55 protein-coding genes and 5 tRNA genes (1 of these 60 only partly in view) are annotated in these 56787 nt (G+C 75.0%); 45 read left to right on the forward strand and 15 right to left on the reverse strand.

From position 1 onward, the window contains the following. The 17 genes from ACI78R_RS20260 to ACI78R_RS20340 form a co-directional block, all read left to right on the forward strand. Nucleotides 1-223: HNH endonuclease signature motif containing protein (locus ACI78R_RS20260; RefSeq protein WP_457042058.1), on the forward strand; the 223-nt coding region annotated here is incomplete at its 5' end. A 117-nt stretch (nt 224-340) separates the two neighbouring features. Continuing rightward, nucleotides 341-760 carry a hypothetical protein gene (locus ACI78R_RS20265; RefSeq protein ID WP_336029630.1) on the forward strand — a complete coding sequence of 140 codons (420 nt, stop codon included), beginning with the start codon at nt 341-343 and terminating at the stop codon, nt 758-760. 67 nt (nt 761-827) lie between these two features. Next, complete coding sequence (locus ACI78R_RS20270; protein ID WP_457042059.1) at nt 828-1370, forward strand: hypothetical protein; 543 nt, start codon at nt 828-830, stop codon at nt 1368-1370. Nucleotides 1371-1380: 10 nt separating this feature from the next. Continuing rightward, nucleotides 1381-3033, forward strand: coding sequence for an FAD-binding dehydrogenase (locus tag ACI78R_RS20275; RefSeq protein ID WP_457042060.1), 1653 nt, complete (start codon nt 1381-1383; stop codon nt 3031-3033). Continuing rightward, nucleotides 3030-3686: a hypothetical protein gene (locus ACI78R_RS20280; RefSeq protein WP_457042061.1), complete on the forward strand. Its 657-nt coding sequence runs from the start codon at nt 3030-3032 to the stop codon at nt 3684-3686. The genes ACI78R_RS20275 and ACI78R_RS20280 overlap by 4 nt, the downstream gene beginning before the upstream one ends. Further along, nucleotides 3683-4171: a hypothetical protein gene (locus ACI78R_RS20285; protein WP_457042062.1), complete on the forward strand. Its 489-nt coding sequence runs from the start codon at nt 3683-3685 to the stop codon at nt 4169-4171. The genes ACI78R_RS20280 and ACI78R_RS20285 overlap by 4 nt, the downstream gene beginning before the upstream one ends. Nucleotides 4172-4207: 36 nt before the next feature. Further along, nucleotides 4208-4579 (forward strand): phosphoribosyl-AMP cyclohydrolase, encoded by a 372-nt coding sequence (gene hisI / locus ACI78R_RS20290; RefSeq protein ID WP_073422616.1) that lies wholly within the window; start codon nt 4208-4210, stop codon nt 4577-4579. Further along, nucleotides 4566-6098 (forward strand): anthranilate synthase component I, encoded by a 1533-nt coding sequence (locus ACI78R_RS20295; RefSeq protein ID WP_457042063.1) that lies wholly within the window; start codon nt 4566-4568, stop codon nt 6096-6098. The genes hisI and ACI78R_RS20295 overlap by 14 nt, the downstream gene beginning before the upstream one ends. Further along, nucleotides 6095-6772 carry a Trp biosynthesis-associated membrane protein gene (locus ACI78R_RS20300; RefSeq protein WP_457042064.1) on the forward strand — a complete coding sequence of 226 codons (678 nt, stop codon included), beginning with the start codon at nt 6095-6097 and terminating at the stop codon, nt 6770-6772. Before ACI78R_RS20295 ends, ACI78R_RS20300 begins: the two co-directional genes overlap by 4 nt. 60 nt (nt 6773-6832) lie before the next feature. Next, nucleotides 6833-7642 (forward strand): indole-3-glycerol phosphate synthase TrpC, encoded by an 810-nt coding sequence (trpC, locus tag ACI78R_RS20305; RefSeq protein WP_073422613.1) that lies wholly within the window; start codon nt 6833-6835, stop codon nt 7640-7642. A gap of 43 nt (nt 7643-7685) precedes the next feature. Further along, complete coding sequence (trpB, locus tag ACI78R_RS20310; protein WP_457042065.1) at nt 7686-9038, forward strand: tryptophan synthase subunit beta; 1353 nt, start codon at nt 7686-7688, stop codon at nt 9036-9038. Next, on the forward strand, nt 9035-9832 hold the full coding sequence (gene trpA / locus ACI78R_RS20315) for a tryptophan synthase subunit alpha (protein WP_454554773.1): 798 nt from the start codon (nt 9035-9037) through the stop codon (nt 9830-9832). The genes trpB and trpA overlap by 4 nt, the downstream gene beginning before the upstream one ends. Then, nucleotides 9829-10830 (forward strand): prolipoprotein diacylglyceryl transferase, encoded by a 1002-nt coding sequence (lgt, locus tag ACI78R_RS20320; protein WP_457042066.1) that lies wholly within the window; start codon nt 9829-9831, stop codon nt 10828-10830. The genes trpA and lgt overlap by 4 nt, the downstream gene beginning before the upstream one ends. A gap of 329 nt (nt 10831-11159) precedes the next feature. Next, a complete protein-coding gene (gene gltB, locus ACI78R_RS20325) occupies nt 11160-15824 on the forward strand; it encodes a glutamate synthase large subunit (protein ID WP_457042067.1) in 4665 nt (1554 codons plus the stop codon). Beyond that, on the forward strand, nt 15817-17304 hold the full coding sequence (locus tag ACI78R_RS20330; protein WP_457042068.1) for a glutamate synthase subunit beta: 1488 nt from the start codon (nt 15817-15819) through the stop codon (nt 17302-17304). Before gltB ends, ACI78R_RS20330 begins: the two co-directional genes overlap by 8 nt. 107 nt (nt 17305-17411) lie before the next feature. Then, nucleotides 17412-18827 (forward strand): pyruvate kinase, encoded by a 1416-nt coding sequence (pyk, locus tag ACI78R_RS20335; RefSeq protein ID WP_073422607.1) that lies wholly within the window; start codon nt 17412-17414, stop codon nt 18825-18827. Beyond that, entirely contained in the window at nt 18824-19699 is an 876-nt protein-coding gene (locus ACI78R_RS20340; protein ID WP_457042069.1) for an acyl-CoA thioesterase, read from the forward strand. Before pyk ends, ACI78R_RS20340 begins: the two co-directional genes overlap by 4 nt. Here ACI78R_RS20340 and ACI78R_RS20345 read toward each other — a convergent pair. Both ACI78R_RS20345 and ACI78R_RS20350 read right to left on the reverse strand, forming a co-directional pair. Then, the gene (locus tag ACI78R_RS20345) at nt 19677-21398 is read right to left on the reverse strand and encodes an aminotransferase class V-fold PLP-dependent enzyme (protein ID WP_457042070.1); all 1722 of its coding nucleotides are present in this window, start codon (nt 21396-21398) and stop codon (nt 19677-19679) included. The two genes, ACI78R_RS20340 and ACI78R_RS20345, sit on opposite strands and share 23 nt — an antisense overlap. A 53-nt stretch (nt 21399-21451) precedes the next feature. Continuing rightward, nucleotides 21452-21525 (reverse strand) — tRNA-Leu (locus ACI78R_RS20350). A gap of 80 nt (nt 21526-21605) precedes the next feature. Between ACI78R_RS20350 and ACI78R_RS20355 the strand changes: the two genes are divergently transcribed. Beyond that, entirely contained in the window at nt 21606-22208 is a 603-nt protein-coding gene (locus ACI78R_RS20355) for an ANTAR domain-containing response regulator (RefSeq protein ID WP_073422605.1), read from the forward strand. A gap of 164 nt (nt 22209-22372) precedes the next feature. Continuing rightward, nucleotides 22373-23710 (forward strand): ABC transporter substrate-binding protein, encoded by a 1338-nt coding sequence (locus ACI78R_RS20360; RefSeq protein WP_073422604.1) that lies wholly within the window; start codon nt 22373-22375, stop codon nt 23708-23710. Between the two features lie 264 nt (nt 23711-23974). On the opposite strand, the gene ACI78R_RS20365 is transcribed toward ACI78R_RS20360, so the two are convergent. From ACI78R_RS20365 to ACI78R_RS20385, 5 genes are all read right to left on the reverse strand, one after another. Further along, the gene (locus ACI78R_RS20365) at nt 23975-24394 is read right to left on the reverse strand and encodes a DUF7712 family protein (protein ID WP_457042071.1); all 420 of its coding nucleotides are present in this window, start codon (nt 24392-24394) and stop codon (nt 23975-23977) included. A gap of 106 nt (nt 24395-24500) precedes the next feature. After that, a complete protein-coding gene (locus tag ACI78R_RS20370; RefSeq protein ID WP_457042072.1) occupies nt 24501-25358 on the reverse strand; it encodes an ABC transporter ATP-binding protein in 858 nt (285 codons plus the stop codon). Then, complete coding sequence (locus ACI78R_RS20375; protein ID WP_457042073.1) at nt 25355-26371, reverse strand: ABC transporter ATP-binding protein; 1017 nt, start codon at nt 26369-26371, stop codon at nt 25355-25357. The genes ACI78R_RS20370 and ACI78R_RS20375 overlap by 4 nt, the downstream gene beginning before the upstream one ends. After that, nucleotides 26361-27359 carry a branched-chain amino acid ABC transporter permease gene (locus ACI78R_RS20380; protein ID WP_073422602.1) on the reverse strand — a complete coding sequence of 333 codons (999 nt, stop codon included), beginning with the start codon at nt 27357-27359 and terminating at the stop codon, nt 26361-26363. Before ACI78R_RS20380 ends, ACI78R_RS20375 begins: the two co-directional genes overlap by 11 nt. Before the next feature lie 3 nt (nt 27360-27362). Beyond that, nucleotides 27363-28613, reverse strand: a complete 1251-nt coding sequence (locus ACI78R_RS20385; protein ID WP_245794876.1) for a branched-chain amino acid ABC transporter permease — start codon at nt 28611-28613, stop codon at nt 27363-27365. A gap of 357 nt (nt 28614-28970) precedes the next feature. Here ACI78R_RS20385 and ACI78R_RS20390 point away from each other — a divergent pair, with 357 nt between their 5' ends. Then, the gene (locus tag ACI78R_RS20390; RefSeq protein ID WP_457042074.1) at nt 28971-29597 is read left to right on the forward strand and encodes a GNAT family N-acetyltransferase; all 627 of its coding nucleotides are present in this window, start codon (nt 28971-28973) and stop codon (nt 29595-29597) included. A gap of 25 nt (nt 29598-29622) precedes the next feature. Here ACI78R_RS20390 and ACI78R_RS20395 read toward each other — a convergent pair whose 3' ends face one another. Beyond that, nucleotides 29623-30027 (reverse strand): PaaI family thioesterase, encoded by a 405-nt coding sequence (locus ACI78R_RS20395; RefSeq protein ID WP_073422600.1) that lies wholly within the window; start codon nt 30025-30027, stop codon nt 29623-29625. A gap of 81 nt (nt 30028-30108) precedes the next feature. Here ACI78R_RS20395 and polA point away from each other — a divergent pair, with 81 nt between their 5' ends. Continuing rightward, on the forward strand, nt 30109-32847 hold the full coding sequence (gene polA, locus ACI78R_RS20400) for a DNA polymerase I (protein WP_457042075.1): 2739 nt from the start codon (nt 30109-30111) through the stop codon (nt 32845-32847). Nucleotides 32848-32990: 143 nt separating this feature from the next. Here polA and ACI78R_RS20405 read toward each other — a convergent pair whose 3' ends face one another. Next, nucleotides 32991-33830 carry a class I SAM-dependent methyltransferase gene (locus ACI78R_RS20405; protein WP_457042076.1) on the reverse strand — a complete coding sequence of 280 codons (840 nt, stop codon included), beginning with the start codon at nt 33828-33830 and terminating at the stop codon, nt 32991-32993. A 213-nt stretch (nt 33831-34043) separates the two neighbouring features. On the opposite strand from ACI78R_RS20405, the gene rpsA reads away from it, so the two are divergent. Next, nucleotides 34044-35516, forward strand: coding sequence for a 30S ribosomal protein S1 (gene rpsA, locus ACI78R_RS20410; protein WP_073422597.1), 1473 nt, complete (start codon nt 34044-34046; stop codon nt 35514-35516). A gap of 154 nt (nt 35517-35670) precedes the next feature. On the opposite strand, the gene ACI78R_RS20415 is transcribed toward rpsA, so the two are convergent. After that, nucleotides 35671-35946: a hypothetical protein gene (locus tag ACI78R_RS20415; protein ID WP_336029595.1), complete on the reverse strand. Its 276-nt coding sequence runs from the start codon at nt 35944-35946 to the stop codon at nt 35671-35673. Between the two features lie 158 nt (nt 35947-36104). On the opposite strand from ACI78R_RS20415, the gene coaE reads away from it, so the two are divergent. Further along, nucleotides 36105-36716, forward strand: a complete 612-nt coding sequence (coaE, locus tag ACI78R_RS20420) for a dephospho-CoA kinase (RefSeq protein WP_073422595.1) — start codon at nt 36105-36107, stop codon at nt 36714-36716. A gap of 69 nt (nt 36717-36785) precedes the next feature. Here coaE and ACI78R_RS20425 read toward each other — a convergent pair. The 4 genes from ACI78R_RS20425 to ACI78R_RS20440 form a co-directional block, all read right to left on the reverse strand. Next, a tRNA-Val gene (locus ACI78R_RS20425) sits at nt 36786-36860 on the reverse strand. Nucleotides 36861-36909: 49 nt separating this feature from the next. Continuing rightward, nucleotides 36910-36980, reverse strand: a tRNA-Cys gene (locus tag ACI78R_RS20430). A 43-nt stretch (nt 36981-37023) separates the two neighbouring features. Next, nucleotides 37024-37096: transfer RNA gene (locus ACI78R_RS20435), tRNA-Gly, on the reverse strand. Nucleotides 37097-37164: 68 nt separating this feature from the next. After that, nucleotides 37165-37623, reverse strand: a complete 459-nt coding sequence (locus tag ACI78R_RS20440) for an SsgA family sporulation/cell division regulator (RefSeq protein WP_457042077.1) — start codon at nt 37621-37623, stop codon at nt 37165-37167. Nucleotides 37624-37772: 149 nt separating this feature from the next. Here ACI78R_RS20440 and ACI78R_RS20445 point away from each other — a divergent pair, with 149 nt between their 5' ends. The 5 genes from ACI78R_RS20445 (at nt 37773) to ACI78R_RS20465 (ending at nt 40793) form a co-directional block, all read left to right on the forward strand. After that, nucleotides 37773-38423 carry a sigma-70 family RNA polymerase sigma factor gene (locus ACI78R_RS20445; protein ID WP_245794874.1) on the forward strand — a complete coding sequence of 217 codons (651 nt, stop codon included), beginning with the start codon at nt 37773-37775 and terminating at the stop codon, nt 38421-38423. Further along, nucleotides 38420-39379, forward strand: a complete 960-nt coding sequence (locus ACI78R_RS20450) for an anti-sigma factor domain-containing protein (protein WP_457042078.1) — start codon at nt 38420-38422, stop codon at nt 39377-39379. Before ACI78R_RS20445 ends, ACI78R_RS20450 begins: the two co-directional genes overlap by 4 nt. Nucleotides 39380-39393: 14 nt before the next feature. After that, a complete protein-coding gene (locus ACI78R_RS20455) occupies nt 39394-39858 on the forward strand; it encodes a PGPGW domain-containing protein (RefSeq protein WP_245794872.1) in 465 nt (154 codons plus the stop codon). Between the two features lie 26 nt (nt 39859-39884). Next, nucleotides 39885-39956: transfer RNA gene (locus ACI78R_RS20460), tRNA-Val, on the forward strand. A 135-nt stretch (nt 39957-40091) separates the two neighbouring features. Then, nucleotides 40092-40793 (forward strand): VOC family protein, encoded by a 702-nt coding sequence (locus tag ACI78R_RS20465; RefSeq protein WP_457042079.1) that lies wholly within the window; start codon nt 40092-40094, stop codon nt 40791-40793. Between the two features lie 194 nt (nt 40794-40987). Here ACI78R_RS20465 and ACI78R_RS20470 read toward each other — a convergent pair whose 3' ends face one another. Next, nucleotides 40988-41530, reverse strand: a complete 543-nt coding sequence (locus tag ACI78R_RS20470; protein ID WP_073422590.1) for a dihydrofolate reductase family protein — start codon at nt 41528-41530, stop codon at nt 40988-40990. Nucleotides 41531-41643: 113 nt separating this feature from the next. Here ACI78R_RS20470 and ACI78R_RS20475 point away from each other — a divergent pair, with 113 nt between their 5' ends. The 17 genes from ACI78R_RS20475 to secF form a co-directional block, all read left to right on the forward strand. Next, the gene (locus tag ACI78R_RS20475; protein ID WP_457042080.1) at nt 41644-42072 is read left to right on the forward strand and encodes a hypothetical protein; all 429 of its coding nucleotides are present in this window, start codon (nt 41644-41646) and stop codon (nt 42070-42072) included. A 44-nt stretch (nt 42073-42116) separates the two neighbouring features. Continuing rightward, nucleotides 42117-42497, forward strand: coding sequence for an HNH endonuclease (locus tag ACI78R_RS20480; protein WP_175562962.1), 381 nt, complete (start codon nt 42117-42119; stop codon nt 42495-42497). Between the two features lie 21 nt (nt 42498-42518). Continuing rightward, nucleotides 42519-43064, forward strand: coding sequence for an MOSC N-terminal beta barrel domain-containing protein (locus ACI78R_RS20485; RefSeq protein WP_083629021.1), 546 nt, complete (start codon nt 42519-42521; stop codon nt 43062-43064). A 141-nt stretch (nt 43065-43205) separates the two neighbouring features. Continuing rightward, entirely contained in the window at nt 43206-45266 is a 2061-nt protein-coding gene (gene thrS, locus ACI78R_RS20490) for a threonine--tRNA ligase (RefSeq protein WP_457042081.1), read from the forward strand. Then, complete coding sequence (locus tag ACI78R_RS20495) at nt 45263-45841, forward strand: HIT family protein (RefSeq protein ID WP_175562961.1); 579 nt, start codon at nt 45263-45265, stop codon at nt 45839-45841. The genes thrS and ACI78R_RS20495 overlap by 4 nt, the downstream gene beginning before the upstream one ends. 2 nt (nt 45842-45843) lie before the next feature. Next, nucleotides 45844-46476: a phosphatidylinositol phosphate synthase gene (pgsA, locus tag ACI78R_RS20500; protein WP_457042082.1), complete on the forward strand. Its 633-nt coding sequence runs from the start codon at nt 45844-45846 to the stop codon at nt 46474-46476. Further along, entirely contained in the window at nt 46473-47408 is a 936-nt protein-coding gene (locus ACI78R_RS20505; RefSeq protein WP_457042083.1) for a phosphatidylinositol mannoside acyltransferase, read from the forward strand. Before pgsA ends, ACI78R_RS20505 begins: the two co-directional genes overlap by 4 nt. Then, on the forward strand, nt 47408-48628 hold the full coding sequence (locus tag ACI78R_RS20510) for a glycosyltransferase family 4 protein (RefSeq protein ID WP_457042084.1): 1221 nt from the start codon (nt 47408-47410) through the stop codon (nt 48626-48628). The genes ACI78R_RS20505 and ACI78R_RS20510 overlap by 1 nt, the downstream gene beginning before the upstream one ends. Nucleotides 48629-48639: 11 nt before the next feature. After that, entirely contained in the window at nt 48640-49179 is a 540-nt protein-coding gene (locus ACI78R_RS20515) for a LemA family protein (RefSeq protein WP_073422585.1), read from the forward strand. 135 nt (nt 49180-49314) lie between these two features. Beyond that, a complete protein-coding gene (locus tag ACI78R_RS20520; protein WP_073422584.1) occupies nt 49315-50067 on the forward strand; it encodes a YebC/PmpR family DNA-binding transcriptional regulator in 753 nt (250 codons plus the stop codon). A gap of 127 nt (nt 50068-50194) precedes the next feature. Then, nucleotides 50195-51097: a L,D-transpeptidase family protein gene (locus ACI78R_RS20525; protein WP_457042085.1), complete on the forward strand. Its 903-nt coding sequence runs from the start codon at nt 50195-50197 to the stop codon at nt 51095-51097. Nucleotides 51098-51217: 120 nt separating this feature from the next. Beyond that, nucleotides 51218-51784 (forward strand): crossover junction endodeoxyribonuclease RuvC, encoded by a 567-nt coding sequence (gene ruvC, locus ACI78R_RS20530; protein ID WP_073422583.1) that lies wholly within the window; start codon nt 51218-51220, stop codon nt 51782-51784. Between the two features lie 135 nt (nt 51785-51919). Beyond that, the gene (gene ruvA / locus ACI78R_RS20535; RefSeq protein WP_457042086.1) at nt 51920-52507 is read left to right on the forward strand and encodes a Holliday junction branch migration protein RuvA; all 588 of its coding nucleotides are present in this window, start codon (nt 51920-51922) and stop codon (nt 52505-52507) included. After that, nucleotides 52504-53628 (forward strand): Holliday junction branch migration DNA helicase RuvB, encoded by a 1125-nt coding sequence (ruvB, locus tag ACI78R_RS20540; RefSeq protein ID WP_073422581.1) that lies wholly within the window; start codon nt 52504-52506, stop codon nt 53626-53628. The genes ruvA and ruvB overlap by 4 nt, the downstream gene beginning before the upstream one ends. 173 nt (nt 53629-53801) lie before the next feature. Beyond that, nucleotides 53802-54161, forward strand: a complete 360-nt coding sequence (locus tag ACI78R_RS20545; RefSeq protein WP_083629013.1) for a preprotein translocase subunit YajC — start codon at nt 53802-53804, stop codon at nt 54159-54161. A gap of 11 nt (nt 54162-54172) precedes the next feature. After that, nucleotides 54173-55906: a protein translocase subunit SecD gene (secD, locus tag ACI78R_RS20550; RefSeq protein WP_457042087.1), complete on the forward strand. Its 1734-nt coding sequence runs from the start codon at nt 54173-54175 to the stop codon at nt 55904-55906. Then, a protein-coding gene (gene secF / locus ACI78R_RS20555; protein WP_457042088.1) for a protein translocase subunit SecF crosses the window boundary here: on the forward strand, nt 55903-56787 show its 5' portion. The gene runs 522 nt beyond the window's last position; 885 of the gene's 1407 nt are visible here — the first part of the coding sequence; it begins with the start codon at nt 55903-55905; its stop codon lies off the right edge, out of view. Before secD ends, secF begins: the two co-directional genes overlap by 4 nt.

The raw sequence follows: 56787 nt of genomic DNA on the forward strand, positions 1-56787 counted from the left end.
GTTCGCCGGCTGCCAGGCCCCGACCTGGTTCTGCGACGTCCACCACCTCCTGCACTGGGCACACGGCGGCCAGACCAGCCTCGGCAACTCCGCCCTGCTCTGCGAGCGCCACCACACCAAGGTCCACCACGGCTACCGGGTGCAACGTATCGGCGGCCGGTGGCGCACCTGGCGGCCCGACGGCACCGAGATCCTCATCGCCACCACCCGGCTACGCACCTGACCCCCCGACCCGCCGCGCCGCCGCCCACCCCGGACGGCGGCCCGCAGGCATGCCCGCCGGACGGGTAGCGGTCCACGAGGCGACCGGCGTGATCACCGGTCTCCTAGGCTGCGCCGCATGAGCGCGCCCTCGCGGATCCCCGGACCGGCCCTGGCCGCGGCCATCGTCGCCGCGCTCGGCGTGCTGCCGCTCGTCGTGGTGGCGTTCCTGGTCATCGCGCTCGGCGGCCTCGAGGCCGACGCGGGGCGCAACTGGCTCGAGACCGGCCTGCTGCTGCTCCTGCCGCTGTTGCAGCTGTTCGCCCTGGGCTGGTTCCTGCTGCGGCGCGGCCGCGTCCCGCTGGTGGTCGCCGCGCTCGCCACCGTCGCCGGGGCCGTGCTGATCGCCGTGATCTCCGCGTCGGTCGGGCAGTCGGTGGGTGCCGGGCCGTTCGTGCTGGCCCTGTGCCCGGTCGTCGCCGCGGCGCTGGCGATGACGCCGGCGGTGGGCCGCTGGTCGGCCGAGGCCCGGGCGGCGCGCCGCGGCCGCCGGGCCTGACGACACGGGGCCTGACGAGAGCGGGGCTGACAGGGACCGTCCAGGCGGCGCTCCTACGCTGCGCGGCATGCCGTCGTCCTCCTCCCGCCGGACGGCGACCCGGACGACGACCCGCCGCTCGCCCCGTGCGGCGGCCGCGCCGTCGTCGGCGGTCCGGCGGACCGGTCCGCCGCCGCTCCCGCCGGGCCGCCCGCTCACCGCGCCGTTCGCCGCCGTGTTCGGCCTGCTCGTCGCCGCCGAGGACCTCTACCTCGGCTGGCTGCTGTGGGAGCCCGACCCGGGCCTGCACTGGTACGTCGTCGTCTCCGCCGCGCTGGCGCTGCTGGCCCTCGCCGGGGCCGCCCTCGTGCTGCGCGGCCGGGGCCGCGGCTGGCTGGTGCTGGCGCTGGCCGCCGTGCTGCCGATGCTCCTGCTGCTCGCCTCCGCGCTGCTGTTCGGCGCCATCGGCGACGGCAGCGGGGTGGGGTGGTCGCTGCTCCTGCTCGCCGGCCCGCTCGGCTGCCTGGTGCTCGCGGTGCGCCGCCCGATCCGGGAGTGGACGCGGCCCGGCCGGGGGAACCCGGCCCCCGCCCCGGCTCGTCCCGGCCGCACCGGGAGCCGCGGCCGCTAGCGTGCCGCCCGTGGCTGACACAGACGTCGTCGTGGTGGGGTCCGGGCTGGCCGGGCTGGTGGCGACCGCCGAGCTGGCCGACGCCGGCAAGCGGGTGGTGCTCGTCGAGCAGGAGCCGGAGGCCTCCTTCGGCGGCCAGGCCTGGTGGTCCTTCGGCGGGCTGTTCCTGGTCGACTCGCCCGAGCAGCGGCGGCTGCGGGTCCGCGACTCCCTGGAGCTCGCCCGCCAGGACTGGTTCGGCACCGCCGGCTTCGACCGCGCCGAGGACCACTGGCCGCGGCAGTGGGCCGAGGCCTACCTGCAGTTCGCGGCCGGCGAGAAGCGCGCCTGGCTGCGCGAGCAGGGCATCGGGTTCTTCCCGATCGTCGGCTGGGCCGAGCGCGGCGGCTACACCGCCACCGGCCACGGCAACTCGGTCCCGCGCTTCCACATCGTGTGGGGCACCGGCCCCGGCATCGTCGAGCCCTTCGCCCGGCGGGTGCGCGCCGCCGTCGACCGCGGCCTGGTGGAGCTGCGCTTCCGCCACCGGGTCACCGGCCTGGTCGTCACCGACGGCGCGGTCACCGGCGTGCGCGGCGAGGTGCTCGAGCCCAGCGACGCCGCCCGCGGGGAGGCCAGCTCACGCACTGCGGCGGGTGAGTTCGAGATCGGTGCGCAGGCCGTCGTCGTCACCTCCGGCGGCATCGGCGGTAACCACGACCTGGTGCGCCGCAACTGGCCGGCCCGCCTCGGGCCGGCGCCGCAGCGGCTGCTGTCGGGCGTGCCCGCGCACGTCGACGGGCTGATGCTCGAGGCCACCCAGGCCGCGGGCGCCAACGTCGTCAACGCCGACCGCATGTGGCACTACACCGAGGGCATCGCCAACCACTCGCCGGTGTGGGCGCGCCACGGCATCCGGATCCTGCCCGGGCCCTCGTCGCTGTGGCTCGACGCGACCGGCAACCGCCTGCCGGTGCCGCTGTTCCCCGGCTTCGACACCCTCGGCACGCTCGCCCACATCGGGCAGACCGGCCACGAGCACACCTGGTTCGTCGCGACGAAGAAGATCGTCGAGAAGGAGTTCGCGCTGTCGGGCTCCGAGCAGAACCCGGACCTGACCGGCAAGGACGTCCGCCTCCTGCTCAACCGGGTCAAGGCGGGCGTGTCGGCGCCGGTGCAGGCGTTCCTCGACCGCGGCGAGGACTTCGTCACCGCCACCTCGCTGCCCGAGCTCGTCGCCGGGATGAACCGGGTCACCGGCGGCAGCCCGGCCATCGAGCTCGCGACCGTCGAGCGCGAGGTGCTCGCCCGCGACCGCGCGGTGGACCACGCCTTCACCAAGGACCTGCAGCTGACCGCCGTCCGCGGCGCGCGCAACTACCTCGGCGACAAGCTCATCCGCGTCGCCCCGCCGCACCGGCTGCTCGACCCCGAGGCCGGCCCGCTCATCGCCGTCCGGCTCAACCTGCTCACCCGCAAGTCCCTCGGCGGGCTGGAGACCGACCTGTCCGGCCGCGTGCTGCGGCCCGGCGGCGAGGTGTTCCCCGGCCTGTACGCCGCCGGCGAGGTCGCCGGGTTCGGCGGCGGCGGCGTGCACGGCTACCGCTCGCTCGAGGGCACCTTCCTCGGCGGCTGCCTCTTCTCCGGGCGGGTGGCCGGCCGCGCGCTGGCGGCCGCCCTGTGACGCACCCGGCCAGACCCTGGTCGGACCCGGCCACGGAGACCGAGCCGGTCGCCTACGCCGGGCCGCCGGCCTCCGCCCCGCCGCCGCAGCCGTACCCGGGCGGCTGGGCCCCGCCCGGGTACGGCTGGCCCCCACAGCAGTGGCCGACCTACGGGCCCCCCGCACCGGCCCGCCCGCGCCGGCCCGGGCAGGTCGTGGCGGCCGCGGTGCTGTCGTTCGTGCAGGCGGCCGCGGTGGCCCTCTCCTCGGCCTACCTGCTCCTGCTGGCCAGCACGTTCGGGTTCCTCGCCACCGAGTTCGGCGGCGACGCGCAGGCCGACGCGCTCGTCACCGAGGCGACCGTCGTGACCGTCGTGCAGCTGCTGTCGGCCGTCGCGCTGGTGGTCGGTGGCGTCCTCGTGCTCAACCGCCGCGGCCGGGGGACCTGGGCGACGCTGGTCGCCGCGCTCGGCGTCCAGCTCGCGCTCTCCCTGTACTGGGTGGTCCGGCTCAGCACGCTCGACGGCTTCTCGGACGACGTCGTCGGCCCGGCCGCGGTGCTCGTCGTCGGGGTGCTGTTCTTCACCGCCGCGCCCGCCGTCGCCCTCGGCCTGCTGCTCGTCGGCCCGGTCCGGCGGTGGGCCGCCGGCACCGACGAGGCCGTCCGGCGATGACCGGCAGGATCCCGCTCCCGCCGCGGCCCGGGTCGGTCCACCAGGCCGGCTGGACGGCGGTCGTGCTGGCGCTGGCCGCGCTGCCGGGCGGGTTCCTCGCCCTCCTGGTCGGGCTGTCGGTGCCGTGGCGGGAGCTCGACGGGCTCGCCGCCGTCCTCTTCGACGTCCTCGTGCCCGTCCTCGGCGTCACCCTGGTCGCCGGCCTGCTGTTCCTGGGCGGTGCGCTGCTGCTGCTCACCGGCGCCGGGCGGGGCCTGCTGTACGTCGCCGTCGCGGTGCAGGTCGCGGTGACCCTCTACTGGCTGCTGGCGCTGGCCGCCGGGATGCTGGCCGGTGAGGACGGCGACGGGCTCGTCCTCGCCGGGCTCCTGGCAGCCCTGCCCGGCGTGGTGGCGCTGTGGGTCGCCTCGCGCGCCCGGGCGGCGTCCACGACCGCGTGGCTGGCCGCCCGGGCCTCCGCCGGGGGAGTCCCGCAGGCCCGCTGAGCGGCGCCGCCCCCGCCCGGTGGGACGATCGGGCGCATGTCCGCCGTCCCCACCGCCTCCGGGCTGGACCCGGAGGTGGCCGCGCTCCTGACCCGCGACCCCGCCGGGCTCGTCGCCGCCGTCGTCCAGCAGCACGACACCGGTGAGGTCCTCATGGTCGCCTGGATGGACGACGAGGCCCTGCACCGCACGCTGACCACCGGCCGGGCCACCTACTGGTCGCGCAGCCGGCAGGAGTACTGGGTCAAGGGCGAGACCTCCGGGCACCGCCAGTGGGTGCGCGACGTGCGCCTGGACTGCGACGGCGACGCGCTGCTGGTCCTCGTCGACCAGGAGGGCCCGGCCTGCCACACCGGCGAGCGCAGCTGCTTCCACCGCGACCTGGGGGCCGGCCGTGCGGCTCGGTGAGACCACGCCCTCGCGCGAGGAGTTCGCCGCCGCGCAGCAGGCGGTCGTGCCGGTCACCCGGCGGCTGCTGGCCGACGGCGAGACCGCCGTCGGCGTGTACCGCAAGCTCGCCGGCAACCGCCCGGGCACCGTGCTGCTGGAGTCCGCCGAGCAGGGCAAGCGGTGGTCGCGCTACAGCTTCGTCGGCGTGCGCAGCTCCGGCGTGCTGACCGAGCGCGACGGCCGCACCCTGTGGCTCGGCGACCCGCTGCCCGGCCTCACCGACGACCTGCCCGACGACCCGCTGGCCGCCGTCCGCACGCTCGCCCGCCGGCTGCGCTCGCCGCGCACCCCGGGCCTGCCGCGGCTCACCGGCGGACTGGTCGGGTACCTGGGCTACGACGTCGTCCGGCGGCTGGAGCGGCTGCCCGCCACGGCCACCGACGACCTGGGCATGCCCGAGCTCGCGCTCAGCCTGGTCACCGACCTCGCCGTCCTCGACCACACCGACGGCACGGTGCTGCTCATCGCCAACGCGCTGCCCGGCGCCGCCGCCGGGGACGCCGCCGGGGACGCCGCCCGGGAGGCCGCCTGGGACGACGCCGTCGCCCGCCTCGACGCGATGGCCGCCGACCTCACCAAGGCCGTCCCGCCGGGCGTCGCCACCTTCACCCCGGCCGACCCGCCGCCGGTGCGCAGCACCATGGCGCCGGGGGAGTTCGAGGCCGGCGTCGAGACCGTGCGCGAGCACATCCGCGCCGGCGACGCCTTCCAGGTCGTGCTCGCGCAGCGGTTCGAGACCGACACCGGCGTCGACGCGCTCGACCTGTACCGGGTGCTGCGCGCCACCAACCCCTCGCCCTACATGTACCTGCTGCGCTTCGCGGGGCGGGAGTCGCCGTTCGACGTCGTCGGGTCCTCCCCGGAGGCGCTGGTCACCGTGACCGGCAGCTCCGCCGTCGTCCACCCGCCGGCCGGCACCCGCCCGCGCGGGGTCACCGAGGAGGAGGACATCCGCCTCGCCGAGGGGCTGCTGGCCGACCCCAAGGAGCGGGCCGAGCACGTCATGCTCGTCGACCTGGCCCGCAACGACCTCGGCCGGGTGTGCGTGCCGGGCACGGTCGAGGTGCCCGACTTCATGCGGGTCGAGTACTACAGCCACGTCATGCACCTGGTCTCGACCGTCTCCGGCGAGGTCGAGCCCGGCCGCGACGCCCTCGACGTCTTCGACGCGACGTTCCCGGCGGGCACCGTCTCCGGCGCCCCCAAGCCGCGGGCCATGGAGATCATCGAGTCGCTGGAGCCCACCCGGCGGGCGCTGTACGCGGGCACCGTCGGCTACGTCGACGCCAGCGGCGACATGGACATGGCCATCGCCATCCGCACCGCCGTGCTGCACCAGGGCCGCGCCTACGTGCAGGCCGGCGCCGGCGTCGTGGCCGACAGCGACCCCGCCACCGAGGAGGCCGAGACCCGGCACAAGGCGCGCGCGGTGCTGTCGGCGATCGCGACGGCGGAGGGCATGCGGGAGGTCCGGTGAGCACCGCCCGGCGGGAGGCGGGGACGGCGCTCGCCGGCTGCGCGCTGGCCGGCGCGCTGGCGCTGTCGGCCGGCGGGCAGACCTGGTCGACGGTGACCGTCACCCGGCGCCCGCCGCTGCCCCCGGTCACCGAGACGCTCACCGGGTCCTCGCTCGCGCCGCTGGTCCCGGCCGCCGGCCTGCTGCTGCTCGCCGCCGCGGTCGCGGTGCTCGCCGTGCGCGGCGCCGGGCGGGTCGCCGTCGGCGTGCTCGTGGTGCTGGCCGGCGGGGCACTGGCCTGGTCGGGGCTGCGCGTGCTCACCGGCGGCGCCGACCCGGGCACCGCCGGAGCGGGGGAGGAGCGGTCCGCCGAGGTGGCCGCGGCCTGGCCGGTGCTGGTCCTGGTGGCCGCCGCCGTCGCGGTCGCGGCCGGGGTGCTGGTCGTGCTGCGCGGGCGGCGCTGGCCCGGCATGGGCCGCCGCTACGAGCGCGCGGGCGCGCCGGCGCCCGCCCGTCCGCGCACCGACGAGGACCGGGCGCTCGACGCCTGGCGCGCCCTCGACCGCGGCGACGACCCGACCGACGACCCGACGGGCGACCCGACCGACGACAGGACCGACGGGGACCGGCCGGGGGACGGCGCCGGGGGGACCGCCGGCGACCCGGCGGCCGGGGCCCCGGGCCGCCGTCGCTAGGCTGGGTCCACCGTCCGACCGGCACCGGGACCGGCCGACCCCCAGCAGCGAGGAGGCGGTGTGACCGTCCTCGACGACATCGTCGCCGGCGTCCGCGAGGACGTCGCGGCGCGCGAGGCGGCCACCCCGCTGGCCGAGGTGCGGGCCGCCGCCCGTGACGCCCGCCCCGCCCGCGACGCGCTCGCCGCCCTGCGCGCCCCCGGCGTCGGCGTCATCGCCGAGGTCAAGCGCCGCAGCCCCAGCAAGGGCGCGCTGGCCGACATCCCCGACCCGGCGGTGCTCGCCCGCCAGTACGCCGACGGCGGCGCCCGGGTCATCAGCGTGCTCACCGAGCGGCGCCGGTTCGGCGGCTCGCACGCCGACCTCGCGGCCGTCCGCGCCGCGGTCGACGTGCCGGTGCTGTGCAAGGACTTCGTCGTCAGCAGCTACCAGGTGCACGAGGCCCGCGCCCACGGTGCCGACGTCGTCCTGCTCATCGTCGCCGCGCTCGAGCAGAACGCCCTGCTGGGCCTGCTCGAGCGGGTCGAGTCCCTCGGCATGACCGCGCTGGTCGAGGTGCACACCGAGGCCGAGGCCGACCGGGCGCTGGACGCCGGCGCCTCGGTGATCGGCGTCAACGCCCGCGACCTCACCACCCTCGCCGTCGACCTCGGCACCTTCGAGCGGATCGCCCCCGGCCTGCCGTCGGGGATCGTCAAGGTCGCCGAGTCCGGCGTCCGCGGCCCGCGCGAGCTCATCGCCTACGCCGCCGCCGGCGCCGACGCGGTGCTGGTCGGCGAGGGCCTGGTCACCGCCGGCGACGCCCGGCAGGCCGTGGCCGACCTGGTCACCGCCGGGTCGCACCCCGCCGTGCCGCGCACGACCCGCTGACCCCCTCCACCACCAGCGCCGCCGGGCGCGGGACACTGGGCGCATGACCAGCAGCGCCGTGCACCCGACCGAGGAACGACCCGCCCCGCCGGCGCGGCCGTCCTGGCCGGATGCCACGGGCCACTTCGGCGTCTTCGGCGGCCGCTTCGTGCCCGAGGCCCTGATCGCCGCGCTCGACGAGCTCACCGAGGCCTACGAGGCCATGCGCGTCGACCCGGCGTTCCTCGCCGAGTTCGCCGCCCTCCAGCGCGACTACACCGGCCGCCCCAGCCCGGTCACCGAGGTGCCCCGCTTCGCCGAGCACTGCGGCGGCGCGCGGGTGCTGCTCAAGCGCGAGGACCTCAACCACACCGGCTCGCACAAGATCAACAACGTGCTGGGCCAGGCGCTGCTCACCAAGCGGATCGGCAAGCAGCGCGTCATCGCCGAGACCGGCGCCGGCCAGCACGGCGTCGCCACGGCCACCGCCGCGGCCCTCATGGGCCTGTCCTGCACCGTCTACATGGGCGAGGAGGACACCCGCCGGCAGGCGCTCAACGTCGCCCGCATGCGGCTGCTCGGCGCCGAGGTGGTGCCGGTGACCACCGGCTCGCGCACCCTCAAGGACGCCATCAACGAGGCGTTCCGCGACTGGGTGACCAACGTCGAGACGACGAACTACGTCTTCGGCACCGTCGCCGGGCCCCACCCGTTCCCGGCGATGGTCCGCGACTTCCAGCGGGTCATCGGCGACGAGGCGCGCGCCCAGGTGCTCGAGCGCGAGGGCCGGCTGCCCGATGCCGTCCTCGCCTGCGTCGGCGGCGGCTCCAACGCGATCGGCATCTTCACCGCCTTCGTGCCCGACGACGGCGTGCGGCTGATCGGGCTGGAGGCCGGCGGCGACGGCGTCGACACCGGCCGGCACGCCGCCACCATCACCGGCGGCGCCCCGGGCGTGCTGCACGGCGCCCGCTCGTACCTGCTGCAGGACGACAACGGCCAGACCGTCGAGTCGCACTCGATCAGCGCGGGCCTGGACTACCCGGGCGTCGGCCCCGAGCACAGCCACCTGCACGACATCGGCCGCGCCGAGTACCGCCCGGTCACCGACGCCGAGGCCATGGAAGCCTTCGCGCTGCTGTGCCGCACCGAGGGGATCATCCCGGCGATCGAGTCGGCGCACGCCCTGGCCGGCACGATGCGGCTGGGCCGGGAACTGGGCCCCGACGCGCTGCTGCTGGTCAACCTCTCCGGCCGCGGCGACAAGGACGTCGAGACCGCGTCGCGCTGGTTCGGCCTCGGCGACCGCAGCGAGGTCGACCCCGGCCCCGGGATGGACACCGACCAGCACGCGACCGAGGGCGCCGTCACCTCGGGCGACGCGGTGCCCGGCCAGGACGCTGGGGGAGTGGCGTGAGCCGCCTGGAGGAGCGCATCCGCGCCGCGCGCGCCGAGGGCCGGGCCGCGCTGGTGGCCTACCTGCCGGTGGGCTACCCCGACGTCGAGGCGTCGATCGCCGGGATGGTCGCGGCCGTGGAGGGCGGGGCCGACGTCGTCGAGATCGGCGTCCCCTACTCCGACCCCGGCATGGACGGCCCGGTCATCCAGCAGGCCGTGGAGCCCGCGGTGCGCGCCGGCGTCGGCATCCGCGACGTGCTGCGCGCCGTCGAGGCCGTGGACGCCGCCGGCGCGGTGCCGGTGGTCATGAGCTACTGGAACCCCATCGAGCGCTACGGCGTCGAGCGGTTCGCCGCGGACCTCGCCGCCGCCGGGGGAGCGGGCGCCATCACCCCCGACCTCATCCCCGACGAGGCGGGCGCCTGGCTCGCGGCGTCCGAGGAGCGGGGCCTGGACCGGGTGTTCCTCGTCGCGCCGTCGTCCACCGACGCCCGGCTGCGCTCCACCACCGCGGCCTGCCGCGGCTTCGTCTACGCCGCCTCCACCATGGGCGTCACCGGCACCCGCGCCACGGTCGGCGACGCGGCCGAGACGCTGGTGACGCGCACCCGGGCGGTGACCGACGTGCCGGTCTGCGTCGGCCTCGGCGTCTCCAACGGCGACCAGGCCGCCGAGGTGGCCGGCTTCGCCGACGGCGTCATCGTCGGGTCGGCCTACGTGCGCGAGATGCTCGAGGGCCGCGGCGCCGACGGCGTCCGGCGGCTGTCGCAGGAGCTCGCCGAGGGCGTGCGCCGGCAGGCGGTGCGCCCGTGACCGTCCTCGCCGCGATCCCGAGCCCGTCGCAGGGCGTCTGGCACCTCGGGCCGTTCCCGCTGCGCGCCTACGCGTTCTGCATCATCGCCGGCATCGTCGCCGCCTGCTGGATCGCCGAGAAGCGCTGGGTGGCCCGCGGCGGGCGGCCCGGTGAGGTGCTCGACATCGCCATCTGGGCGGTGCCCTTCGGCATCCTCGGCGGTCGGCTCTACCACGTGATCACCACGCCGCAGCCCTACTTCGGCGAGGGCGGCGACCCGGTGCGGGCGCTCTACATCTGGGAGGGCGGCCTGGGCATCTGGGGCGCCATCGCCCTCGGCGGCGTCGGCGCCTGGATCGCCTGCCGCCGCCGCGGCATCCCGCTGCCGGCCTTCGGCGACGCGATTGCCCCCGGCCTGCTCGTGGCCCAGGCCATCGGCCGGCTCGGCAACTGGTTCAACCAGGAGCTCTTCGGCCGGCCCACCACGCTGCCCTGGGCGCTGGAGATCGACCCCGAGCACCGCCAGCGGGGCTACGAGCAGTTCGCCACCTTCCACCCGACGTTCCTCTACGAGCTGCTGTGGAACCTCGCCGCGGCCGCCGTCGTCGTGTGGGCCGACCGCCGCTTCCGGCTCTCCCACGGCCGCGCCTTCGCGCTCTACGTCGCGCTGTACTGCGCCGGCCGGGTGTGGATCGAGGCGCTGCGCATCGACGACGCCAACCGCCTGTTCGGCGTCCGGCTCAACGTGGTCACCTGCGTCGTGGTCGGACTGCTCGCCGTGGCCTATCTGGTCTGGCAGCGCGGCCGCCCCCGCGAGGTGCTCGACCGGGACGGCGACGGGATCGGCGACGACCCCGGTCGCACGGCCGGCCTCGCCGCCGGCGGCACCTCGGACCGTGATGCGGACGACACCGCAGCCGTGGTCCGGGAGGACGCCGACGAGGCCTCCACCAGCACCGATGCCGGCCGCCGGTCGCGGGGGAGTGACCGGTCTCACGACACGCCAGGGACGCCCTGACGGGACGCGCCGACGAACCGGTTTACGCCGGTGAGCGGGGTGTTACGGCTGTGTACCCTTCCGTTCAGATCCCCCAGTGATCCTGGGTGGTCACCGCGTCGGAACCGGGCCAGCGCTGCCCCGCGGGACGACGACCCCGCGGCACCACCCGTGGGGCCGCCGGTCCCCGACCGGCCCGGGCCACCGTGTCCCGGCCGGCGGTCGGCTCCTCGCTGTCCTCGCCTGCTCCTGTGCACCGCATCTGACGCACCGCACCCTCTGACCACCGGCCGGGCCGAGAGCCCCACGCCGTCCCCTGGACGGCGTCCGCGCCGACGACGGGAGTGATCATGTCCGGGTCCACCACCCCCGCGCCCCGCACCACCACCGGTACCGCCGTGCCGTTCTCGGCCACCCCGCCGGCCGCCGGCCTCTACGACCCGGCGAACGACTCGGACGCCTGCGGCGTCGCCTTCGTGGCCGACGCCCGGGGCCGCCGCTCGCGCGAGATCGTGGCCGCGGGCCTCACCGCGCTGCACAACCTCGACCACCGGGGTGCCGCCGGCTCCGAGCCCAACTCCGGCGACGGCGCCGGCATCCTCACCCAGGTGCCCGACGCGCTGCTGCGCGGCAGCGTCGACTTCGACCTGCCGCCGCTGGGCGAGTACTCCGTGGGCATCGCCTTCCTCCCCACCGACGAGGCCGAGCGGGCCGCCCGCTACGCCGACGTCGAGCGGATCGCCGCCGAGGAGGGCCTGACCGTCCTCGGCTGGCGCGACGTGCCGGTCGACCCCGACGGCGCCGACCTCGGCCCGACCGCCCGCGCCGTCATGCCGCACTTCGGCCAGCTGTTCGTCGCCGAGACGATGGGCGCCCGCGCCGACGCCGCGGCCTTCGGCGGCCCGCGCGCGGTCAACGGCGTCACCCGGCTCGAGCGGCGCTCGTTCGTGCTGCGCAAGCGCGCCGAGCGGGAGGCCCGCGAGGCCGGCAGCTCGCTCTACGTCGTCTCGCTGTCCAGCCGCACCATCACCTACAAGGGCATGCTGACCACCGACCAGCTGCCCGCGTTCTTCCCCGACCTGCGCGACGAGCGCTACGAGTCGGCGATCGCGCTGGTGCACAGCCGGTTCTCCACCAACACCTTCCCGAGCTGGCCGCTGGCCCACCCGTTCCGGTTCATCGCCCACAACGGCGAGATCAACACGATCAAGGGCAACCGCAACCGGATGCGCGCCCGCGAGGCCAAGCTCGAGACCGAGCTGTTCGACGGCCCCGCCGGCCCCGCCACCGAGCTCGGCCTGGAGCGGATCTTCCCGGTCACCGCCAGCGACTTCAGCGACTCGGCGACCTTCGACGAGGTGCTCGAGCTCCTGCACCTGTCGGGCCGCTCCCTGCCGCACGCGGTGCTGATGATGATCCCGGAGGCGTGGGAGAACCACGACGAGATGGACCCGGCCCGCCGGGCCTTCTACCGGTTCCACTCCTCGATCATGGAGCCCTGGGACGGGCCGGCCTGCGTCGCGTTCACCGACGGCACGCTCATCGGCGCCGTCCTCGACCGCAACGGCCTGCGCCCGGGCCGCTGGTGGCGCACCCGTGACGACCTCGTCGTCCTGGCCAGCGAGGCCGGCGTGCTCGACATCCCGGCGAGCGACGTCGTCGCCAAGGGCCGGCTGCAGCCGGGCCGGATGTTCCTCGTCGACACCGCCTCCGGGCGCATCGTCTCCGACGAGGACGTCAAGGGCGCCCTGGCCGCCGAGCACCCCTACGAGGACTGGCTGCACGCCGGCCTCGTGCACCTGCCCTCGCTGCCCGAGCGGCGGCGCGCGCGGCCCAGCCACGAGTCCGTCGTCCGCCGGCAGCTGCTCTTCGGTTACACCGAGGAGGACCTCCGCGTCCTGCTCACCCCGATGGCGTCCTCGGGCGCCGAGCCGATCGGCTCCATGGGCACCGACACCCCGATCGCGGCGCTGTCGGACCGCTCCCGGCAGCTCTACGACTACTTCGGGCAGCTGTTCGCCCAGGTGACCAACCCGCCGCTGGACGCCATCCGCGAGGAGCTGGTGACCAGCCTGGGCCGCACCTTCGGCCCGGAGCAGAACCTGCTCACGGCCACCCCGGCGTCGTGCCGGCAGGTGTACCTGCCCTACCCGGTCATCGACAACGACGAGCTGGCCAAGATCCTGCACATCGACGACGACGGCGACCTGCCCGGCTTCGCCGCCGTCCGGATCACCGGCCACTTCGACGTCACCGGCGGCGGCCCCGCGCTGGTGCAGGCGATCGAGGACCTGCGCACCAAGGTCAGCAAGGCCATCTCGGCCGGCGCCCGGGTGATCGTGCTGTCCGACCGCGACTGCGACGAGAAGCGCGCCCCCATCCCGTCGCTGCTCATGACGGCCGCCGTCCACCACCACCTGGTGCGCGAGCGGACCCGCATGGAGGTCGGCCTGGTCGTCGAGTCCGGCGACTGCCGCGAGGTGCACCACGTCGCGCTGCTGCTCGGCTACGGCGCGGCCGCGGTCAACCCCTACCTCGCGTTCGAGTCCATCGAGGACCTCATCCGCGACGGCGTCCTCACCGGCGTGCAGCCGGCGCAGGCCGTGCGCAACGTGGTCAAGGCGCTGGGCAAGGGCGTCCTCAAGGTCATGAGCAAGATGGGCATCAGCACCGTCGGCTCGTACACGATGGCGCAGATCTTCGAGGCCGTCGGCCTGTCGCAGGACGTCGTCGACGAGTACTTCACCGGCACCTCGTGCCCCCTCGGCGGCGTCGGTGTCGACGTCCTCGCCGAGGAGGTCGCCATGCGGCACCGCCGCGCCTACCCGGAGAACCCGACCGAGCGGGCGCACCGCCGGCTGGAGACCGGCGGCGAGTACCAGTGGCGCCGCGAGGGCGAGGTGCACCTGTTCAACCCCGAGACGGTGTTCCTGCTCCAGCACGCCACCCGCTCGCGGCAGTTCGAGGTGTTCCAGCGCTACACGGAGACCGTCGACAAGCTGTCGGAGGAGGCCGGCACGCTGCGCGGCCTGTTCTCGATCAGGACGGGCGAGCGCCCGCCGGTGCCGATCGAGGAGGTCGAGCCGGTCAGCGAGATCGTCAAGCGCTTCCAGACCGGCGCGATGAGCTACGGCTCCATCTCGCAGGAGGCGCACGAGACCCTCGCGATCGCCATGAACCGGCTGGGCGGCAAGTCCAACACCGGCGAGGGCGGCGAGGACCCCGACCGCTTCGTGCCCGACCCGAACGGCGACCTGCGCCGCTCGGCGATCAAGCAGGTGGCCAGCGGCCGCTTCGGCGTCACCAGCGAGTACCTGGTCAACGCCGACGACATCCAGATCAAGATGGCGCAGGGCGCCAAGCCCGGCGAGGGCGGCCAGCTGCCCGGCGGCAAGGTCTACCCGTGGGTGGCCCGCACCCGGCACTCGACGCCGGGCGTCGGCCTGATCAGCCCGCCGCCGCACCACGACATCTACTCGATCGAGGACCTCAAGCAGCTCATCCACGACCTCAAGAACGCGAACGACGGGGCGCGGATCAACGTCAAGCTCGTCGCCGAGGTCGGCGTCGGGACGGTCGCGGCCGGCGTCAGCAAGGCGCACGCCGACGTCGTGCTCATCTCCGGGCACGACGGCGGCACCGGCGCCGCCCCGCTGACCTCGCTCAAGCACGCGGGCTCGCCGTGGGAGCTCGGTCTCGCCGAGACGCAGCAGACGCTGCTGGCCAACGGGCTGCGCGACCGGATCGTGGTGCAGGCCGACGGGCAGATGAAGACCGGCCGCGACGTCGTCATCGCGATGCTGCTCGGCGCCGAGGAGTACGGCTTCGCCACCGCCCCGCTGGTCGTCTCCGGCTGCGTGATGATGCGGGTCTGCCACCTCGACACCTGCCCGGTCGGCGTGGCCACGCAGAACCCGGAGCTGCGCAAGCGGTTCACCGGGCGGCCGGAGTTCGTCGTGACCTTCTTCGAGTTCCTCGCCGAGCAGGTCCGGCAGCACCTCGCCGAGCTGGGCTTCCGCTCGGTCGACGAGGCGGTCGGCCACAGCGAGCTGCTCGACACCCGGCGCGCGGTCGACCACTGGAAGGCCAGCGGCCTGGACCTCTCGCCGATGCTCGCCCGGCCGGCGCTGCCCGAGGGGGCGGCCCTGCGGGCGGTCCGCACCCAGGACCACGGCCTCGACGTCGCCCTGGACCAGACGCTGATCCAGCTGTGCGAGGGCGCCCTGCTCGACGCGCGGCCGGTGCGCCTGGAGCTGCCGGTGCGCAACGTCAACCGCACCGTCGGCACGATGCTCGGTTCGATGGTCACCCGCCGCTTCGGCGGCGAGGGCCTGCCCGACGGCACCATCGACCTGACCTTCACCGGGTCGGCCGGCCAGTCCTTCGGCGCCTTCGTCCCGCGCGGCATCACCATGCGGCTGCTCGGTGACGGCAACGACTACGTGGGCAAGGGCCTGTCCGGCGGGCGGATCGTCGTCCGCCCGGCGCCGGAGGCCACCTTCGCCGCCGAGGACAACGTCATCGCCGGCAACGTGATCGGCTACGGCGCCACCGGCGGGGAGATCTTCCTGCGCGGGCGGGTCGGCGAGCGGTTCTGCGTGCGCAACTCCGGCGCGCTGGCCGTCGTCGAGGGCGTCGGCGACCACGCGCTGGAGTACATGACCGGCGGCCGCGCGGTGATCCTCGGGCCCACCGGGCGCAACGTCGCGGCCGGCATGTCCGGCGGCATCGGCTACGTCCTCGACCTCGCCCGGCACCGGGTGAACACCGAGATGGTCGACGTCGAGCCGCTGGACGGGGAGTCCTCGCAGTGGCTGCGCGAGGTCCTGGTGCGCTACCAGGCCGAGACCGAGTCGCCGGTGGCCGGCGCCCTGCTGGCCGACTGGGGCCGCTGGTCCGAGCAGTTCAGCGTGATCATGCCGCGCGACTACCGTCGCGCCCTCGAGGCCCGGCGCGCCGCCGAGGCCGCCGGTACCGACGTCGATCGAGCAGTGATGGAGGCCGCACGTGGCTGACTCCACGGGGTTCCTGAAGTACGAGCGGGCGCTGCCGCCCCGGCGGCCGGTCGACGTCCGCATCCTGGACTGGAAGGACGTCTACCTCTCCCGCCAGAACGGTGAGGACGGCGTCTACCCGGTCGCGGCGCTGCGCCAGCAGGCCGCGCGGTGCATGGACTGCGGCATCCCGTTCTGCCACCACGGCTGCCCGCTGGGCAACCTGATCCCGGAGTGGAACGACCTCGCCCGTCGCGACGACTGGCGCGACGCCATCGAGCGGCTGCACGCGACGAACAACTTCCCGGAGTTCACCGGGAAGCTGTGCCCCGCGCCCTGCGAGGGCTCCTGCGTGCTGAACCTGCAGGACTCGCCGGTCACGATCAAGCAGATCGAGTGGGAGATCATCGACCAGGCCTTCGAGCGCGGCCACGTCGAGCCGCAGGCCCCGGCCGAGCGCACGGGGAAGAGGGTCGCCGTCGTCGGCTCCGGGCCGGCGGGCCTCGCCGCCGCCCAGCAGCTCACCCGCGCCGGGCACGACGTCACCGTGTACGAGCGGGCCGACAAGGTGGGCGGGCTGCTCCGCTACGGCATCCCCGAGTTCAAGATGGAGAAGGCCGTCCTGGACCGGCGCCTGGACCAGATGCGCGCAGAGGGCACCCGCTTCGTCACCGGCGTCGAGGTCGGCGGGTCGGGGGAGCAGGACCTGTCGGCCGAGCAGCTGCGCGGCGAGTACGACGCCGTCGTCGTGGCCGCGGGCTCGACCATCGGCCGCGACCTGCCCGCGCCGGGCCGGGAGCTCGACGGCATCCACCTGGCCATGGAGTTCCTGCCCTTCGGCAACCGCCAGGCGCTCGGCGAGCTCGACGACCCGCCGATCTCCGCGAAGGGCCTCGACGTCGTGATCATCGGCGGCGGCGACACCGGCGCGGACTGCCTGGGCACCTCGCACCGGCAGGGCGCCCGCTCGGTCACCCAGCTGGAGATCATGCCGGCGCCGCCGGACCAGCGCGCCGAGGGCAACCCCTGGCCGACCTACCCGATGATCATGCGCATCTCCTCCGCGCACGAGGAGGGCGGCGAGCGGCTGTACTCGGTCAACACCGAGCGGTTCCTCGGCGACGAGCAGGGCCGCGTGCGCGCGCTGGTCATCCACGAGGTCGAGCGGGTCGACGGTCGGTTCCAGAAGGTCGAGGGCACCGAGCGCGAGCTCCCCGCGCAGCTCGTCCTGCTGGCCATGGGCTTCACCGGCGTGCAGCGCGAGGGCCTGGTCGAGGCGCTCGGGCTCGAGGTCGACGGGCGCGGCAACGTCGCCCGCGACGGCGAGTTCATGACCACCGTGCCGGGCGTCTTCGTCGCCGGGGACGCGGGCCGCGGCCAGTCGCTCATCGTGTGGGCGATCGCCGAGGGCCGCGCCGCCGCCGGCGCCGTCGACTCCTGGCTGACCGGCAGCTCCATGCTGCCCCGGCCGGTCACCCCGACAGCGGTCGCGCTGCGCTGAACCGTCGTCCTCCGGACGGCACCGGCCAGGGCCGGGTCCCGCGACACCGCGGGACCCGGCCCTGCCCGTTCCACTTCCGGAAATCTCCGCCGACTAGCGTTCCCCCCATGAGCCGCCGCGCGAAGATCGTCTGCACCCTGGGTCCGGCCACGAGCTCCCTGGAGCAGATCACCGCCCTCGTCGAGTCGGGGATGGACGTCGCCCGGCTCAACTTCAGCCACGGGTCGCACGCCGACCACGAGGCCGCCTACCGCCGCGTACGGCAGGCCTCCGACGCCACGGGGCACGCCGTCGCCGTCCTCGCCGACCTGCAGGGCCCCAAGATCCGCCTCGGCACGTTCGCGAACGGCCCGGTCACCTGGGTGACCGGCAGCCGGGTCTGCATCACCGTCGAGGACGTCGAGGGCACCGCCGAGCGCGTCTCCACCACGTACAAGGGCCTGGCCAACGACGCCCGCGTGGGCGACCGCCTGCTCGTCGACGACGGCAAGCTCGCCCTCTCCGTCGTCGGCATCGACGGCCCCGACGTGTGGTGCCTGGTCGTCGAGGGCGGCGAGGTCTCCAACAACAAGGGCCTGTCGCTGCCCGGCGTCGCCGTCAGCGTGCCCGCGCTGTCGGAGAAGGACGAGGAGGACCTCCGCTTCGCCCTGCACCTGTCGGTCGACTTCATCGCGCTGTCGTTCGTCCGCTCGCCGGCCGACGTCGAGCTGGTGCGCGACATCATGCGCCAGGAGGACGTGAACGTCCCGGTCATCGCCAAGCTGGAGAAGCCGGAGGCGGTGGCCAACCTGGAAGCCATCGTCGAGGCGTTCGACGGGATCATGGTGGCCCGCGGCGACCTGGGCGTGGAGCTCGCGCTCGAGCAGGTGCCGCTGGTGCAGAAGCGCGCCGTGCAGGCCGCCCGCGAGCGCAACAAGCCGGTCATCGTGGCCACCCAGATGCTCGAGTCGATGATCGTCAACTCGCGGCCCACCCGCGCCGAGGCCTCCGACGTCGCCAACGCCGTCCTCGACGGCGCCGACGCCGTGATGCTCTCGGGCGAGACCTCGGTCGGCCGCTACCCGGTCGGGGCGGTCCGCACGATGGACCGCATCATCAGCGCCGTCGAGAGCGACGACCGCTGGGTGCCCGAGCTGGTGCGCCGCTCCCGGTCGCGGTCGGGCGCCATCGTGCGCGCGGCCCGCGACATCGGCGAGTCCCTCGACGTGAAGGCGCTGGCCACCTTCACCCAGACCGGCGAGACCGCCCGCCGCCTCGCCGCCCTGCACCCCCGCCAGCCGCTGCTGGCCTTCACCGTCGACGCCCGGGTGCGCAGCCAGCTGGCGCTGTCCTGGGGCGTGGAGACCTTCCTCGTGCCCGCCGTCGAGCACACCGACGACATGGTCGAGCAGGTGGACTTCTCGCTGCTGTCGATCGGGCGCCTGCGGGTCGGCGACCGCGTCGTCGTCGTCGCCGGCAGCCCGCCCAACACCGTCGGCTCGACCAACCTGATCCGGGTGCACGAAGTCGGCACGGACTCGTGACCGGCGGCGGGACCCAGGCCGCCGCCCTCATGACCGTCCTCGACCTCGAGGAGCGGGAGCCCGGCGTCTTCGTCGGGCAGACGCCGACGACGACGTTGCAGCGCATCTTCGGCGGGCAGGTCGCCGGCCAGGCGCTGATGGCCGCCGTCCGCACCGTGCCGGCGGGGAGGGGCGTGCACTCGCTGCACTCCTACTTCCTGCGGCCCGGTGACCCGCACGAGGAGCTGCGCTACACCGTCGAGCGGATCCGCGACGGCCGCTCCTTCTCCACGCGGCGGGTGATCGCCCACCAGCGCCGCCACGGCGAGGAGGTCGCCGTCTTCGCGCTGACGGCCGACTTCCACGCCGGGGAGGCCGCCGTCGTCGCCCACGCCAGGCCCATGCCCGGCGTGCCCGGTCCCGACGGCCTGGCCTCGCTCGCCGAGCACGCCGCCGGGCACGGCGCGGTGGCCGCCCCGGCGCTGGAGATCAGCCGGGCGGTCGAGCAGCGGCCGCTGGCCGACCCGTTCGCGCCGGAGCCCAAGTCACCGCCGGACACCCGGTCGCACGCCTGGTTCCGGGTGGCCGGGCGGCTGCCGGAGGACCCCGGGGTGCACGCGGCAGCGCTGACCTTCGTCAGCGACCTGACGTTGCTGTCCGCGGGGCTGGCGCGCGAGGGCGGGGGCTGGGGCGGCCGCTACGTCGGGGCGAGCCTCGACCACGCCGTCTGGTTCCACGCGCCGGTGCAGGCCGACGAGTGGTTCCTCTACGAGACCGACAGCCCCGCGGCCTCGGCCGGCCGCGCGCTGTGCTTCGGCAGCATCTGGGCCGCCGACGGCACGCACGTGGCCACCGTGGCCCAGGAGGGGCTCATCCGGTCACTGGGGGAGTAGCCGCCGGCTCGGCGTCCTCCCGGGGCACTCGGTCCGCGGGCTCCCGGTCCGCGGGCTCCTGGTCCGCGGGCTCCGCGGCCGGCTCCTCCCGACCCGGCTGCTGCGCGGCCCGCTCGGCGGCCTCGCGCTCGGCGGCCTCCTGCTCGGCGGCGTGCCGGCGGGCCGCCTCCTCCTCGGCGGCCCGGCGCTCGGCCTCCTTGCGCTCGGCCTCGGCCCGCGCGCGCTCGGCGGCCTGCTCGGCGAAGTCGGCGGCCAGCCAGTCGTGGCCCTCGCACAGCAGCGCCCACGCCCGCTCGACGTGCGCCCGCGTCGTCGTCGGGGCACCGATCGCCACCCGCAGCACCACCTGCCCGCGGACGGTGGTGTGGGTCAGGAACACCTCGCCGCCGTCGTTGAGCCGTTCCAGCAGTGTCATGGTGGCCACGTCGGCGTCGACGTCGGCCGGCCAGCGCGGCTTCAGGCACACCAGCGACAGCGGGTGCGGCGTCGCGACGTCGAAGCGGTCGTCGTCGCGCGCCCACCCGGCCAGCTCCTGCGCCAGCGCGACGCCGGACCGCACGTGCGCCCGCAGCCCCTCGGCGCCGTACCAGCGCACCACCGACCACAGCTTCAGCGCCCGGAACCGGCGGCCGAGCTCGATCTGCCAGTCGCGGTAGTCGACGACGGCGCCGGCCTCGGTGGCGGCGTTGCGCAGGTACTCGGGGAGGATCGCCAGGGCGCCGGTGAGGGCGGCCCGGTCGGCGACCCAGAAGAGGGTGGCGTCGAACCCGGTGAGCAGCCACTTGTGCGCGTCGGTGGTGTAGCTGTCGGCCTCCTCGACGCCGGCCTGCAGGTGCCGCAGCTCCGGCGCGACGGCGCTCACGCCGCCGTAGGCGGCGTCGACGTGCAGCCACGCGCCGTACCGCCGGCAGACCTCCCCGATCGCGGCGAGCGGGTCGACGGCGGTGGTCGACGTCGTGCCCACCGTCGCGCACACCAGCACCGGCCGGTACCCGCGGGCGGTGTCGCGCTCCAGCCGCGCCGCCAGGGCCGCCGGGCGCATCGCGAGATCGCCGTCGACCTCGACGATCCTGATGGCGTCGGTGCCGAGGCCGGCGATCCGGACGGCCTTCTCCATCGACGAGTGCGTCTCGGAGGAGACGTAGACCGTGTACTCCTCGGGCAGCACGCCGTGCCGGACGGTGGCGCCGCCGCTGGCCCGGTGCAGCGCGGCGAGCAGCGCCACGAGGTTCGCCCCGGAGCTGGAGTCCTGGACGACGCCGCCGCCGGTGCCGGTGCTGCGGAAGGACGCGGGCAGCGCGAGGAGCTCGGCGAACCAGTCCAGGACGTGCTGCTCGAGCTCGGTGGCCGCGGGGCTGGTCACCCACGACATGCCCTGCACGCCGAGGCCCGCCGACAGCAGGTCGCCGAGGACCGAGGGCCCGGAGGTGTTGGCCGGGAAGTAGGCGAGGAAGCCGGGGTGCTGCCAGTGCGTGACCCCGGGCAGGACGACGCGGTCGAGGTCGGCGAGGACGGCGGAGAACGGCTCGCCCTGCTCGGGGGCCGACGGCGGGAGCGCGGCGCGCACGTCGCCGGGGGCCACCCGCGAGCGGACGGGGAAGGACTCCAGCCGGGACCAGTAGTCGGCGATCCAGTCGACCACCTCGTGACCGTGCTGCCGGAACTGCTCGGGGGTCATGTGGGGGACGGGCTCGCTCACTCCGTCACCGTATTGGGTGGTCCGGACGCGGCGGCGCAGCCGCCCTGGCACGGTGCCCCCGGTGCGACTCGAACGCACACTGCGCGGGTTTTGAATCCGCTCCCTCTGCCGATTGGGGTACGGGGGCCGCCCGCCGCGACCGAGGTCACGGCGCGGCCAGCCTAACCGGCGGGCCACTCCCGGCCGTCGTGACTAGGCTCTCCGCCCGTGAGCAGCGAGCCGACCCGGGTCCTCATCGCCGAGGACGAGGCCCTCATCCGCCTCGACCTCAAGGAGATGCTGGAGGAGGAGGGGTACGTCGTCGTCGGCGAGGCGGGGGACGGCCAGACGGCCGTCGACCGCGCCCGCGAACTGACGCCGGACCTCGTCATCCTCGACATCCAGATGCCGGTCCTCGACGGCCTGGCCGCCGCCGAGCAGATCGCCTCCGACCGCATCGCCCCCGTCATCGTGCTCACCGCCTTCAGCCAGCGGGAGCTGGTCGAGCGGGCCCGCGACGCCGGCGCGATGGCCTACCTGGTCAAGCCGTTCTCCAAGAACGACCTGGTGCCGGCGATCGAGGTCGCCCGCGCCCGGTTCACCGAGATCTCCGCCCTCGACGACGAGGTCCGCACGCTCGAGGAGCGCCTGGAGGCCCGCAAGGTCGTGGAGAAGGCCAAGGGCCGGCTCATGGCCGAGCAGGGGATGACCGAGGCCGAGGCCTTCCGGTGGATCCAGCGCACCGCCATGAACGAGCGCACCTCGATGAAGGCACTGGCCGAGCGCGTCCTCGCCACCGACGCGGCGGCTGCGGAGGGTGCACCCTCCTGAGGGACGCCGTAACCCGCCCGGAACAGGGGAGGTCACGACCTAATCACGGTCCACTGGCCTCCCCTTCCGCTCCCTATGGCAGCGGTTACGTTCTCCGGACTGACGGGGCCTGGGCGCTCGCGCCCGGCCCGCCGGACCGACGTACGACAACTGGGAGTTGCTGGATGCGCACGCGTACCTACGCCCGCAGCATCGCCGTCACGTCTGCCGCTCTCGTCGCCCTCACCGCCTGTGGCGGCGGGAGCGACGACAGCGGTGGCGGCTCGGGCGGAGACGCCTCGGGTGACGCCGAGAAGCAGGTCAACATCTACGGGACCGACGGCAACATGGGCAACGCGCTCGGTGAGGACTTCACCGAGCAGGGTTCCCTGGCCGGCATGAAGGGCACGACGCCCCTCACCGAGCTCGGTTCCGACTTCACCGACCGGCTCCTCGAGGTCGACCCCGCCCTGCAGGACTACAACTACGCGGGCGAGACCTACGACGCGGTCATCGTCACCGCCCTGGCCGCGCAGGCCGCGGGCACCAACGACGCCAACGTCTTCAAGGCCTACGTCAACGGCATCACCGCCGGTGGCGAGAAGTGTGACAGCTTCCAGGCCTGCCTCGACATCATCAACGCCGGCGGGAACGTCGACTACGACGGCATCTCCGGCCCGCTGGCCTTCACCGACGCCGGTGAGCCGGCCGCGGCGAGCTTCGGCCTGCTGCAGTTCGGCGACGACAACGCGCTGGACAACGACGCCACCGAGTTCGTCATCGCCGGTGACGAGGCCAACGCCACCAGCGACGAGGGCCCGGCCTACGCGCCGGCCGGCGCCACGGGCGGCCCGCTGGTGATCGGCACCCTGCTGCCGCTCACCGGCAACCTGGCCTTCCTCGGCCCGCCGGAGGTCGCCGGCGCCAAGCTGGCGGTCAACGACATCAACGCCGCGGGCGGCGCCCTGGGCGCGCCGGTGCAGCTCGTCGAGGGTGACTCCGGTGACGCCTCGACCGACACCGCCACCCAGACCGTCGACCGGCTGCTGCAGTCCGGCGTCAACGCGATCATCGGTGCGGCGTCCTCGGGCGTGAGCCTCACGGTCATCGACGCCATCACCGGCGCCGGCGTCCTGCAGTTCTCGCCGGCCAACACGTCGGACCAGTTCACGACGTACAACGACAACGGGCTGTACTTCCGCACCGCCCCGCCGGACACGCTGCAGGCCCGCGCTCTCGCCGACCTGATCATCGCCGACGGCAACAACACCGTGGGGATCCTCGCGCTCAACGACCCCTACGGCACCGGCCTCGCCGAGAACACGCTGAACAACCTGGTCAGCGCCGGTCTCTCCGAGGACGACATCGTCAGCGTCACCTACGACCCGCAGGCGGCGAACTTCGACGCCGAGGTCCAGCAGATGGTCGACTTCAACCCCGACGCGATCGTCGTCATCGGGTTCGAGGAGTCCTCGCGGATCCTGCAGGGCCTCAACGACCAGGGCATCGGCCCGCAGCGTTGATCCTGCCGCGGGGCAACCCGCAGCGGTGACCTGAACACCAGGCAGCGGCCCGGTACCCCTCACGGGGTGCCGGGCCGCTGTCGTGTCCGGACGGGTGGCGGGCCCGTCGGGAAGCTGCTCGGCCGGCTCCCGCACGCGCCCGACCCCGTTCGACCTCGCGCTGCGGTGCCCGGCCTCGCCCCGCAGCACGAGGCCGGGCACCACGGCGCGAGGACGGCGGCCCTCCGGCGCCCTGAGCTGCCTCGAGCGCCCCGCGGGCCGTCGTCAGCGCTGCAGGTGCTGCCCCTCGGGCGCCCAGTCGGCCGGGCGGCCGCGGTGGTTGGAGAACTCGACCGCCCAGCGCCACCAGCTGCGGTCGGGCGCGTGCTCCCAGCGCAGCAGCACCCCGACCTCGCCGCCGGGGAGCAGCACCGGCAGGTCCAGGTGGCTCTCGTCGGGCCAGACCTCGCTGCGCCGCACGCCGCCGTCGGCGAGCTCCAGCAGCGTCACGGGGGAGTAGTCGCCCTCCCGGTCGGCGTCGCCCCGGACGACGACGGTGTCGTCGTCCGCGGTCACGCGGACGCCCAGCCGCGCGGGCGCGGCGTGCACCAGCACGCGGGAGAAGCCACCGGCGGTCAGCGCGCGGCAGAAGTCGAGGCCGTTCATGCCGCCGTCGCGGCTGCGCAGGTCCCAGGTCCAGTTCACGGCCCGTGCCTACCCCGCGGGCTCCCCGGACGCCCACGGACGCCCACGGACGCACAGAGGCCGGCGCCCCCGGAGGGGACGCCGGCCTCTGCCGGTGCTCAGGAGGTCACTGCGCCTTGGCGAGCGTCCCCAGGTAGAGCTCGATGACCTTCGGGTCGGTCATCAGCGACTTGCCCGTGTCGGTGTAGGCGTTGCGGCCCTGGTCGAGCACGTAGCCGCGGTCGCAGATCTGCAGGCAGCGCCGGGCGTTCTGCTCGACCATGATGATCGAGACCCCGGTGGCGTTGATCCGCCGGCAGCGGATGAACACCTCGTCCTGGTAGGCCGGCGACAGGCCGGCCGACGGCTCGTCGAGCAGCAGCACCGACGGGTCCATCATCAGCGCCCGGCCCATGGCGACCATCTGCCGCTCACCGCCGGACAGGGCGCCCGCCTTGCCCTTGCGCCGCTCGCCGAGCAGCGGGAAGAGGTCGATGACGTAGTCGAAGCGCTCCTTGAACGTCTTCGGCCGCAGGTAGACGCCCATCTGCATGTTCTCCTCGATGGTGAGCGAGGGGAACACGTTGTTGTTCTGCGGCACGTAGCCCACGCCCATCGAGACCAGCCGGTGCGCGGGCGCCGAGGTGATCTCCTCGCCGCGCAGCGTCACCGATCCCGAGCGCACGGGGATGAGCCCGAACAGCGTCTTGAGCAGCGTCGACTTGCCGGCGCCGTTGGGGCCGATGATCCCGACGAGCTCGCCGTCCTGCAGGTAGAAGTCGGCGCCCCGCAGGATGTTGACGCCCGGGACGTAGCCGGCGACGAGGTCGTCGGCGCGCACCAGGGCGCCCTCGGCGAGGCGCAGGTGCTCCTCGCGGGTGGCGGCCTTCTCCGCGGGGGAGAGCTCGGTGGTGCCGGCCGCGGCCTCGGCGGCGCGGGTGACGTCCTCGCCGGACTCGTCGACCTGGAACAGCGGGTCGCTCATCGACCGGTCTCCTTGTGCACGTCGGACCCCAGGACCTCGCCGCCGCCGTGCTCCTCGGCGGCGATCTGCGCCTCGGCCTCGGCGAGGACCTGGTCCTCCTCCTCGACGGTCAGCGGGGCGTCGTGGTGGGCGCCGAGGTAGGCGTCGACCACGGCCTGGTTCTGGCTGATGGACTCGGGCGGGCCCTCGGCGATCACCCGGCCGGCGGCCATGACGACCACCCAGTCGCTGATGTCGCGGACGACGTCCATGTCGTGCTCGACGAAGATGACCGTCATGCCCTCCTCGCGGAGGTCCTTGACGTGGCCGAGCAGGCTCTGCGTCAGGGCGGGGTTCACCCCGGCCATCGGCTCGTCGAGCATGACGACCTTCGGGTCGCTCATGAGCGCCCGCGCCATCTCGAGCAGCTTGCGCTGACCGCCGGAGAGGGTGCCGGCGAACTCGTCCTTCTTGGCGTCGAGCTTGAACCGCCGCAGCAGGTCCATCGCCTTGTCGGTGTTCGCCTTCTCCTGGCCCTTCCAGGTCCCGGGCACCAGGGCGCGCAGGAAGCTCTCGCCGCGCTGGCCCTGGGCGCCGAGCAGCATGTTCTGCAGCACGGTGAGCCGGGACAGCGCCTTGGTGAGCTGGAAGGTGCGGACGACGCCGAGCCGGGCGACCTGGTGCGGCGCCAGCTTGCCCAGCGGGCGCCCGTCGAAGCTCCAGGTGCCGGTGTTGGGCTGGTCGAAGCCGGTCAGCAGGTTGAACAGCGTCGTCTTGCCGGCGCCGTTCGGCCCGATCAGGCCGGTGATCCCGCCGCGCTGCACCTCGAGGTGCTCGACGGCGACCGCGGTGAGGCCGCCGAAGGTGCGGGTGACGCCGTCGACGACGATCGCCGGGTCCGGCTTGGCGACGCCGACCTCCCACGGGACGTCGCGCAGCGCGGCCTGGGCCAGTCGCTGCGGCGCCGCGCGGTGGACGCCGCCCTTGTCCAGCGACGCCGCGTGGGCGCCGGCCGGGGTGTTCTCAGCGGGCATCGAGCATCACCTCTCGTCGGTCTCCGAAGATGCCCTGCGGGCGGAAGACCAGCAGCAGCATCAACCCGACACCCACGAGCACGAAGCGGATCTGCGCGACGTCGGTGGAGGACAGCAGGCCCTCGGGGATGATGCCGTTGTCGATGAGCAGCCGCAGACCGGTGTCGGCGAACTGCAGGATGAACAGCAGGATGATCGACCCGACCACCGGACCCAGCACGCGCGCGGCGCCACCGAGGATCAGGGCGGCGTAGGCGAGGAACGTGTTGGCGTTCTGGTACTGGTCGGGGACGGCCGATCCGGTGCCCACGGCGTACACCATCCCACCGAGCGCGCCGAGGATGCCGCCGAGGACCAGCGCCTGCATCTTGTAGACGTAGACGTTCTTGCCCAGGGCGCGGACGGCGTCCTCGTCCTCGCGGATCGACTTGAGCACACGGCCCCAGGGGCTGCGCATGAGCGCCCAGACGAGCAGGCAGGCCAGGATGACCAGCACCCAGCCGACGACGGCGACCCAGAGCTCGCCGCCGGACCAGCTGGTGCCGAGGATGCGGTAGCGCTCGTTGGTCGCCCACGGGGCGAGGGAGATGAAGTCGCCGTTGAACGACGACAGGCCCCGGGTGCCGTTGGTGACCGGCGTGGCCGACACCGACCGGAACAGCAGCCGCAGGCCCTCCGCCGTCGCGATGGTCGCGATGGCCAGGTAGTCCGCGCGCAGCCGCAGGGTCGGCAGGCCGAGCAGGAGGGCGAGGACGACCGCGGCCGCGAGGCCCACGACGACGCCCACCCAGAAGGGCAGGCCCCACTGGCTGACCGAGATCGCGATGCCGAAGCCGCCCAGCAGGGCGAACGCGATCTGACCGAAGTTCAGCAGGCCGGCGTAGCCGAACTGCACGTTGATGCCGATGGCCAGCAGGGCGAAGAAGATCGCCTGGAAGCCGAGGCCGGCCTTGAGGGCGACGGCCAGGGCGTCGATGAGGTCACCCATGGCTCAGCCGATCCGGACCCGGCTGCCCAGGATGCCCTGGGGCCGGATGACGAGGATGACGATCAAGAGCAGCAGCCCTCCGACGTACTTCACGTCATTCGGGATGACGAGGGTCGACATCTGCACGAACACGCCCACGATGAGGCTGCCCACGAGGGCGCCGTAGGCGGTGCCGAGGCCACCGAGGGTGACGCCGGCGAACATCAGCAGCAGCAGGCGGAAGCCCATGTCCCACTGCACCTGGTCGGACAGGCCCAGCAGCACGCCGCCGAGCGCGGCCAGCGCGCCACCCATCATCCAGACGACGAGGATGACGCGGTTGACGTCGATGCCCGAGGACGCGGCGAGGTCGCGGTTGTCGGCGACCGCGCGCATGGCCTTGCCGATCTTGGTGCGCTGCAGCATCACGGCCACCAGCACCAGGACGACGAGCGACACGACGATCGACACGAGCGCGCGGTTGGTCAGCGTGAACAGGCCGTAGTCGACGGCCCGCCCGGTGGCGACCTGGTACGGGCTCGACCGGCCGCCGTAGACGATCTGGATCAGGTAGCGCAGCAGCAGCGACAGGCCGATCGAGACCACGAGCGCGGCGATCAGGCCGGTGCCGCGGCGGCGCAGCGGGCGCCACAGCGCGAGCTCGTTGAGGGCGCCGACGGCTGCGCCGGCGACCATCGCGATCAGCGTCGCGGCGATGAGCGGGACGCCGCCGGAGACGTTGACGTACCAGGCGACGACGGCGCCGATCGTGACCAGCTCGCCGTGCGCGAAGTTGGTCAGGCCGGTGGTGCCGAAGATGAGCGACAGGCCGACGGCGGCCATGGCGATCAGCAGGCCGAACCGGATGCCGTCGACGAGCAGCTGGACGGCGCGGACCGTGCCGCCCCCGCCGCCGCGGCTGCCGTCCTCGAGCCCGATGATGACCGCCTGGCGGCGACCCTCGTCGACGGTGACGGTGCGGTTGTCCGCTCCGGCCAGCTCCACGCCCTCGGGCAGGTCGTCGGCGTCGATGGTGACGGTGTAGTCCCCGGGGCCGGGGAGGTCGACCGACCAGCGGCCCTCCTCGTCGGTCTCGACGCTGTCGATCTCCTGGCCGCCGGCTTGGGTGACGGTGACCTCGACGCCCTCGATGGGGCCGGACCGGCTGGTCTGCAACGTGCCCAGCACCTGCTCACCCTCGGCGCTCGCGATCCCGGGGGCCAGGAAGGCCATCCCGGTGGCGGCGACGAGGACGAGCAGGAGCCGCAGCAGCACGCCTCGGGCGACGGCGCCGGGGCCCGGGCGGATCGCGCTCCGGTGCGGCCCGGGTCGCCCCGAGGTGGCTGACGGGTGCCTCACACAACCTCCCTGGTCGTGGCAGTGCTCAGGCGCAGTGTCGAAGGACACTGCGCGGGCAGGAGGCGTGACGGTAACCCAGGCCTGTTGCGTCGCCGTTCCCTCGAGTCCCACCTGTGACCCGAGCGAGATCTCCGGCGGGCCGCGGTGATCACTCCTGTCCCACCCCGGCGCGTCGCCGCGGGCGAGCCGCGGGACCGGGTGGACGATCTCGCCACCGTCCAGGGGAGGACTCCCGTGTCAGGAACCGGTCAGCGGTCTGGCGTCACGACGCGCGTGGCGCGTCCCGAGGACCTGCCCGCGGTGCTGTCGCTCGTACGGCAGCACCGCGCGGAGGCCCACGCCGAGGGGGTGCTCACCGGCCAGACGCCGGGCGCCGCCGCGGCGGTCGGGTTCCGCCGGCTGCTCGCCGACCCCGGTCACCGGGTCGTCCTCGCCGTGCTGCCGGGCGACGCCGCGCCGGGTCCGGACTCGGCCGGCGAGGTCGCCGTCGGCCTCGCGGTGCTCGGGCCGGACCCGCTGTCGACGGTGCTCGGCGTCCCGCAGGTGACCGTCGACAACCTCGTCGTGCACCGCGACCACCGCCGGCACGGCGCGGGCACCGCGCTGCTCGCGGCCGCGGCCGCCTACGCGGAGGAACTGGGCGCCCTCCACGTCGTCGCCGCCGTCGGCGGGCACGAGGCCGAGCGGCAGCGGTTCTTCGCCCGGATGGGCTTCGCCCCGCTCACCACCCGCCGGATCGTGCCGCGGGAGACGCTCGCGCGGGTGCTGGCCGGCCGGCTGCGCGGCGGGCTGAGCCTGCCGCGGCGGCCGGTGCCGCGCCGCCGCCCGCCGCTGCCGCGCGTGCTGCCCGTGGTGCTCCCGACCGACGTGCGTCCCGAGGCACCGGCCCGGGCGCGCTGAGAGCCGGGCCGGTCCGCTGGGCCGGTCAGGCGGGCAGGATCGCGCAGGTCAGCCGGGCGGTCGCCGTCCGGCGGCCGCGGTCGTCGGTGACCTCGACCATGAACGTCGACAGCGTGCGGCCGATCCGCGCGGGCGTGCAGACGGCGGTGACCGTGCCCGACGTGGCCGCGCGGAGGTAGCTGGCGTTGAGCTCGACGCCGACGGCCTTCTTCCCGGGGCCGGCGTTGATCATCGCCGCCCACGAGCCGACGGTCTCCACCAGCGAGCAGGTGGCGCCGCCGTGCAGCAGGCCGAAGGGCTGCTGGTTGCCCTCGACCGGCATGGTGGCCACGAGCCGGTCGGGCCGGAAGTCGACGATCTCGATGCCGAGCTTGTCGTCGAGCGGGCTGGCCGCGCTCGGCGGCAGCCACTCCGGGGGAGGCGTCGTCACCCCCGGCACGCTAGCCAGCGGCCGCGGGGACGGCCCGGCAGGGGCCGGGAACGTCGTCGCGCGGACCTAGGATCGTCGGCGATGTCCGCTCCGGTGACCACCTCCGCGCCCACCGCCCCCTCGAGTCCGGGGACGCGGCCGCGCCTGCTGCTCCTCGACGGGCACTCGCTGGCCTACCGCGCGTTCTTCGCGCTGCCGGTGGAGAACTTCTCCACGACGACGGGCCAGCCCACCAACGCCGTCTACGGCTTCACGTCGATGCTGATCAACGTGCTGCGCGACGAGCAGCCGACGCACCTCGCCGTCGCCTTCGACGTCGGCCGGCAGACCTTCCGCAGTGAGATCTACGCGGAGTACAAGGCAAACCGCAGCGAGAGCCCCACCGACTTCCGCGGCCAGGTCAGCCTCATCCAGGAGGTGCTCGGCGCCCTGCGCGTCCCGGTGATCACCGCGCCGGGCTACGAGGCCGACGACGTCATCGCCACGCTCACCGTGCAGGCCGTCGAGCAGGGCATGGACGTGCTCATCTGCACCGGCGACCGCGACGCGCTGCAGCTGGTCAACGAGCACGTGACCGTGCTGTACCCGCGCAAGGGCGTCTCCGACCTCACCCGGTTCACCCCGGAGGAGGTCGAGACCAAGTACGGGCTGACCCCCGTCCAGTACCCCGACTTCGCGGCGCTGCGGGGCGACCCGAGCGACAACCTCCCCAGCATCCCGAGCGTGGGGGAGAAGACCGCGGCCAAGTGGATCCGCGAGTACGGCTCCCTCGACGAGCTCGTCGACCGGGTCGACACGGTGAAGGGCAAGGTCGGGGAGAAGCTGCGCGAGCACCTGTCGTCGGTCCTGCAGAACCGGCGGCTCACCGAGCTCGACCGGCAGGTGTCCCTCGAGCTCGGCCCGCAGGACCTCGCCGTCCGCGCCTGGGACCGCAACGAGGTGCACACCCTCTTCGACAACCTGCAGTTCCGGGTGCTCCGCGACCGGCTGTTCGCCACGCTCAGCAGCGCGGAGCCGGAGGTCGAGGGCGGCTTCGACGTCACCGCCGACGAGGTGGCCCCCGGGGAGCTCGGCGCCTGGCTCGACGCGCACGCCCGCACCGGCCGCACCGGGGTGGTCCTGCGCGGCACCTGGGGTCGCGGCACCGGGGAGCTGACCGGGATCGCGCTGGCCGCCGGCGACGACCACGCCGTCTTCGTCGACCTCGGGCCGGGCCTCGACGCCGCCGACGAGCAGGCGCTGGCCGAGTGGCTGTCCGACCCCGCCGTCGAGAAGGTCGCCCACGACGTCAAGGGCCCGCTGCTCGCCGTGTGGGCGCGCGGGTGGGACCTGCGGGGCCTGGTCAGCGACACCGCGCTCGCCGCCTACCTGGCCACGCCGGGGCAGCGCTCGTTCGACCTCGCCGACCTCTCGGTGCGCTACCTCAAGCGGGAGCTCAAGGACGCCGCCGAGCCCGAGAGCCAGATGACGCTCGACGGGATGGGCCCCACCGAGGCCGACATCGCCGCCGAGGCCGCGCACGCCGACGTCCTCAAGGCCGTCGCGGTCAACGACCTCTCCGACGCCCTCGAGCAGGTGCTCGGCCAGAAGGGCGGCGACCACCTCCTCGAGGGGATGGAGCTGCCGCTCACCCGGGTGCTCGCCCGGATGGAGCAGCGCGGCATCGCCGCCGACATGGACCTGCTCACCGAGCTGCAGCGCGAGTTCGCCGAGGGCGTGGCCGCCGCGGCCGCCGAGGCCTACGCCGTCATCGGCCGGGAGATCAACCTCGGCTCGCCCAAGCAGCTGCAGGCGGTGCTGTTCGACGAGCTGGGCCTGCCGAAGACCAAGAAGATCAAGTCCGGGTACACCACCGACGCCGAGGCGCTCACCTCGCTGCTGGCGCAGACCGGGCACCCCTTCCTCGAGCACCTGATGCGCCACCGCGACGTCACGCGGCTGCGCACGGTCATCGACGGGCTGATCCCCATGGTCGACGACGGCGGCCGCATCCACACCACGTTCCAGCAGACGATCGCCGCCACCGGCCGGCTGTCCTCGACCGACCCGAACCTGCAGAACATCCCGATCCGCACCGCCGAGGGCCGCCGGATCCGGCAGGCGTTCGTCGTCGGCGGCGGCTACGAGACGCTGATGACGGCCGACTACAGCCAGATCGAGATGCGGATCATGGCCCACCTGTCGGAGGACGCCGGGCTGATCGAGGCGTTCACCTCGGGGGAGGATCTGCACTCCTTCGTCGCGTCGCGGGCCTACGACATCCCGATCGACCAGGTCGACCCGGAGATGCGCCGGCGGATCAAGGCCATGAGCTACGGCCTGGCCTACGGGCTGTCGGCCTACGGGCTCGCGCAGCAGCTGCGGATCACCCCGGAGGAGGCGCGCGGTCAGATGCACGCCTACTTCGAGCGCTTCGGCGGCATCCGCGACTACCTCGACGGCGTCGTCGAGGAGGCCCGGCTGCGCGGCTACACCGAGACCACGCTCGGCCGGCGCCGCTACCTGCCCGACCTGACCAGCGACAACGGCCAGCGCCGGCAGATGGCCGAGCGGATGGCGCTCAACGCCCCGATCCAGGGCTCGGCGGCCGACGTCATCAAGGTGGCGATGCTCGGCGTCGAGCGGGGCATCGAGGCCGAGGGCCTGCGGTCGCGGATGCTGCTGCAGGTGCACGACGAACTCGTGCTCGAGGTGGCGCCGGGGGAGCGGGAGGCGCTGGAGGCGCTGGTCCGCCGGGAGATGGCCGGCGCGGCGGAGCTGTCGGTGCCGCTGGAGGTCTCCGTCGGCGTCGGCAGCAGCTGGGACGCCGCCGCCCACTGACGACCACCCTGACCCTCCACCTGACGTGGAGGGTCAGGGTGCGGGGTCAGGCGCCCTCCCGGACCTCGGTGATCTCGTCGGCGACCAGGCCGTGTGCCTCTCCCCGCGCCGCTGCGCGGGGCCACGGGTCGCCGCACGGGACGTCAGGGCCGGTGCGCGACCAGCACCATCGTCCCGGGCACCAGCGCGCCGCGGGCCGGCGACCACTGGCCCCACTCCTGCGTGCGCCCGGGCGTCCACTCCGGCTCGACCAGGTCGTCGAGCACCAGGCCGGCCCCGACGACGGCTCGGACCCAGTCGCCGACCGTGCGGTGGTGCTCGACGTAGACGGTGCGCCCCGCGCCGTCGGTCTCCACGTAGGGCCGCCGGTCGAAGTAGGACGACACGATCCGGAGGTCGTCGGGGTCGGGGGAGTCCGGCAGCGGCCAGCGGAACGGGTGGTTCACCGACGCCGCGAACCGCCCGCCGGGCCGCAGCACCCGCGCCACCTCGGTCAGCGCCCCCTCGACGTCGGCCACGAACGGCAGCCCGCCGAACGCCGAGCAGACGACGTCGAACGACGCGGCGGCCAGCGGCAGCGCGCCGGCGTCGGCCTGCAGCAGCGGGACGGGCGTGCCGGTGCTGCGGCCCAGCCCCGCGGCCCGGGCGAGCATCCCGGCCGACAGGTCCAGCGCGACGACCTCGGCCCCCGCCCGGCGCAGCCAGCGCGCGCACGGCGCCGACCCGCAGCCGACCTCGAGCACCCGCCGCCCGGCGACGTCGCCGAGCAGGTGCGCGTCGGCCTCCCGCAGCCCCTCCGGGCACCACAGGAAGTCGGCGTCACCGAGGTCGGCGCCGTGCTCGGCGAGGTAGGCGGGCGCCGCGGCGTCCCACCAGCCGCGGTTGGCGCGGGACGACTCGCCGGCGCCGGCCGGGCGGCGCTCGACCCCGCCCGCGGCGGGGTAGCCGTCGGGCCCGAGGGGGAGCGCGGGGGGCGGCATCATGACACGCCCAGCGTGACACGCCGCGGCCGACCGGCAGAGGTCGCCCACCCAGGTGGACCCGCGCGCGCCCGCGTCCGTACCATGGGAATGCGCCTGAGGTCTGTCAGTGCTGTACCCGCAAGGGATCGGCGCGCGCCGGCTCTCCCCGCATCCGCGGTCACCCGGCCGCGACACCCCGTCCCTACGCATCCCCCGTCCGGAGCACTCGACCACATGACCTCCACCCAGGTCCGTCCTTCCAGCACCCCCCAGATCGCGGTGAACGACATCGGCACCGCCGAGGACTTCCTCGCCGCGATCGACCAGACGATCAAGTACTTCAACGACGGCGACATCGTCGAAGGCGTCATCGTCAAGGTCGACCGGGACGAGGTGCTGCTGGACATCGGCTACAAGACCGAGGGCGTCATCCCCTCGCGCGAGCTGTCCATCAAGCACGACGTCGACCCCAACGAGGTCGTCAAGGTCGGCGACGAGGTGGAAGCCCTCGTCCTCCAGAAGGAGGACAAGGAAGGCCGCCTGATCCTGTCCAAGAAGCGCGCCCAGTACGAGCGCGCCTGGGGCACGATCGAGGCCAAGAAGGAAGCCGACGAGGTCGTCACCGGCACCGTCATCGAGGTCGTCAAGGGCGGCCTCATCCTCGACATCGGCCTGCGCGGGTTCCTCCCCGCCTCGCTGGTCGAGATGCGCCGCGTGCGCGACCTGCAGCCCTACGTGGGCCGCGAGCTCGAGGCGAAGATCATCGAGCTCGACAAGAACCGCAACAACGTCGTCCTGTCCCGCCGGCAGTGGCTGGAGCAGACGCAGTCCGAGGTCCGCAGCGAGTTCCTCAACAAGCTCGCCCGCGGCCAGGTGCGCACCGGTGTCGTCTCCTCGATCGTCAACTTCGGCGCGTTCGTCGACCTGGGCGGCGTGGACGGCCTCGTGCACGTCTCCGAGCTGTCCTGGAAGCACATCGACCACCCGTCCGAGGTCGTCGAGGTGGGCCAGGAGGTCACCGTCGAGGTCCTCGACGTCGACCTCGACCGCGAGCGGGTCTCCCTGTCGCTGAAGGCGACGCAGGAGGACCCGTGGCGTCAGTTCGCCCGCACCCACCAGATCGGCCAGGTCGTGCCGGGCAAGGTCACCAAGCTGGTGCCCTTCGGTGCGTTCGTCCGGGTCGACGAGGGCATCGAGGGCCTGGTCCACATCTCCGAGCTGGCCGAGCGCCACGTGGAGATCCCGGAGCAGGTCGTGCAGGTCGGCGACGAGATCCTCGTCAAGGTCATCGACATCGACCTCGACCGGCGCCGCATCTCGCTGTCCCTCAAGCAGGCCAACGAGGGCGTCATCGGCGACGAGGAGCAGTTCGACCCCGCCGCCTACGGCATGTCGGCCTCCTACGACGACCAGGGCAACTACATCTACCCCGAGGGCTTCGACCCGGAGACCGGCGAGTGGCTCGAGGGCTACGACGAGGCCCGCGAGACCTGGGAGCGGCAGTACGCCGAGGCCCAGTCCCGCTTCGAGGCGCACCGCAAGCAGATCGCCGCGGCCCGCGAGGCCGACGCCGAGGCGGCTGCCGGGGGCAACTACAGCTCCGGTGGCGACGCGCCGGCCGGTGACACCGGTGCCAGCACCGGCGGCACGCTGGCCAGCGACGAGGCGCTCGCCGCGCTGCGCGCCAAGCTCGCCGGCGGGGAGTGACCCGCTGACCGGCTGACGGTCTGATCGACGACAGAGGCCCAGGACCCGCGAGGTCCTGGGCCTCTGTCGTGTGCGGGGAGGGTGCCCGCCCGCCGTCCCCGTCCGGGCGGGCACCCTCGTCCGTCGCAGGGCCCCGCTCCGGGGACCCGCGGGCTCAGAGGCTCAGGATGATGGCGAAGGCCGAGCGCGGGCGGCCACCGGCGGCGGCCAGCGACGACCACGTGTGCCGGCCGGCCGGGGCGGCGTCGAGCAGCCAGCGCAGGAAGGTGCGGCGGGCCGGCGCCGGGTGCGCCGCGGTGTTCGCGACGAGGCGCTCGCGGACGGCCGGCAGGTCGGCGACCCGGATGCCCCCGGCGCGCTCCGCCCGGTGGCGGCCCGGGGTGCGGGGGCCGGCGGGGACCGTCGCGACGGCGGTGCGGGACTGCGACATCGGGCTGCCTGCCTCTCTCGGCTGCGTCCCCCTCCATGGGGAAGCGACGGGGCGGACGTTATGAGGAGTGGCGCGTGTGACTGGTGCGACGCGCCGTGCACACGGGACGGGTGTTACCCGTCCGTGACCGCCTCCGGCGCGGTCGTTACGGTCCGTGCGTGCTGCGGATCGGGTTGACCGGCGGGATCGGGTCGGGGAAGAGCACGGTGGCGGCGCTGCTGGCCGCCCGCGGGGCGGTGGTCGTCGACGCCGACCGGATCGCCCGGGAGGTGGTCGAGCCGGGTACCCCGGGCCTGGCGGCCGTCGTCGGCTCCTTCGGCCCCGGTGTCCTGACCGCCGACGGCGCGCTCGACCGCGCCGCGCTCGCCTCGATCGTGTTCGCCGATCCGGAGGCCCGCGCCCGGCTCGACGGCATCGTGCACCCGCTGGTGCGCGCCCGGGCCCAGGAGGTCGTGGCGGGCGCCGCGGCGGACGCCGTCGTCGTCCAGGACGTGCCGCTGCTCGTGGAGACCGGCCAGGCGGGACAGTACGACCTCGTGCTCGTCGTCGAGGCCGACCTCGAGACGCGCGTGGCACGGCTGCTGCTGCGTGGCCTGACCGAGGAGGACGCCCGCGCCCGCATCGCCGCCCAGGCCACCGACGAGCAGCGCCGCGCCGTGGCCGACGTCGTCCTGGACAACAGCGGCGCGCCCGACGCGCTGGCCGCGCAGGTCGAGCGGCTGTGGGCGGAGCGGGTCGTGCCGGCGCTGGGGGAGCGGGACGGGTCCTGAGGCCGGTGGAGGCGACGGGCCCGCCGGGACGACGAGAGCCCCGGACCTGGTGGTCCGGGGCTCTCGTGCTGGTGGGCGATACTGGGTTCGAACCAGTGACCTCTACCGTGTCAAGGTAGCGCTCTACCACTGAGCCAATCGCCCGAGTCCGGTGCGGTGACCGGCCCGCTCCACCGCGCTCGGCGAGGAGGCGAGGTGGAGACGGGATTTGAACCCGTGTAGACGGCTTTGCAGGCCGTTGCCTCGCCTCTCGGCCACTCCACCGCACACACGAGCGCCGGTCTCGCGACCAGCGCCCGAGGTCCCGAGCGGACGACGGGATTCGAACCCGCGACCCTCACCTTGGCAAGGTGATGCTCTACCAACTGAGCCACGTCCGCGTTGCTGTCTTGCAGGGAGAACACTACCTGACGTCCGCGGGGGGTTTCACGGGGGGTCCCCCCGGGGGTCAGCGGGCCCCCGGATCGGCCCCGCCGGACAGCAGGGCCGCCAGCTCCTCGTCGACGGCGAGGGCCGCCGTCTCCTGGCCGGGAGGTACCAGCGCCTCGGTCTGCTGCAGGAACGCCGCCACCGTGGCCCGCGACAGCTCGAACAACGCCTCGCCCGAGGGCGCGCGCAGGTGCAGGTAGAGGACGTCGCCGCTGGTGCGCGCCGGCCACAGCCGCACGTCGCCGTCGCCGGCCGGCCGCTCCAGCCCCGTGGCCAGCAGCTCCCGGCCCAGCAGCCAGGTGACGCCGTCGTCGGCGGGCTCCCCGGGCTCGCCGAACCCGATCCGCACGGCGAAGGGGTCGCTGACCGCGTACGACAGGACGGCGGGGACCTCGGTCCACGACGTCGGGCCGACCAGGTGCAGCGTCGTCGGGACGGAGTACCCCGGGGAGGAGCGGTGTGCCCTGTCGCGGTCCATGACTCCTAGAACGACCGGGGACGCCGGATGTTGCGCCGAGGTGCGCCCGGGCGTGTCGCACGGACGGGTGAGGTCCGTGGGGCGGGCGACCGCGGAGGAGGACGACGGTGAACCGCCGGGCCTCCACGCAGCGAACGCGGCGTGTGACGATGGGAGCCGTGACGCGTCCGGCACGACGACCGGAGGGCGACTCCGGCGATGCCGACCTCGTGCTGCGCGTGCGCGCGGGGGACCGCGGCGCCGTCGACGACCTCTACGACCGCTTCCGCCGCCCGGCCTTCGCGCTGGCCCGGCGGATCCTCGCCGACGACACCCTCGCGGAGGACGTCGTCCAGGACGTGTTCCTGAGCGTCTGGCGCGACCCGTGGGCCTACGACCGGGCGCGCGGCAGCTTCTCCTCCTGGCTGATGGCGATGGTGCACCACAAGGCCGTCGACGCCGTCCGCCGCGAGGAGGCCCACCGGCGCCGCCAGGCGCGCGCCGAGGACGACCTGGCGCTCACCGCCCCGACCACCGCCACCGACGTCGAGGACGAGGCGTGGAGCCGGGTCGTGTCCGAGCGGGTGCGGACGGCGCTGGGCACGCTGCCCGACGCCCAGCGGGAGGCGCTGACCCTGGCCTACTACGGCGGCTACACGCAGCGGGAGGTCGCGGCCCTGACCCGCGCGCCGCTGGGCACGGTCAAGACCCGCATGCTCGCCGGGATGCGCCGGCTCAAGGAGGAGCTCGGCGCGGTCGGCGGCGCCACGGCCGGCGGCGCCCTGAGCGGTCCCGCGGCGGTCGACGGGGGTGCCCGGTGAGCGCGCCGCGCGACGACCACGAGGCGTGGGACGAGCTCGCCGTCGGGTGGGCGCTGCACGCGCTCGAGCCCGAGGACGAGGCGCTGTTCACCCCGCACCTGCCCGGCTGCGCGCGGTGCGCGCGCACCGTCGCCGAGACCTCCGAGGTGATGGCCGCGCTGGCGAACGACCTGCCGCCGGCCGAGCCGTCGGAGGGGCTGCGCGACCGGCTGCGCGACGCCGTGGAGCGCACCGAGCAGGTGCCGCCCCCGCCGTCGGCGGCCGGGGCGCCCGACGCCGGGCTGCCCGGCGCGGCGACCGGCCCGGTGAGCGGTCCGGGAAGCGGTCCGGCGGCCGGTCCGCGACAGGTCCCCGGCCCGCCGGGCGGCCGGCGGCGCACCGACGTCCCCGGCGGGGGCGGCTCCACGCGGGCAACCGGCTTCCCCGGCTACGTGCCCGCGCCGGCGGGGGAGGAGCGCCCGGAGCGGACCGCGTGGCGCCGCGTGCTGCCCAACGCCCTCGTCGCCGCCGCGGTCGCGGCGATCCTGGCGCTGGGCACCTGGAACGTCGTCCTCAGCTCCGCGCGGGACGAGGCGCAGGCGGCCGCCGCCGAACAGGCCGACGTCGTGCAGTCGCTCCTGCAGCCCGGCCGCGCCACCATCGCGCCGGTCACCGACGACGACGGCCACGACGTCGCCACGGTCGTCGCCCGCGACGGCGAGCTGCAGGTGGTCACGCACGGGCTGCGCCTCAACGACCGCGACGCGACCACCTACGTCGTGTGGGGGATGACCGAGACCGACCCGGTCCCGCTCGGCACCTTCGACGTCGTCTCCCCACAGACCGACCTCCGGGCCGTAGGCTCCGCCTCGACCGGTCTCGACGACTACGAGGCGTACGCCGTCAGCATCGAGCCCGGCCGTCAGGCTCCGTCGGAACCGACGGAAGTGGTCGCGAGCGGGCAGGTGAGCAGCTGAGCGGACAGGAGACCGTGCCGCCCCTCCCTCGGGAGGCGCCGGCCGGACCGACCGCGGGGACGCGGCGGGAGCGGGACGGGCACGAGAGCCTGCGCGAGCGGGTGGCCGACTCGGGCTGGCGGCGACGCATCGCCGCCCGCCGGTCGATCGACCACGCCTACCGGATGGGCGTCGGCATCGTGGGCGGGCTGGTCGTCGCCGTCGGGCTGGCCACCATCCCGCTGCCGGGGCCGGGTTGGCTGACGGTCATCGCGGGCCTGTTCGTGCTCGCCACCGAGTTCATGTGGGCCGAGCGGCTGCTGGAGTTCACCCGGCGGCACGTCCGTGCCTGGACCGACTGGGTCGGCCGGCAGCCGGTGTGGGTGCGGCTGGGCATCGGCGTGCTGACGGCGGCCTTCGTCTACGGCGTCCTGGTCGTCACGCTGCACCTGACGGGCGTGCCGGACTGGGTGCCGGGGTGGGTGCCGCTCTGGCGGTGACCGTCTGGCATCATGGACGACGCAGCGGGCGATTGGCTCAGTGGTAGAGCGCTTCGTTCACACCGAAGAGGTCACTGGTTCGAACCCAGTATCGCCCACCCTGCGCGAGAGCCCCGGACCACGAGGTCCGGGGCTCTCGCCGTTCCCGGGCCGGAAATGCGTCGACCGCGCGCCGCGGCCCGCCTACCGTCCGCGGCCGTGGCGGGTGTCCGCCCCGGGGACCGAGGAGCGGGATGTCCTGCCACCTGGACGCACTGGCCGTCGGCGCGCACGACCCGGCCGCGCTCGCCCGCTTCTGGGCCGGCCTGCTCGGGCGGGACACCGTCGAGGGACCCGGCGGGGTCGACGTGCCGCCGGGGGAGGACCCCGGCCTGCGGCTGCGGTTCCTGCCGACGGCGCGGCCCCGCGCCGGCCGCAACCGCATGCACCTGGACCTGACCAGCGCGACGCCCGGCGACCAGCGGGCGACGGTGGAGCGGGCGCTGGCGCTCGGCGGCCGGCACCTCGACGTCGGCCAGCTCTCCGAGGAGGAGCACGTGGTGCTCGCCGACCCGGAGGGCAGCGAGTTCTGCGTCATCGAGGCGGGCAACCGCTTCCTCGAGGGCTGCGGCCCGGTCGGGGCGGTCGCCTGCGACGGCACCCGCGCCGTCGGCCTGTTCTGGGCCGCCGCGCTCGCGTGGCCGCTGGTGTGGGACGAGGGCGAGGAGACGGCGGTGCAGTCACCGCGGGGCGGGCCGAAGGTCACCTGGGGCGGGTCGCCGCCGGCGCCGGGGACCGGCCGTGGCCGGCTGCACCTGGACCTCGTGCCGGACGGCGGCGACCGGGAGGCCGAGGCGGACCGGCTGGTCGGCCTCGGCGCCGCCCGCGCCGGGACCACCGCCGGTGGAGCGGTCGAGCTCGTCGACCCCGACGGCACCGGGTTCCGGCTGCTCTGAGCGCGCTCGCCGGGGATGCGCCGGTCGTGGACGTGCCGGTCGTGGACGTGCCGGTCGAGGACGCGCCGGGGGGGGGGGGGGGGGGGGGGGGGGGGGGGGGCGGGGGGGGGGGGGGGGGGGGGGGGGGGGGGGGGGGGGGGGGGGGGGGGCCCCGCCGCCCCCCCGCCCCCCCCCCCCCCCGGGTGACCGGTCGGTCAGGCGGGGCCGTAGGTGAGGTGCGCGACCCCGTTGCTCAGCGCCTCGACGCCCAGCAGGGACAGCTTCTGCTCGGTGCCCTCGGGGAACAGGTGGATGCCCGTGCCGACGGCGACCGGGTAGACGTAGAGGTGCAGCTCGTCGACGAGGCCGTCGGCGACGAGGGCGCGCACCAGGGTGGCGCTGCCGCTGACGTAGAGGTCGCGGTCGGCCTTGAGCTCCCGGATCCGGCCGGCGTCGTAGCCGCCGACGGCGGTCGAGTTCCGCCACACCGACTCGGCGTCGGTCAGCGTCGACGACACGACGTACTTGGTCGTGTCGTTGAAGAAGGGCGCGCCCGGGTCGTCGTCGGCGGTGCGGGTGGACCACGCCGGCGCGAACATCTCGAAGGTCGTGCGGCCCAGCAGGATGCCGCCGGCGGGCGCGGTGAGCGCGCCGATCGAGGCGGCCAGGTCCTCGGGGAACCCGTAGTCCATCGTCCACATCGGCGCGTCGACGACCCCGTCGACGGTGGTGAACTCGTGCACCCGGATGACGCCCATGTCGTGCTCCTCACAGCTCCCGGACGGCCCTGTCGGCCGTTCTCGTCGGGTCAGACACTGGACGATCCCGTTTCTCATCGGTGCGGGACCCGCCGTCCTGACACGATGCGGCGGTGGAGCCGACCGGGCCTGGCCTCGACCCGTACACCCTGCGCGCCGTCGTCGAGCTGGAGGTCGCGCTCGAGGCGGGGGTGGCCGTCGACGCCGCGCACGCCGTGGTCGGCGACCTCGCGCTGGCCGCGTTCGGGCCGGGCGTCTTCGGCGCGATCGGCGAGGCGCTGGCCGAGGAGGGCCGCCCCGCCGACGACTGGGCGGTGCTGCTCGCCGACGACGCGCTGGCGGACCGGGTCCTCGGCCGCCTGCGCGAGCGGACCGGTGACGACGCCGGGGAGGGCGAGCTCGTCTGGTCGGCGGACCCGCCCGGCTCGAGTCCCGGCCGGGAGGGGTTCCGGCGGGCCGTCCGCCGCCGGCGGGAGAACGCCCTCACGGCGGCGGTGCTGCCCCGCCGGCACCGGGTGGCCGGGCGGCGCCGGCGCGACTGAGCGCACCCGCCGCCTCCGGGCCGATCGGGCGCACCATGGGGGAGATGGCACTGGACAGGGCCGCCCGCCTGGACGCGGCCGTGGAACGCGACGGACCCACCTGCATCTGGTGCGGGCGCACGCTCACCGGGCACGTCACGCCGACCACCGAGCACGTCGTGCCGCGCGTCAAGGGCGGCCCGTCGTGGCTGGAGAACGAGGTCGCCGCCTGCGGGCGGTGCAACGGCGAGCGCGGGCACACCGCGCCGGTGGAGTGGCTCGAGGAGTGCCTGCGCCGCGGCTGGCCGGCCGACGAGGCGCGGCTGGCCCGGTTGCTCGCCGCCCTGTCCGCCGCCATCGCCGAGCGCGGCGGGCAGCGCCGGGCCCGGCCCTACCTCGACTCCCAGCTGCGGCGGCTGCGCCGGCGGGGCGCCCGCGCCGCCTGAGCCGCGGCTAGCGTGGCCGCCGTGGGCACCGTCGTCGGCATCTCGGTCTACCCGGTGCGCGGCTGCGCGGGGACGCCGCTGGAGCGCGCCGACGTCGGTCCCGCCGGGCTGGCCGGGGACCGCGCGAGCGCCGTCGTCGACGCCGGCGGGCGGGTGCTGCGCGGGAAGGACGCGCCCGGGCTGGCCGCCGTCGCCCCCACCGGCGACGCCGGCGCCGACGCCGCCGCCCTCACCGCCGCGCTGGGCCGGCCGGTGCACCTGCAGCCGCTGACGGAGCGCCCCGACGGCGCGGCCGCGGTGCACCTGGTGTCCCGGCAGGCGCTCGACCGCGCCGCCGCGGGCGTCGTCCCGGCCGGGTGCGGCGCCGACGACCCCCGCGCCAACCTCGTGCTCGACCTGCCCGGCGACCTCCCCGACGCCGACGAGCGCACCTGGGTGGGGCGGCGGCTGCGCCTCGGCACCGCCGTCCTGGAGGTCACCCGCCTGCCGAGGCACTGCCTGGGCGTCTACGCCGAGGTGGCCGAGCCCGGCACGGTCGCGGTCGGCGACGAGGTCGTCCCCGCCTAGCCGAGGCGGCCCCCGCGGGGAGGAGGTCAGCACCACGCGGTCGGGTCTCGGGAACACGGGGGGCCGGTCGATACGCTGGCCGGAGCGCGCCCGTCCGCACGGGCGCCGCCCCGAGCACCCGAGAGAACCCCAGGAGACCCCGTGTCCGCCGCGCCCGCCCCCGCCGTCACCGCCCCGATCCGGGTGCCGGCCGGGACGACGGCCGAGCAGGCGCTCAAGGACGCCGGGGTGCCGCTCAAGGGCCCCGACGGCGCCGTCGTCGTCCGGGACCTCGGCACCGGCGACCTGCGCGACCTCGCCTGGGTCCCCGGGGACGACGCCGAGGTCGAGCCCGTCGTCGCCGCGAGCCCGGAGGGCCGCGCGGTGATCCGGCACTCCACCGCGCACGTGCTCGCCCAGGCCGTGCAGGACCTCTTCCCGGGCACCCGGCTGGGCATCGGCCCGCCGGTCGAGAACGGCTTCTACTACGACTTCGACCCGGAGAAGCCGTTCACCCCGGAGGACCTGCAGGCGCTGGAGAAGCGCATGCAGCAGATCGTGAGGGCCGGGCAGCGCTTCTCCCGCCGGGAGATCGGCGACGACGACGCCCGCGCCGAGCTCGCGCACGAGCCCTACAAGCTCGAGCTGATCGGGCTCAAGGGCGGCGCCGGGGACGCGGCCGAGGGCGCGGACGTCGAGGTCGGCGGCGCGCAGCTGACCATGTACGACAACCTCGACCCGCGCACCGGCGAGCGCCTGTGGACCGACCTGTGCCGCGGCCCGCACCTGCCGCGCACCAGCGGCATCCCCGCCTTCAGCCTCACCCGCTCCGCCGCCGCCTACTGGCGGGGCAGCGAGAAGAACCCGCAGCTGCAGCGGGTCTACGGCACCGCGTGGGAGAGCCGCGACGCGCACAAGGCGTACCTCGAGCAGGTGGCCGAGGCCGAGCGCCGCGACCACCGCCGCCTCGGCGCGGAGCTGGACCTGTTCAGCTTCCCCGACGAGATCGGCTCGGGCCTCGCGGTGTTCCACCCGAAGGGCGGCGTCGTCCGGCGGGAGCTGGAGGCCTACAGCCGGCAGCGGCACGAGGAGGGCGGGTACTCCTTCGTCAACACCCCGCACATCACCAAGGGCCGGCTGTTCGAGATCTCCGGCCACCTCGACTGGTACGCCGAGGGCATGTACCCGCCCATGCAGCTCGACGAGGAGCGCGACGCCGACGGCACCGTCCGCCGGCAGGGGCAGGACTACTACCTCAAGCCGATGAACTGCCCGATGCACAACCTCGTGTTCGGGTCCCGCGGCCGCTCCTACCGCGAGCTGCCGCTGCGGCTGTTCGAGTTCGGCACCGTCTACCGGTACGAGAAGTCCGGCGTCATCCACGGGCTCACCCGCGCCCGCGGCTTCACCCAGGACGACGCGCACATCTACTGCACGCCCGAGCAGATGGCCGGCGAGCTGCGCGGCCTGCTCGACTTCGTGCTCGGCCTGCTCGCCGACTACGGCCTGTCGGACTTCTACCTGGAGCTGTCCACCCGCAACCCGGAGAAGTCCGTGGGGTCGGACGAGAGCTGGGAGGTGGCCACCGAGGCGCTGCGCCGGGCGGCGCTGGACTCCGGTCTCGAGCTCGTGCCCGACCCGGGCGGCGCGGCGTTCTACGGCCCGAAGATCTCCGTGCAGGCCCGCGACGCCATCGGCCGCAGCTGGCAGATGTCGACCATCCAGGTCGACTTCAACCTGCCCGAGCGGTTCGGCCTGGAGTACACCGCCGCCGACGGCTCCCGCCAGCGGCCGGTCATGCTGCACCGCGCGCTGTTCGGCTCGATCGAGCGCTTCTTCGCCGTGCTGACCGAGCACTACGCGGGCGCGTTCCCGGCCTGGCTGGCGCCGGTGCAGGTGGTCGGCATCCCGGTCACCGACGACCAGGTCGGCTACCTGACCGACGTCGCGCTGCGGCTGCGCGAGCACGGCATCCGGGTCGAGGTCGACGACTCCGACGACCGCATGCAGAAGAAGATCCGCAACGCCAGCAAGCAGAAGGTGCCTTTCGTGCTCATCGCCGGCGCCACCGACGCCGAGGCGGGCGCCGTCTCCTTCCGCTACCGCGACGGCAGCCAGCGCAACGGGGTGCCGGTCGCCGAGGCCGTCGACGCCGTCGTCGCCTGGGTGCGCGCCCGGCACAACGCCGACCCGACCGCCGACGTCCCCCAGGGGACCCCGTGACCGTCGGCCCGGACGGCTTCTCCGTCCCGGTCTCCAGCGACGACGGCGGCCCGGCCACCGTCTTCGAGCACCTGTGGACGCCCTACCGGATGGCCTACATCCGCGGCTCGGGCAAGCCCACCGGTGAGCACGACTGCCCGTTCTGCCTCATCCCGGCCATGCCGGACGAGGAGGGCCTGGTGGTGGCGCGCGGGGAGACCGTCTTCGCGGTGCTCAACCTCTACCCGTACAACGCCGGACACCTCATGGTGGTCCCGTACCGGCACGTGCCCGACTACACCGACCTCACCGACGCCGAGGTCGCCGAGCTGGGCGCGTTCACGCAGACGGCGATGCGGGTGGTGCGGCAGGTGACCGGCGCGCACGGCTTCAACATCGGGATGAACCAGGGCTCGGTGGCCGGCGCCGGCATCGCCGACCACCTGCACCAGCACGCGGTGCCGCGGTGGGGCGGGGACACCAACTTCATGCCGGTGATCGGCCTCACGCGGGTGCTGCCGCAGGTGCTCGCCGAGACCCGCACGCTGCTGGCCCGGCACTGGCCGGACGCCGCGGCGCCGGTCGCGGGGAGCTGACGGTGCTCGGCTCGGGCGCGCGCGCGGCCGTCGGCCGGTTCTGGGCGCCGGTCGCCGTCCGCCTGGCGCGCGCCGGGGTGACACCGGACATGGTCACCGTCACCGGCACGGTCGGCGCGATCGCCGCGGCGGCGACGCTGATCGCGCACGGCGTGCTGTTCTGGGGCGCGTTCACCGTCACGCTGTTCGTGCTGCTCGACATGCTCGACGGCGCCCTGGCCCGCGCCCGCGGCGGCGGGTCGGCGTTCGGCGCGGTGCTCGACTCCACCTGCGACCGCGCCGTCGACGCCGCCGTCTTCGGGGCGCTGGTGTGGTGGTACACCGGCGCCGGCGACGACCGGCTGCTCGCGCTGCTGGCCCTCGTCGGGCTGACCCTCGGCGTGCTCACCAGCTACATCAAGGCGCGCGCCGAGGGCGTCGGGATCCCGTGCGACGTCGGCCTGGTCGAGCGCACCGAGCGGCTGATCCTCGTGCTCACCGGCACCGGGTTCACCGGGCTGGGCATCCCGTACGCCGTCGACGTCGGGCTGTGGCTGCTCGTCGCCGGCGGGGTGGTGACCGTGGGCCAGCGGGTCGTGGCCGTGCACCGCGGCGCCCGCGGCCGCGCGCTGACCCCCACCGCCCCGGCTCCGTGACCGGCCTGCGCGCCCGGGTCGCCTCGCGCGCCGCCGACCTCGGCTACGCCGCCGGGTGGACGGCGGTGCAGCGGCTGCCCGAGCCGGTGGCCCGGGGCGCCTTCGACGCCGGTGGCCGGGTGGCCGCCCGGCGCGACGGCCGGGGCGTGCGGCAGCTGCGGGCCAACCTGCGGGTGGCCACCGGCGGCAAGCTGGACGACGCCGAGCTCGACGCGCTCACCGGGCGGGCGCTGCGGTCCTACGCGCGCTACTGGCAGGAGGCGTTCCGGCTGCCGCGGCTGCCCGGCGCACGGATCGTGGCCGGCACCACGCACTCCGGCGTGGAGCACCTCCAGCGGGCCCGGGACGCCGGCCGCGGCGTCGTCATCGCCCTGCCGCACAGCGGCAACTGGGACGCCGCCGGCGTGTGGCTGGTCGACTGGCTGGGCGGGTCGTTCACGACCGTGGCCGAGCGCCTGCGCCCGGAGTCGCTCTACCGGCGGTTCCTCGAGTACCGGGAGTCCCTCGGCATCCGGGTGCTGCCGCTGACCGGGGGTGAGCGGCCCAGCTCCGCGGTGCTCCGCGAGGAGCTCGCCGCCGGGGGCTTCACCTGCCTGCTCACCGACCGCGACCTCGGCCCCGGCGGTGTCCCGGTCGAGTTCTTCGGCTGGCCGACGACGATGCCCGCCGGCCCGGCCCTGCTCGCCGCGCAGACCGGCGCGGCCCTGCACCCGGCGGTCTGCCGGTTCACCGACCGCGGCTGGGAGTTCGCCGTCTTCCCGGAGGTGCGCGTCGACGGGCCCGGGCGGCTGCGCGACCGGGTCGGGGCGGGCATGCAGGGCGTGGCCGACGCCTTCACCGACGCCCTCGCGGTGGCCCCGGAGGACTGGCACGTGCTCGGCCGGATCTGGGCCGACGTCCCGCCCGACCCGCCGGCCGCGAGGCGGCGCTGATGCGGATCGGTCTCGTCTGCCCCTACCAGTGGGACGTGCCCGGCGGGGTGCAGTACCACGTGCGCGACCTCGCCGAGACCCTGCGCGGGCTCGGCCACTCCGTCGAGGTGCTCACGCCCGCGGAGCACGAGAAATCGCTGACCGACCCCTGGCTCACCTGGGCCGGGCGGACGGTGCCGATCCCGTACAACGGCTCGATGGCCAGCGTGCAGTTCGGCCCGGTCTCGGCCGCCCGGGTGCGCCGGTGGCTGCGCGAGGGCCACTTCGACGTCGTCCACGTGCACGACCCGGCGCCGCCGTCGATCGGCCTGCTGGTCTGCATGATCGCGACCGGGCCGATCGTGGCGACGTTCCACGCCGCCACGGTGCGGTCGAAGTGGCTGGCCGCGTGGGGGCCGGTGGTCCGGCCGTGGCTGGAGAAGATCAGCGGCCGCATCGCGGTGTCGGACTTCGCCCGCCGCGTGCAGGTCGAGCACCTCGGCGGCGACGCGGTGATCATCCCGAACGGCGTGCACGTGCCGTTCTTCGCCGAGGGGCCGACGCTGCCGGGCGCCGCGCGCGGCGTCGACGGCCCGACCGTCGGCTTCCTCGGCCGCTACGACGAGCCGCGCAAGGGCCTGCCGGTGCTGCTGGAGGCCGTGCGCGCCGTGGTGGCCGAGCACCCCGGCGCGCGGCTGCTCATCGCCGGCCGCGGCGACCCCGACGCGCTGCGGGAGGCCGTGGGGGAGGACCTGCGCCCCTCGGTCGCGCTGCTCGGCGAGCTCTCCGAGGCCGACAAGGCGGCGTTCCTGCGCTCGGTCGACGTCTACTGCGCGCCGAACCTGCTGGGGGAGAGCTTCGGCGTCGTGCTCATCGAGGCGATGGCCGCCGGCGCGCCCATCGTGGCCAGCGACCTCGACGCGTTCGCGCGGGTGCTCGAGGACGGCGACGCCGGCGTCCTGGTGCGCCGCGGCGACGCGCCGGCGCTGGCCCGCGAGCTGTCGGCGCTGCTGCGGGACCCGGACCGCCGGCGGGCGCTGTCGGCCGCCGGCCGGGAGGCCGCGGCCGCCTACGACTGGCAGGTCGTCGCCCGCCGCGTGCTCGCCGTCTACGAGACCGTCGCCGCGCCCGGGGCCGGCGAGGTGACCGCCGCCGACGACGCCGGGCTGGCCGCCGCCACCGGGTCACCGGGCACCCCGGACGGGGTGTTGCCGTCCCTGCTGCGGCGCGTGCGCCGCTAGCGTGGGCGTCCGTGACGCCCGACGCCTGGTTGCTCCTCGCCGCGGGGGTCGTCGCGCTGCTGCTGGCGTGGACCGCCTGGACGCTCACCCGCCTGCGCCGCCTGGAGGCCCGCGTGGCCCGCACCTGGGCCGTGCTCGACGACCGGCTCCGGCAGCGCGCCGACCTGGCCGGTGACCTCGCCTCGGAGCACTCCGCCGCGCTCGGTGAGGAGCGGGCCGGCCGGCTCAAGACCGCCGCCCACGACGCCCGCCACCCGCTCACCGGCGACCGCGAGCTGGCCGAGAACGCCCTCGGCCGCGAGGTGCGGGCGCTGCCGCCCGAGGTCCCCGGCGTGCCCGCGGCGCGGCTGGCGGCCCTCGCCGAGGCCGACGGGCGGATGGCGCTGGCCCGGCGCTTCTACAACGACGCCGTCCGCGACACCCACCTGCTGCGCCAGCGCCGGGTGCCGCGGCTGCTGCGGCTGCACGCCGACCGCCCGCTGCCCCGCTTCTTCGACGTCGAGGACGGCCTCGACGCCGTCCCGCTCGGTGCCGGTACGCCCCGCGGCTGACCCGCCGCCGCGTCCCGCCCGCCTCCCGGCGGCCGCCCGCCGCCCGCGGCCGGGACGGCACCCGCGGCGCGCTCGGTAGGATCGACGGGTCCGCCCGCGCTCCGGTGCCGGGCGCCGGGACGAGGGAGGACAGCCGTGAGCGGCCATTCCAAGTGGGCGACCACCAAGCACAAGAAGGCCGCGATCGACGCCAAGCGCGGCAAGCTGTTCGCCAAGCTGATCAAGAACATCGAGGTGGCGGCCCGCACCGGCGGCGGTGACCCGGCCGGCAACCCGACGCTCTACGACGCCATCCAGAAGGCGAAGAAGTCGTCGGTGCCCAACGACAACATCGACCGCGCGGTCAAGCGCGGGTCCGGTGCCGAGGCCGGCGGCGTCGAGTACCTCAACATCACCTACGAGGGCTACGCGGCCGGCGGTGTCGCGGTGCTCATCGAGTGCCTCACCGACAACAAGAACCGGTCGGCCTCCGAGGTGCGCACCGCGATGACCCGCAACGGCGGCTCGATGGCCGACCCGGGCTCGGTGTCCTACCTGTTCACGCGCAAGGGCGTCATCGTCGTGCCGCAGGCCGACGGCGTCGACGAGGACACCGTGCTCATGGCCGTCCTCGACGCCGGCGCCGAGGAGGTGCGCGACCTCGGCGACACCTTCGAGGTCGTCTGCGAGCCCACCGACCTCGTCGCGGTCCGCACCGCGCTGCAGGACGCCGGCATCGACTACGACTCCGCCGAGGCCGGCTTCGTGCCCAGCGTGACCGTCGAGCTCGACGAGGAGGGCGCCGGCAAGGTGTTCCGCCTCATCGACGCGCTCGAGGACTGCGACGACGTGCAGAACGTGTACGCCAACTACGACGTCCCCGACGAGGTCCTCGCCAACGTCGGATGAGGCCGGGCGGTCCCGCCCGTCCCACCCGCCCCGGACACCCCGGCGCTGACGGCGCCCGGGCCCCGCAGGGCCGGAGCATGGGCCCGACGCGCCGCGCCGGGCGGCGTCTCGGGGACGCGGGGACCAGGTGGCCGGAGCGAGCGCACGCGCCGCGCGCGTGCTCACCGTCCTGCTGCTGTCGGCCGGGGTGCTCGGCGGGATCGCCCCGCCGGAGCCGGTCGTCGCCGCGACCCGGGCCTCCGCCGTGCTGCTCCCCGCCGACCTCCCCGCCGACACCGCGCCCGAGCCGGTGGGGCGGCGGCCGGCGGTGGGGCAGGTGGCCCGCGTGACCGCCGTCCCGCACCCGGCGGCCGTGCCGTCCGCGGAGCCCGCCGGGCCGGCCGAGCCCGTCCCCCGGCCGGCCGCCCCGCCCGCCGGGGAGCCCGCGCCACCGGTGCCCGGCGTCCTCCCGCTCGACGTCGACGCCGGCGGGTCGGCGCAGGTGGTCACCGTGGTCGCCGCCTCCGCCGGCGCCACGACCGCCGAGCTCACCGCCTGGGAGCTCGGCGAGGCCGGCTGGACGGCGGTGCTCGGCCCGTGGCCGGCCCGGGTCGGGTCCGCCGGGATCGGCGCCGCCCGCGAGGGCTCCACCCGCACCCCGGCGGGCACCTTCGCCCTGCCCGAGGCGTTCGGCCGCGCCGCTGACCCCGGCAGCGGCCTGCCCTACCGGCAGGTCGACGCCGAGGACTGGTGGGTCTCCGACGTCACCAGCCCGCTGTACAACCGGCACGCGCGTTGCGCCGCCGGCACCTGCCCGTTCGACGAGCGGGCGGGGGAGAACCTGCTGGCCGCCGGCGCCGTCTACGACCACGCCGTCGTCATCGGCTACAACAGCGGCGGGACGCCGGGCGCGGGCTCGGCGTTCTTCCTGCACGTGACGAACGGCGCGCCCACCGCGGGCTGCGTGGCCGTCGAGCGGGGGCGGCTGCAGACGCTGATGCGGTGGCTCGACCCCGCGGCCGGCCCGCTGGTGGCCATCGGCGTCGCCTGAGCGGGAGCCCGGGCCCGGGCCGCGTCCGCGCGCGGCGCATGCCGCGTGTTGCGCCGGGGCGCCGTCGTCGGGGACCGTTACGGTGGGCGTCGAACAGGCGTTCGGAGGAAGGGGGCGGGCATGCGCGTGCTCGGCATCGACCCGGGGCTCACCCGGTGCGGGTGGGGCGTGGTCGACGGCCGGCCCGGCGCCCGCCCGGCCGCCGTCGGGGTGGGCGTGATCCGCAGCTCCGCCGACCTCGACCTGGAGCTGCGGCTGCTGGAGCTGCACACCCAGGTGACGGCGCTGCTGCGCGAGCACCGGCCCGACGTCGTGGCCATCGAGCGCGTGTTCACCCAGAACAACAAGGGCACCGCCACCGGCACGGCGCAGGCCGCCGGCGTGGCGGCCCTCGCCGCGGCGCAGGCCGACCGCCCGGTCGCCTGGCACACGCCCAGCGAGGTCAAGGCGGCCATCTCCGGCAACGGCCGCGCGGACAAGGAGCAGGTCACCCTCATGGTCACCCGGGTGCTCGGCCTCGCGGCCGCCCCCAAGCCGGCCGACGCCGCCGACGCGCTCGCGCTGGCCGTCTGCCACGTGTGGCGCGGCCCGGCGCAGCAGCGGCTGCGGGTCGCCGCGATCGCCGGCGGCATCGGCGCGCCGGTCGTGCAGCGCACGCTGCCGCGCTGGCAGGGGGTGTCCCGGTGATCGCCAGCGTCCACGGCCGGGTCGCCGCCGGGGGGGCCGCCCGCGGGGTGGTGGCTGGGGGGGGGGGCGGGCCGGCGGGGCCCTGCCCCCCCCGCACCAAACCCCCCCACACGCCCCCCCCCCCCCCCCCCCGCGGTGGTGGAGGTCGGCGGCGTCGGCCTGTCGGTGCAGTGCACGCCCGGCACCATCGCCCGGCTCACGGTCGGCGAGCAGGCGCGGCTGGCCACCAGCCTCGTCGTCCGCGAGGACTCCCTGACCCTCTACGGCTTCGCCGACGACGACGAGCGCTCGCTGTTCGAGCTGCTGCAGACGGCCAACGGCGTCGGCCCGCGGCTGGCGCAGGCGGTGCTGGCCATCCACCCGCCGCGCGAGGTCCGCCGCGCCGTCTCCATGGCCGACGTCAAGGCGCTCATGCAGGTGCCCGGCATCGGCAAGAAGGGCGCCGAGCGGCTGATCCTCGAGCTGCGCGACCGGCTGGGCACCACGACCACCGACACGCAGCTCGACGGCGCGCCGGCCGCCGCGGGCTCGCCGATCACCCCGGTGGCGCCGTGGCGCGACCAGCTGTCCTCGGCGCTGGTCGGGCTCGGCTGGTCCACCCGCGAGGCCGACACCGCGCTCACCACCCTGGCGCCGGTCGCCGACGAGCAGCTCACCACCACCGGCCGGGTCGACGTCGGGACGCTGCTGCGACAGGCCCTGCAGCTGCTGGGCCGGTCATGAGTGCGCCGTTCGACCGGTCGCTGACCGGGGAGGTGGAGTCGGGCATCAGCCGCGACTTCGCCGTCTCCCCGCAGGCCGGCGACGAGGAGCGGGTGGTCGAGTCGGCGCTGCGGCCGCACTCGCTGACCGACTTCATCGGCCAGCCCAAGGTCGCCCGCCAGCTCGCGCTCGTGCTCGAGGGCGCCAAGCGCCGGGGCCGGCCGCCGGACCACGTGCTGCTGTCGGGCCCGCCCGGCCTCGGCAAGACCAGCCTCGCGCTGATCATCGGCTCCGAGCTGGGCACCGCCGTGAAGATCACCAGCGGCCCGGCGATCGAGCGCTCCGGCGACCTCGCGGCGATGCTGTCCAACCTCGGTCCCGGCGACGTGCTGTTCATCGACGAGATCCACCGCATCGCGCGGCCCGCCGAGGAACTGCTGTACATGGCGATGGAGGACTTCCGCGTCGACGTCGTCGTCGGCAAGGGGCCCGGCGCCACCGCCATCCCGCTCGAGATCAACCCCTTCACCCTCGTCGGTGCCACCACCCGCGCCGGCCTGCTCACCGGGCCGCTGCGCGACCGGTTCGGCTTCGTCGGGCAGATGGAGTTCTACGAGCCGGCCGAGCTCCAGCAGGTGCTCGCCCGCAGCGCCGACCTGCTCGGGGTCGAGCTCACCGACGACGGGTCGGCCGAGATCGCCCGGCGCTCCCGCGGCACACCCCGCATCGCCAACCGGCTGCTGCGCCGGGTGCGCGACTACGCCGAGGTGGAGGCCGACGGCCGGGTCACCCGCGCCGTCGCCCGCGCGGCGCTGGCGCTCTACGACGTCGACGAGCTCGGCCTCGACCGGCTCGACCGCGAGGTGCTCGAGGCGCTGGTCGGGAAGTTCCACGGCGGCCCGGTGGGCGTCAGCACACTCGCGGTCGCCGTGGGCGAGGAGCCGCACACCGTCGAGGAGGTCTGCGAGCCGTTCCTCGTGCGCGCCGGCCTGCTCGCCCGCACCCCGCGCGGACGGGTGGCCACCGAGGCGGCCTGGCGCCACCTCGGCCGGCCGGTGCCGCGCGGCGGGATCCCCCTCGGCGGTGTCACAGCCGTCCCGCGTGACCCGGGTTCGTCGTCGGAACCGCTCTTCGACGCCTAGACTCATCGGCGCTGGCGCGCAAGTCGGCCCCTCGCCGGGCCGCACGGGTCCCGGCTCCGCGACCCGGTGTCGGCGGGGGCCGGCCCGCGCGCCACGGCCGACGTACCCGAGCGGTCCCGACCCGGACCGCACCGACCGCGTGCACGCGAGCGCGGAAGAGAGGCACCCCCGCCGTGGAACTGTTCCCCCTGCTCCTGCTCGTGCTGGCCTTCGTGGCGCTGGTGGTGCTGCCCGCCCGTGCCCGCAAGCGCCAGCAGAACCAGACGCAGTCGGCGCTGGCGATCGGCGTGCCGGTGACGATGGCCGGCGGCGTGTACGCCACCGTGGCCGGTCTCGACGACCCGGCCACCATCCAGGTCGAGGTGGCCCCCGGCGTGGTCGTCACCTACGCGCGCCAGGCGGTCATCCAGGTGCGCCAGCCCGCGGGTGCGGTGCCCGGCCCGCTCGCCACCGGCGAGACCGTCGTCGAGCCGGTGGAGGAGCCCCTCCGGGACGACCGTCCCGGTGACGGCCCCTCCGGCAAGACCCTCTGACGGGACGCCCGGTGGCCAACCGCGCCCTGCCGGCGCGCCGCTACTTCGGCGCGTTCGTCCTGATCGTGGCCGTCCTGTACGGCCTCATCTTCTTCACCGGCTCCGACCGGACGCCGCAGCTCGGCCTCGACCTGCGCGGCGGCACCACGGTCACCCTGACCGCGCGCACGCCCGACGGGCAGGCGCCGGCCCCGGAGGACCTCGAGCTCGCCCGCCAGATCATCGAGCAGCGGGTGAACGGCATCGGCGTCGCCGAGGCCGAGGTGGTCACCGAGGGCGACACGAACATCGTCATCTCGGTGCCCGGTGACGACGGCGAGCAGGCGCGCGAGCTCGGCCAGACCGCGCAGCTGCGCTTCCGCCCGGTGATCGGCGCGCCCGAGCCCGCCGCCCCGGCCGAGACCAGCGACCCCGCGACGCCGTCGGACTCCGCGGCGCCGACCGACGGCGCGACCCCCAGCGACCCGGCGGCGCCCACGGACTCCGCTGCGCCCACCGACTCGGCGGCGCCCACCGACTCGGCGGCCCCGACCGACGGCGCCACGCCGACCGACGCCGCGTCGACCGGCAGCGGGTCGGCCCCGGCCACCGGCAGCGACGGCGCCGTCAGCGACCCCGCGCTCGACCCGGACCGCCCCGCCGTCACGCAGGAGGAGGCCGCGGCGCAGTTCGCCACGCTGACCTGCTCGGCGGAGGACACCCGCAGCGAGGTCGCGCGCCCCGACGACTTCGTCGCGGCCTGCAGCGAGGACGGCACGACCAAGTACCTGCTCGGCCCCACGATCATCGAGGGCACCGAGATCGCCGACGCCAGCGCCGGCACGCAGCAGACCACCGGCGAGTGGGTCGTGCTGCTGGACTTCAACGGCGAGGGCCGGTCCACCTGGGCCGAGTACACCGCCGCGAACGTCGGCAGCAACGTCGCCTTCACCCTCGACGGCCGCGTCGTCTCGGCGCCCACCATCCAGGGCGCCATCAACGGCCAGACCACCATCACCGGCCAGTTCGACCAGGCCAGCGCCGAGGAGCTGGCCAACCAGCTGCGCTACGGCGCCCTCCCGCTGACCTTCGAGCAGGCCACCGCCCAGTCGATCTCCACCGAGCTCGGCGCCGAGCAGCTGCGGGCCGGCCTCATCGCCGGCGCCATCGGCATCGCGCTCGTGTTCGTCTACGCGCTGGTCTACTACCGGCTGCTCGGCCTGGTGATGATCGCCAGCCTGCTGCTGTCGGCGGTCGTGGTCTACGCGAGCCTGGTGCTGCTCGGCCGCGAGATCGGCTTCACGCTGAGCCTCGCCGGCATCGCCGGGTTCATCGTCTCGATCGGCATCACGGCCGACTCGTTCGTCGTCTACTTCGAGCGCCTCAAGGACGAGATCCGCGAGGGCCGCAGCCTGCGGTCGGCGGTGCCGCGCGCCTGGGTGCGCGCCCGCCGCACCATCCTGTCGGCCGACGCGGTGAGCTTCCTCGCCGCGGCGATCCTCTACTGGCTGGCCATCGGCGACGTGAAGGGCTTCGCGTTCACCCTGGGTCTGTCCACGGTGCTCGACCTCGTCGTCGTCTTCCTCTTCACCCACCCGCTGATGGCGGTGCTCGCGCGGTTCAAGGCGTTCGGGCAGAGCCGGTTCTCCGGCCTCGGCCGCGTCGACCGCTCGCGCCGCGCCACCGACCCGATGGCCGCCGCCGAGCGGCAGCTCGTCGGCGCCGGCAGCGGCGGGCGCGCCACCCAGGACAGGAGCCAGGCATGAGCCGCGAGCAGGACCGGCCCGACGAGGAGCTCCCCGTCGGCACCGAGGCCGACGAGGCGCGCGCGGCCGACGCCGACGCCGCCGGTGACGCCGCCGCGGCCGCCGACGACGACGCGCTGGCCGACGCCGGCCTGCCCGCCGAGGGGGAGACCGGCACCCGCCGGGCGCCGCACCGCGCCTCGCTGGCGCACCGCCTCTACAACGGCGAGGCGGGGCTCGACGTCGTCGGCCGCAGCCGGCTGATCTACAAGGTCACCGCGGTGGTCGTGCTGGTCTGCATCGCGTCGATGCTGTTCCGCGGCTTCAACTTCGGCATCGACTTCGCCGGCGGCAACAGCTTCCGGCTGACCGGCGAGGCGTCGCAGCTGGAGCAGGTCCGCGAGGCCGCCACCGACGCCGGCGCCGACGTCGCCTCCGCGCAGGTGGTCGGCGGCAACACGATCCTGCTGCGCACCGGCGCCCTCGACAACGCCGCCGAGCGCGACGTCATCGAGGCCGTCGCCGACGCCGCCGGCCTGGACCCCGGGCAGGTCAGCCCCGAGTCGGTGAGCGCCGAGTGGGGCCAGGACATCACCGACCAGGCGCTGCTGGCCCTCGCGGTGTTCCTGGTCGCGGTGATCGCCTTCCTGGCCATCCGGTTCCAGCCGAAGATGGCGGTCGGCGCGATCGTCGCGCTCCTGCACGACCTCGTGGTCACCGCCGGCGTCTACGCGCTGGTCGGCTTCGAGGTCACCCCGTCGACGGTCATCGGCCTGCTGACGATCCTCGGGTTCTCCCTCTACGACACCGTCGTCGTCTTCGACAAGGTCGACGAGAACACCCGCGACCTGTCCGGCAGTGCCCGCATGACCTGGGGCGAGGCGGCCAACCTGGCCGTCAAC

Source organism: Geodermatophilus sp. SYSU D01106, assembly GCF_054049995.1.

What these genes read in the sequence shown, in the direction of transcription:
- ACI78R_RS20265 (WP_336029630.1), top strand. Translation starts at nt 341, where the DNA reads ATGAGCGCGCCCTCGCGGATCCCCGGACCGGCCCTGGCCGCGGCCATC.
- ACI78R_RS20270 (WP_457042059.1), top strand. Translation starts at nt 828, where the DNA reads ATGCCGTCGTCCTCCTCCCGCCGGACGGCGACCCGGACGACGACCCGC.
- ACI78R_RS20285 (WP_457042062.1), top strand. Translation starts at nt 3,683, where the DNA reads ATGACCGGCAGGATCCCGCTCCCGCCGCGGCCCGGGTCGGTCCACCAG.
- hisI (WP_073422616.1), top strand. Translation starts at nt 4,208, where the DNA reads ATGTCCGCCGTCCCCACCGCCTCCGGGCTGGACCCGGAGGTGGCCGCG.
- trpB (WP_457042065.1), top strand. Translation starts at nt 7,686, where the DNA reads ATGACCAGCAGCGCCGTGCACCCGACCGAGGAACGACCCGCCCCGCCG.
- gltB (WP_457042067.1), top strand. Translation starts at nt 11,160, where the DNA reads ATGTCCGGGTCCACCACCCCCGCGCCCCGCACCACCACCGGTACCGCC.
- pyk (WP_073422607.1), top strand. Translation starts at nt 17,412, where the DNA reads ATGAGCCGCCGCGCGAAGATCGTCTGCACCCTGGGTCCGGCCACGAGC.
- ACI78R_RS20360 (WP_073422604.1), top strand. Translation starts at nt 22,373, where the DNA reads ATGCGCACGCGTACCTACGCCCGCAGCATCGCCGTCACGTCTGCCGCT.
- ACI78R_RS20370 (WP_457042072.1), bottom strand. Translation starts at nt 25,358, where the DNA reads ATGAGCGACCCGCTGTTCCAGGTCGACGAGTCCGGCGAGGACGTCACC.
- ACI78R_RS20375 (WP_457042073.1), bottom strand. Translation starts at nt 26,371, where the DNA reads ATGCCCGCTGAGAACACCCCGGCCGGCGCCCACGCGGCGTCGCTGGAC.
- ACI78R_RS20380 (WP_073422602.1), bottom strand. Translation starts at nt 27,359, where the DNA reads ATGGGTGACCTCATCGACGCCCTGGCCGTCGCCCTCAAGGCCGGCCTC.
- polA (WP_457042075.1), top strand. Translation starts at nt 30,109, where the DNA reads ATGTCCGCTCCGGTGACCACCTCCGCGCCCACCGCCCCCTCGAGTCCG.
- ACI78R_RS20405 (WP_457042076.1), bottom strand. Translation starts at nt 33,830, where the DNA reads ATGATGCCGCCCCCCGCGCTCCCCCTCGGGCCCGACGGCTACCCCGCC.
- rpsA (WP_073422597.1), top strand. Translation starts at nt 34,044, where the DNA reads ATGACCTCCACCCAGGTCCGTCCTTCCAGCACCCCCCAGATCGCGGTG.
- ACI78R_RS20415 (WP_336029595.1), bottom strand. Translation starts at nt 35,946, where the DNA reads ATGTCGCAGTCCCGCACCGCCGTCGCGACGGTCCCCGCCGGCCCCCGC.
- ACI78R_RS20440 (WP_457042077.1), bottom strand. Translation starts at nt 37,623, where the DNA reads ATGGACCGCGACAGGGCACACCGCTCCTCCCCGGGGTACTCCGTCCCG.
- ACI78R_RS20445 (WP_245794874.1), top strand. Translation starts at nt 37,773, where the DNA reads ATGGGAGCCGTGACGCGTCCGGCACGACGACCGGAGGGCGACTCCGGC.
- ACI78R_RS20465 (WP_457042079.1), top strand. Translation starts at nt 40,092, where the DNA reads ATGTCCTGCCACCTGGACGCACTGGCCGTCGGCGCGCACGACCCGGCC.
- ACI78R_RS20470 (WP_073422590.1), bottom strand. Translation starts at nt 41,530, where the DNA reads ATGGGCGTCATCCGGGTGCACGAGTTCACCACCGTCGACGGGGTCGTC.
- ACI78R_RS20480 (WP_175562962.1), top strand. Translation starts at nt 42,117, where the DNA reads ATGGCACTGGACAGGGCCGCCCGCCTGGACGCGGCCGTGGAACGCGAC.
- ACI78R_RS20510 (WP_457042084.1), top strand. Translation starts at nt 47,408, where the DNA reads ATGCGGATCGGTCTCGTCTGCCCCTACCAGTGGGACGTGCCCGGCGGG.
- ruvC (WP_073422583.1), top strand. Translation starts at nt 51,218, where the DNA reads ATGCGCGTGCTCGGCATCGACCCGGGGCTCACCCGGTGCGGGTGGGGC.
- ruvB (WP_073422581.1), top strand. Translation starts at nt 52,504, where the DNA reads ATGAGTGCGCCGTTCGACCGGTCGCTGACCGGGGAGGTGGAGTCGGGC.